The organism is Njordella aestuarii (genome assembly GCF_056494165.1).
This window is the reverse complement of record NZ_CM151397.1, coordinates 5,419,944-5,477,614: the sequence shown is the minus strand read 5'-3', so window position 1 is coordinate 5,477,614 and position 57,671 is coordinate 5,419,944. Positions and strand designations below refer to the sequence as shown.

48 protein-coding genes and 1 tRNA gene (2 of these 49 cut by a window edge) are annotated in these 57,671 nt (G+C 50.5%); 18 read left to right on the top strand and 31 right to left on the bottom strand.

All coding sequences use genetic code 11. The annotated features are described in order from the left end of the window. From SH451x_RS21460 to SH451x_RS21425, 8 genes are all read right to left on the bottom strand, one after another. Window positions 1–2,479, bottom strand: the 5' portion of a protein-coding gene (locus tag SH451x_RS21460; RefSeq protein ID WP_479359185.1) for a cytochrome c biogenesis protein. It extends 1,307 nt beyond the left edge of the window; only the first 2,479 of its 3,786 coding nucleotides appear in the window; its start codon is at window positions 2,477–2,479; its stop codon lies beyond the left edge, outside the window. 67 nt (window positions 2,480–2,546) lie between these two features. After that, window positions 2,547–3,743: a hypothetical protein gene (locus SH451x_RS21455; protein WP_479359184.1), complete on the bottom strand. Its 1,197-nt coding sequence runs from the start codon at window positions 3,741–3,743 to the stop codon at window positions 2,547–2,549. 460 nt (window positions 3,744–4,203) lie between these two features. After that, the gene (locus tag SH451x_RS21450) at window positions 4,204–4,671 is read right to left on the bottom strand and encodes a hypothetical protein (protein WP_479359183.1); all 468 of its coding nucleotides are present in this window, start codon (window positions 4,669–4,671) and stop codon (window positions 4,204–4,206) included. 105 nt (window positions 4,672–4,776) lie between these two features. Continuing rightward, on the bottom strand, window positions 4,777–7,149 hold the full coding sequence (locus SH451x_RS21445; RefSeq protein WP_479359181.1) for an efflux RND transporter permease subunit: 2,373 nt from the start codon (window positions 7,147–7,149) through the stop codon (window positions 4,777–4,779). 2 nt (window positions 7,150–7,151) lie between these two features. Further along, the gene (locus tag SH451x_RS21440) at window positions 7,152–9,251 is read right to left on the bottom strand and encodes a redoxin domain-containing protein (RefSeq protein WP_479359180.1); all 2,100 of its coding nucleotides are present in this window, start codon (window positions 9,249–9,251) and stop codon (window positions 7,152–7,154) included. A gap of 225 nt (window positions 9,252–9,476) precedes the next feature. Further along, entirely contained in the window at window positions 9,477–10,769 is a 1,293-nt protein-coding gene (locus tag SH451x_RS21435; RefSeq protein WP_479359178.1) for a helix-turn-helix domain-containing protein, read from the bottom strand. A 165-nt stretch (window positions 10,770–10,934) separates the two neighbouring features. Beyond that, a complete protein-coding gene (locus SH451x_RS21430) occupies window positions 10,935–12,224 on the bottom strand; it encodes a dihydroorotase (protein WP_479359177.1) in 1,290 nt (429 codons plus the stop codon). A gap of 66 nt (window positions 12,225–12,290) precedes the next feature. Further along, the gene (locus SH451x_RS21425; RefSeq protein WP_479359176.1) at window positions 12,291–13,256 is read right to left on the bottom strand and encodes an aspartate carbamoyltransferase catalytic subunit; all 966 of its coding nucleotides are present in this window, start codon (window positions 13,254–13,256) and stop codon (window positions 12,291–12,293) included. 270 nt (window positions 13,257–13,526) lie between these two features. On the opposite strand from SH451x_RS21425, the gene SH451x_RS21420 reads away from it, so the two are divergent. Then, on the top strand, window positions 13,527–14,069 hold the full coding sequence (locus SH451x_RS21420; RefSeq protein ID WP_479359174.1) for a hypothetical protein: 543 nt from the start codon (window positions 13,527–13,529) through the stop codon (window positions 14,067–14,069). Window positions 14,070–14,718: 649 nt separating this feature from the next. Here the strand turns inward: SH451x_RS21420 and SH451x_RS21415 are convergent. From SH451x_RS21415 to mdh, 8 genes are all read right to left on the bottom strand, one after another. Then, window positions 14,719–15,825, bottom strand: a complete 1,107-nt coding sequence (locus SH451x_RS21415; protein ID WP_479359173.1) for a transposase — start codon at window positions 15,823–15,825, stop codon at window positions 14,719–14,721. Window positions 15,826–15,917: 92 nt separating this feature from the next. Then, window positions 15,918–17,354: an IS4 family transposase gene (locus tag SH451x_RS21410; RefSeq protein ID WP_479358038.1), complete on the bottom strand. Its 1,437-nt coding sequence runs from the start codon at window positions 17,352–17,354 to the stop codon at window positions 15,918–15,920. Window positions 17,355–17,800: 446 nt separating this feature from the next. Next, on the bottom strand, window positions 17,801–18,208 hold the full coding sequence (locus SH451x_RS21405) for a hypothetical protein (protein WP_479359172.1): 408 nt from the start codon (window positions 18,206–18,208) through the stop codon (window positions 17,801–17,803). Window positions 18,209–18,553: 345 nt separating this feature from the next. Then, window positions 18,554–20,188 (bottom strand): ABC transporter permease, encoded by a 1,635-nt coding sequence (locus SH451x_RS21400; protein WP_479359171.1) that lies wholly within the window; start codon window positions 20,186–20,188, stop codon window positions 18,554–18,556. A 253-nt stretch (window positions 20,189–20,441) separates the two neighbouring features. Further along, window positions 20,442–21,740, bottom strand: coding sequence for an ATP-dependent Clp protease ATP-binding subunit ClpX (gene clpX / locus SH451x_RS21395; RefSeq protein WP_479359169.1), 1,299 nt, complete (start codon window positions 21,738–21,740; stop codon window positions 20,442–20,444). A gap of 531 nt (window positions 21,741–22,271) precedes the next feature. After that, window positions 22,272–22,517: a hypothetical protein gene (locus SH451x_RS21390; RefSeq protein WP_479359168.1), complete on the bottom strand. Its 246-nt coding sequence runs from the start codon at window positions 22,515–22,517 to the stop codon at window positions 22,272–22,274. 339 nt (window positions 22,518–22,856) lie between these two features. After that, window positions 22,857–23,588 carry an alpha/beta hydrolase gene (locus SH451x_RS21385; RefSeq protein ID WP_479359167.1) on the bottom strand — a complete coding sequence of 244 codons (732 nt, stop codon included), beginning with the start codon at window positions 23,586–23,588 and terminating at the stop codon, window positions 22,857–22,859. 168 nt (window positions 23,589–23,756) lie between these two features. After that, a complete protein-coding gene (gene mdh, locus SH451x_RS21380; RefSeq protein ID WP_479362927.1) occupies window positions 23,757–24,704 on the bottom strand; it encodes a malate dehydrogenase in 948 nt (315 codons plus the stop codon). Window positions 24,705–24,956: 252 nt separating this feature from the next. Between mdh and ispF the strand changes: the two genes are divergently transcribed. From ispF to ruvA, 4 genes are all read left to right on the top strand, one after another. Further along, window positions 24,957–25,475, top strand: a complete 519-nt coding sequence (gene ispF, locus SH451x_RS21375) for a 2-C-methyl-D-erythritol 2,4-cyclodiphosphate synthase (protein ID WP_479359165.1) — start codon at window positions 24,957–24,959, stop codon at window positions 25,473–25,475. Window positions 25,476–25,628: 153 nt separating this feature from the next. After that, window positions 25,629–27,254 carry a cysteine--tRNA ligase gene (gene cysS / locus SH451x_RS21370; protein ID WP_479359164.1) on the top strand — a complete coding sequence of 542 codons (1,626 nt, stop codon included), beginning with the start codon at window positions 25,629–25,631 and terminating at the stop codon, window positions 27,252–27,254. Next, on the top strand, window positions 27,233–27,769 hold the full coding sequence (gene ruvC / locus SH451x_RS21365; protein ID WP_479359163.1) for a crossover junction endodeoxyribonuclease RuvC: 537 nt from the start codon (window positions 27,233–27,235) through the stop codon (window positions 27,767–27,769). The genes cysS and ruvC overlap by 22 nt, the downstream gene beginning before the upstream one ends. Window positions 27,770–27,817: 48 nt before the next feature. Beyond that, entirely contained in the window at window positions 27,818–28,447 is a 630-nt protein-coding gene (gene ruvA / locus SH451x_RS21360) for a Holliday junction branch migration protein RuvA (protein WP_479359162.1), read from the top strand. Here the strand turns inward: ruvA and SH451x_RS21355 are convergent. Together SH451x_RS21355 and SH451x_RS21350 are read right to left on the bottom strand one after the other, a co-directional pair. Then, the gene (locus SH451x_RS21355) at window positions 28,444–29,409 is read right to left on the bottom strand and encodes a tetratricopeptide repeat protein (protein WP_479359161.1); all 966 of its coding nucleotides are present in this window, start codon (window positions 29,407–29,409) and stop codon (window positions 28,444–28,446) included. The genes ruvA and SH451x_RS21355 overlap by 4 nt on opposite strands. A gap of 129 nt (window positions 29,410–29,538) precedes the next feature. Further along, window positions 29,539–31,566: a molybdopterin-containing oxidoreductase family protein gene (locus tag SH451x_RS21350; RefSeq protein ID WP_479359160.1), complete on the bottom strand. Its 2,028-nt coding sequence runs from the start codon at window positions 31,564–31,566 to the stop codon at window positions 29,539–29,541. Window positions 31,567–31,644: 78 nt separating this feature from the next. Here SH451x_RS21350 and SH451x_RS21345 point away from each other — a divergent pair, with 78 nt between their 5' ends. Continuing rightward, window positions 31,645–32,202 carry a hypothetical protein gene (locus tag SH451x_RS21345; protein WP_479359159.1) on the top strand — a complete coding sequence of 186 codons (558 nt, stop codon included), beginning with the start codon at window positions 31,645–31,647 and terminating at the stop codon, window positions 32,200–32,202. 537 nt (window positions 32,203–32,739) lie between these two features. Here the strand turns inward: SH451x_RS21345 and SH451x_RS21340 are convergent. The 6 genes from SH451x_RS21340 to SH451x_RS21315 form a co-directional block, all read right to left on the bottom strand. Beyond that, a complete protein-coding gene (locus SH451x_RS21340; RefSeq protein WP_479359158.1) occupies window positions 32,740–33,678 on the bottom strand; it encodes an ABC transporter ATP-binding protein in 939 nt (312 codons plus the stop codon). A gap of 8 nt (window positions 33,679–33,686) precedes the next feature. After that, complete coding sequence (locus SH451x_RS21335; protein ID WP_479359157.1) at window positions 33,687–35,996, bottom strand: hypothetical protein; 2,310 nt, start codon at window positions 35,994–35,996, stop codon at window positions 33,687–33,689. 49 nt (window positions 35,997–36,045) lie between these two features. After that, window positions 36,046–36,732 carry a 3-keto-disaccharide hydrolase gene (locus SH451x_RS21330; protein WP_479359156.1) on the bottom strand — a complete coding sequence of 229 codons (687 nt, stop codon included), beginning with the start codon at window positions 36,730–36,732 and terminating at the stop codon, window positions 36,046–36,048. Between the two features lie 112 nt (window positions 36,733–36,844). Further along, the gene (locus SH451x_RS21325) at window positions 36,845–37,258 is read right to left on the bottom strand and encodes a hypothetical protein (RefSeq protein ID WP_479359155.1); all 414 of its coding nucleotides are present in this window, start codon (window positions 37,256–37,258) and stop codon (window positions 36,845–36,847) included. A gap of 300 nt (window positions 37,259–37,558) precedes the next feature. Continuing rightward, the gene (locus SH451x_RS21320; RefSeq protein WP_479359153.1) at window positions 37,559–40,327 is read right to left on the bottom strand and encodes a serine/threonine protein kinase; all 2,769 of its coding nucleotides are present in this window, start codon (window positions 40,325–40,327) and stop codon (window positions 37,559–37,561) included. 19 nt (window positions 40,328–40,346) lie between these two features. Further along, window positions 40,347–40,754 carry a hypothetical protein gene (locus SH451x_RS21315; RefSeq protein ID WP_479359151.1) on the bottom strand — a complete coding sequence of 136 codons (408 nt, stop codon included), beginning with the start codon at window positions 40,752–40,754 and terminating at the stop codon, window positions 40,347–40,349. 65 nt (window positions 40,755–40,819) lie between these two features. Between SH451x_RS21315 and SH451x_RS21310 the strand changes: the two genes are divergently transcribed. After that, the gene (locus SH451x_RS21310) at window positions 40,820–41,131 is read left to right on the top strand and encodes a Rieske (2Fe-2S) protein (RefSeq protein WP_479359149.1); all 312 of its coding nucleotides are present in this window, start codon (window positions 40,820–40,822) and stop codon (window positions 41,129–41,131) included. 45 nt (window positions 41,132–41,176) lie between these two features. Here the strand turns inward: SH451x_RS21310 and SH451x_RS21305 are convergent, their stop codons facing one another. Then, window positions 41,177–42,559: a glycosyltransferase family protein gene (locus SH451x_RS21305; RefSeq protein ID WP_479359147.1), complete on the bottom strand. Its 1,383-nt coding sequence runs from the start codon at window positions 42,557–42,559 to the stop codon at window positions 41,177–41,179. A gap of 206 nt (window positions 42,560–42,765) precedes the next feature. Here SH451x_RS21305 and SH451x_RS21300 point away from each other — a divergent pair, with 206 nt between their 5' ends. Next, entirely contained in the window at window positions 42,766–43,635 is an 870-nt protein-coding gene (locus SH451x_RS21300) for a PfkB family carbohydrate kinase (protein ID WP_479359146.1), read from the top strand. A 51-nt stretch (window positions 43,636–43,686) separates the two neighbouring features. Here SH451x_RS21300 and SH451x_RS21295 read toward each other — a convergent pair whose 3' ends face one another. After that, window positions 43,687–43,908: a DUF3309 family protein gene (locus SH451x_RS21295; protein WP_479359145.1), complete on the bottom strand. Its 222-nt coding sequence runs from the start codon at window positions 43,906–43,908 to the stop codon at window positions 43,687–43,689. Between the two features lie 145 nt (window positions 43,909–44,053). Between SH451x_RS21295 and SH451x_RS21290 the strand changes: the two genes are divergently transcribed. Continuing rightward, window positions 44,054–44,803: a sulfite exporter TauE/SafE family protein gene (locus SH451x_RS21290; RefSeq protein WP_479359144.1), complete on the top strand. Its 750-nt coding sequence runs from the start codon at window positions 44,054–44,056 to the stop codon at window positions 44,801–44,803. 190 nt (window positions 44,804–44,993) lie between these two features. Further along, window positions 44,994–45,314 carry a hypothetical protein gene (locus tag SH451x_RS21285; protein WP_479359143.1) on the top strand — a complete coding sequence of 107 codons (321 nt, stop codon included), beginning with the start codon at window positions 44,994–44,996 and terminating at the stop codon, window positions 45,312–45,314. Here SH451x_RS21285 and SH451x_RS21280 read toward each other — a convergent pair. Next, the gene (locus SH451x_RS21280) at window positions 45,311–46,228 is read right to left on the bottom strand and encodes a DMT family transporter (protein ID WP_479359142.1); all 918 of its coding nucleotides are present in this window, start codon (window positions 46,226–46,228) and stop codon (window positions 45,311–45,313) included. The genes SH451x_RS21285 and SH451x_RS21280 overlap by 4 nt on opposite strands. 69 nt (window positions 46,229–46,297) lie before the next feature. Continuing rightward, the gene (locus tag SH451x_RS21275) at window positions 46,298–47,710 is read right to left on the bottom strand and encodes a sulfatase family protein (protein ID WP_479359141.1); all 1,413 of its coding nucleotides are present in this window, start codon (window positions 47,708–47,710) and stop codon (window positions 46,298–46,300) included. Window positions 47,711–47,998: 288 nt separating this feature from the next. On the opposite strand from SH451x_RS21275, the gene SH451x_RS21270 reads away from it, so the two are divergent. The 7 genes from SH451x_RS21270 to SH451x_RS21240 all read left to right on the top strand — a co-directional run bounded on the left by SH451x_RS21270 (window position 47,999) and on the right by SH451x_RS21240 (window position 55,522). Next, window positions 47,999–48,679: a DUF2293 domain-containing protein gene (locus SH451x_RS21270; RefSeq protein ID WP_479359140.1), complete on the top strand. Its 681-nt coding sequence runs from the start codon at window positions 47,999–48,001 to the stop codon at window positions 48,677–48,679. Window positions 48,680–48,738: 59 nt separating this feature from the next. Further along, entirely contained in the window at window positions 48,739–49,953 is a 1,215-nt protein-coding gene (locus tag SH451x_RS21265; RefSeq protein ID WP_479359139.1) for an FG-GAP repeat domain-containing protein, read from the top strand. Window positions 49,954–50,130: 177 nt separating this feature from the next. After that, window positions 50,131–50,310: a hypothetical protein gene (locus tag SH451x_RS21260; protein WP_479359138.1), complete on the top strand. Its 180-nt coding sequence runs from the start codon at window positions 50,131–50,133 to the stop codon at window positions 50,308–50,310. 727 nt (window positions 50,311–51,037) lie between these two features. Then, window positions 51,038–51,268: a helix-turn-helix transcriptional regulator gene (locus tag SH451x_RS21255; protein ID WP_479359137.1), complete on the top strand. Its 231-nt coding sequence runs from the start codon at window positions 51,038–51,040 to the stop codon at window positions 51,266–51,268. Beyond that, window positions 51,262–51,552, top strand: a complete 291-nt coding sequence (locus SH451x_RS21250) for an excisionase family DNA-binding protein (protein ID WP_479359136.1) — start codon at window positions 51,262–51,264, stop codon at window positions 51,550–51,552. Before SH451x_RS21255 ends, SH451x_RS21250 begins: the two co-directional genes overlap by 7 nt. A gap of 93 nt (window positions 51,553–51,645) precedes the next feature. Next, window positions 51,646–53,976: a phage/plasmid primase, P4 family gene (locus tag SH451x_RS21245; RefSeq protein WP_479359135.1), complete on the top strand. Its 2,331-nt coding sequence runs from the start codon at window positions 51,646–51,648 to the stop codon at window positions 53,974–53,976. 241 nt (window positions 53,977–54,217) lie between these two features. Then, on the top strand, window positions 54,218–55,522 hold the full coding sequence (locus tag SH451x_RS21240; RefSeq protein ID WP_479362926.1) for a tyrosine-type recombinase/integrase: 1,305 nt from the start codon (window positions 54,218–54,220) through the stop codon (window positions 55,520–55,522). Here the strand turns inward: SH451x_RS21240 and SH451x_RS21235 are convergent. Beyond that, a tRNA-Val gene (locus tag SH451x_RS21235) sits at window positions 55,482–55,555 on the bottom strand. The genes SH451x_RS21240 and SH451x_RS21235 overlap by 41 nt on opposite strands. Before the next feature lie 298 nt (window positions 55,556–55,853). Then, a complete protein-coding gene (rpsU, locus tag SH451x_RS21230; protein WP_479359134.1) occupies window positions 55,854–56,051 on the bottom strand; it encodes a 30S ribosomal protein S21 in 198 nt (65 codons plus the stop codon). Window positions 56,052–56,574: 523 nt separating this feature from the next. Between rpsU and SH451x_RS21225 the strand changes: the two genes are divergently transcribed. Beyond that, on the top strand, window positions 56,575–56,787 hold the full coding sequence (locus tag SH451x_RS21225) for a hypothetical protein (RefSeq protein WP_479359133.1): 213 nt from the start codon (window positions 56,575–56,577) through the stop codon (window positions 56,785–56,787). A 1-nt stretch (window position 56,788) separates the two neighbouring features. Here SH451x_RS21225 and SH451x_RS21220 read toward each other — a convergent pair whose 3' ends face one another. Beyond that, window positions 56,789–57,671, bottom strand: partial view of a sensor histidine kinase gene (locus SH451x_RS21220; protein ID WP_479359132.1) — the 3' portion only. 170 nt of this gene lie beyond the right edge of the window; 883 of the gene's 1,053 nt are visible here — the last part of the coding sequence; its start codon lies beyond the right edge, outside the window — the gene reads right to left on this strand; its stop codon occupies window positions 56,789–56,791.

Sequence of the window (57,671 nt, the reverse complement as noted above, 5' to 3'; positions counted from 1 at the left end):
TTACATCGTCCTCGGACATTTCCGCGGTCGGCATTGGGATCGGTGTCGCGCGATAAGCATCCGCGGTCAAGAACAAAAGGTTGAGCTTTGAGTAAAGTTCAAGTATCTTGCGGTCCTTAAAACTGAGCGACTCTTGCGCAAGTCCCTCGCCTCCGTTTGCTTTCGGCTGAAGCAGCAATCGTACTCGCTCTGCTTCCTCTTGGAACTGCTCGAATCGCGGCTTGAGCTGATTCAAACTGTATCGATGCTTCAACGGAGGACCGAGCAAGCCTTCGGCCACTCCACCACTTTCTTCAGGATTTAAGTCGAGTAGACCACGAACTTCTTCGGCATCAATTCGAAAGACCATTGCATCCAGATAAATCGGGTCGCCATTGGCTAGCGCCATGAAAAATTCGACAGCACTGAGTTTGCGATTCTTCTGGGCCGCGGGATCGGTGCTTGCAGGATTCCCCCTGATAACGGTGTAGGTTTTACCTGAGAGCGTCTGCAGAAATCTTCGCGCAACAGAATCGAGCGGCATAATGCGCCCCTCGCTTTGCATCGGTATCTTTCCAACCGCATACCAATCTGCGGTTCCCCCTTTTGCCTTACGAGGAATCGCTTGCGATAGAAGAGTGCCCGCTACGAGCGCCACCACGATCATTGGAAGCAGCCAACGCGAAATGCCCGTCGCCCGAGGTGGCCCAATGCGGACAGGCGTACTGCTAGTCGCAGGCTTGTAAGGCTGAGCCGGCGATAAGTCATCCATATCTTTCACGTTGGCTGGATCGTTGACTTCACGGTCAAAGCGGCTCGCGAACCTTACAAAGGTTTGTCCAAAATGGGCGAACATTCCGAGCCCAGCAAATACGCACGCCAAATAAGGCACCAGCCAACCCGCATTGGTTACAACTTGCAAGCCCGTGGTGGGAACGCCGACCATTCTCTCGTTAAAAAATTCGCTTTGGTAAAACGTCTCGCCATCGAACCGCATCGGATTGTTCATCCATATGCGACTTGACTGGCTTTCGTTCGATACTGGATTTTGGATCTTTACGTAGCTTGAATAGTCTCGCGGCGTTTCTGTACCGCTGTAGTTGATTTGTTGTACGTCTTCGAGCGTGATTTCGTAGGGTTTATAGTTTCGTCGATAGCGCAACGCCAGTTTGTAGTTCTTGCCATCCAGTTCAATCGAATCTTGTATGTCATCTTCTGTTTTTATGTAGACCTGCGCGGCATCGTTTGCTTCCTGAGCGACCAAATAGGTGTCGATAACTTCTTTTGAAGTCCGGTCAATAATGCTGACGTAAGCGGCGGCTAGATTGGTGCCCGATTTCGCCGCGCCCACAGGTGGTACTTTTCGAGCGTAAGCGTTCTGTCCGATTCCCTTGGTGGCTGGATTATCAACCACGCTTGAATCAATCGTCGATAGCTTGGAATTGATCATCCAGTCATCAACGCGGATATCGAAGGGCAAGAACTCACTCGTCAGCGCTTTACCTTTCCCTGCGACACTGATGAGCATGTCTTGGTCAATCGCTACATGTTTTTCATTGCCATTGGGAAGTGTTTCGATGATCGCGAGTTCAACTTCATCTTGAGTGAACGCCAGATTGCTTGTTTCACCCTTTTGCAGAATGATTTTCTCTTCGTACTGTCGATCACCAAAGACGAATTGTCCTAACATCAAGAGGCCAACGGCGAGATGAATTAGCACATTGCCGCCGCGTTTTCCAAACAAAAGGTTTAGCCCAAAAAGCATAATGATGCCGGCCACAAGACTCTTGAATAGTTGCCAAACAATTCGCAGACCTGCTGGCGGAATTTGATAGAACGCAAAAAAGATGGCTAACGATATCAAACTAGCTATCCCGAGTCCCAACACCCATTTCATCAACGTCGTTTTTGGAGGTTGGAAGATAAACAGGGCGGTTAGCCCGGCTGCCGTAAGGTAGACGCTAGCTACTGTCAGCATCCATAAAGATTCATACGAAATTGGCGGCTCGCCTTGTAAGCCGTTAACGGCATGAGCATTAAGGATTACAAAGGTTGTTACGCCAAGTCCGAACAACAACAAGCCCAAGCCAACATAAAATTTTGTTCCCTTGGCGTGCATCGAAAACCGAGTTAACTTTGCAGCGATCAGATTGATTAAAAGCACCAAACCAATCGTTGCACCGCCCGGCATTGGGATCAAAATATCGGGTCCAGTATGTTGGCCAAAGATTGTGACAGGTGCGAACACGTGGTGCGGAACTAGCGCGATCCACGAATTGAAGTAGATGTTCTTGACATCAACTAAAGTTTGTTCATCTTGCGCCAGCGTACCTACGAAAAGAATCAAGATCGAAAACGCGAACATTGTCACTGTGATTTTGAGCGAACCGAGCAGCGTCAACGCTCCCCAAATCGCTCCAGTGACTGACGAGGCTGAAAGTGGCAAATCGCTGCGTGAAGATAAGCCCGCCGAAGCGTTTGTAACTGTTCCACTGGCCATTACTTTATGCCTAACAAGAAAGTGGTTGGAAATGTCTGTGTTGGAAGGTGGGTAGGCTGGCGGTATTCTACCACTGCAGGGATTCGATGAACGTCTCAAGCTTGGCTGAATTCTCAAGCACAACCTCTGTTGAGCCAGTCATTTTTACAAATAGCTTGCGTTGCGATTCGGCGTCTTCGCCTGAGTTGCTTTCTGGGAAAATTGCGCCCAAGATAGCCCTGCTGGATTCGCTGTCGTCGTCGACAACCACCCGATACAGCTTGCCAGTTCGGCCATCACCGGCGGTAATTTCTGTTGCGCTGGAGAGAATTGCGTCAATCTTTTCTTTCGGCGTGATCTCTTCTTTTCCAACGGAATTTGCCCATAGCTCGATAATGCTCGCCTCTTCGCCGCCCGCGAAGACCAAGCTAACTTCGGCGGCGTTTTCCGATGCATCAGTTTTAAGCGAAGCAACGCGAATCGAATTTGATTTAGTTCCATCGTCAACCCAACCTTCGGGAACAACATATTTTACACGAGCAGCATCGCCCGCTCGTGAAGAGCTGGCTGTTGATCCGCCCTGTTCAGTTGGAAGTTGGCTGTCGAGAGACTCATCCGATGTGCCACTAGCATCATCTGCGGTTAAAGTTGTTCCAGCAGCCGGCGAAGGAGTGTTCGTACTGCCCGCTCCCATCATGCCTTGCATGAAAGGACCTCCCATGGCGGGTTTCCCGGCTGACGTACCGAGATAATTGACAAGAAAAATCGGCGACTCATCCACAGCACTCGAAATTTGGCGAAGTTCATTCTCAGTTTCGTCCGCTATAGCAACCGGCGGCAGACCCAGCTGACCTCGCCAACGATCAAGATTGCTTTGGACCGAAGCAAGCCACTCATCGCCCGAGCCTGGCTTTGATAACGGCGTGACAGTCATCGCACCATCAAGACCGGCCATATCAGGTGGCGACAGCGTTGCAACTGCGAAACTGCTGCCAGGTCCTCGAGTCCAACCTTCGGGAGTATCGAATTCAATGTTGCCACTCGCGTCGAGCTTTAGAGATGTGGCGACCGATTCAACCTCGTCTAAATATTCTACTGTAACATCAGGTTCGCCCATGAGCTTGAGAAAAATCGACTGCGTACCCAGCGGTACGATAGCGCCGACCATTCTCTTTGGGCCAGCTTGCGCAGTGGTATTTGTTGTCGGCTGCTGATTGGGTTTGCGGACTTCGACTTCATAGACGCGAATCATCGGATCGCGATCGCAGCCCACCAGACTGATCATGATCAAACCACCAATAAAGGCAACGGAGTTGACCGTGTTACTCCGGCGCAGTTTTCCGTTTTTATGCCCGGAAAGTTTGAGAAAGCGATGCAAATAGGATAAGGAGCGAAATGTTGGCATAGGAGCGAAAGGTCGGCGTGAGCTTATTTTGTTGTTAGTTGCGGATCTAGTAAGCACATTGCAAAGCGACTCAATCGACGATATGTGCTCACGAGATCTCGGCAAAATCGAAGAGTTGGTTCGTCAAAATTGTCGCAGTGGGCAAATGCATGACGTAGGCGGGAGCTAGCATTCGGTCCCCAGGAAACTGTCGCCGTGAATATTCAGCAACAGTAGCGTCTACGTTGGAACAATTCGCGGCGTTTGCTAGCCACGGCACATTATGACGCAAAATGACAAATTCAGAACCGCAAACGGCACGATTTTGCCCGCTGCAGATGACAAAATGTGAGGTTTTCGCTCACGGCGACCCGTTTATTGCTCGCCAAACGGGTTCATTTGCCGCACCTGAACGCGTGCTACCCAATGATTCGGTATTTTCAGTCACGTTGCGAGAATCGCTGTTTGAAGACAATGGCTGCGGCGCACGATTGCCGCGGTTCATGCGTGACTGGAATTCAGAGGAGTAGCGACTTGTTGACGCATCATAGCTCGAGTCGCCTTGCGTGGTTGCAGACGACAACCGGGCAACACGACTTGAGTCAGAACTTTGTAGCGTTGCGAGCATCTTTTCGCTTTCCGACAGCCGATTCGCCAGCAGTTTGTTGCGATCTTCAAGCTCGTCTGCACGCTTCTTCTGAGCACGGAATTCGCTGAGCAACCTTTCGCTTTCAATCTGGTACTGCATCATGCGTTTAGACTGCGGCCAATTTTGACAACCTGAAAAGCATGCGACCAGCACGCCGACGATGCTCAACCGCAACGTCATTTCAAGGTTTCTTTTTAAGTGGCTACGATCAAGCACGGCAGTCATTCCAACAAGCAAAGTTCTAGCACGTAGAAGCTTTAACAATTCTGCCAAAATTTTCCAAGATCAATTCTGCGCACGTTTCATCTCGACTTGATCCGTCTGGGAGAAATCCGAACTGGCATCGAGTGGTGGCTTGGTACGTTTTTGAAAGTAAGCCAGCATTGCAGGTAGAAAAAGCAAGTCACCCAGCAACGCAGTTGCGATTGTCAACATGCCCATCGTCACAAAGACTCTGGTATCACGCGCTTCGCTCGTCAGCGCGGTGCTAAAGCCCACGACAAGAACTGTGGTCGTCATGATCAGTCCGGTTCCGACTCCCACAAAAGCGCGACTGATTGCTTGGTCAACATTGCCTCGAGTTCCGGCAAGTTCGTCTCGATAACGCGTTAAGAAATGAATCGTGTCGTCCACTGCGATCCCCAAGCAAACGGTAAACGCACAAACACTCACGATTTCTAAATATTTCCCCGTTACGACTAACAACACACCGGTTGCAGCCAGTGGAAACACATTGGGGATAACCGAGATTAATCCGATTCGAACACTTCGGTATACGACGGAAAGAACTAAAAAAATAACGAGGGCTGCTGTGCCCAAGCTGTATGCTAGATCGAGGACAATGCGATACAAATTCCGCCATCGCCATACCGCATTACCATCTAAGCTCAACTGGAAGTTGGGGTGCTGAGATTGAATGACAGACAGCCCTTGCTCAATGCGTTGAAAGGTATCATTGTATTGAGCGATGCCAAGATCTTGGACGCGGAATCGAGCTTCTGCATACTGATACTCTGGAGTGTAAAAAGCGCGTTTCAACGGCGGCGGCATAAGCTCAAGCAGCGACATTCGATCGGCCATCGCGCCTGTGCCAGGAAGTGCTTGAACAAGATTATAGATCGAAAGTGGCGAACCGATCAGCGACTCACGTGCAAGTACCTCATTCACCGATGTCATGACCAGCCCAAGTTCAGCGGAATTGGCGGGAATCTGTGAATTCCATTGAACGGTCACCGATCCCGTGTCCATTCCACCTAGTTTGCGGTCGATCCTCCGCAGTGCAATTACAGCTTCTTCGTCATCCGGCAGCATACTAGTCTGACGCTCGTCCGGTCGCAGCGCGGTACATACGGCAAGCAAGCCTGCGGTCACAAAGATGGCTGACCAAGCAAAGAAGGCTTTGCGCGCGACGACAAAATCGACCAATACGGAGATCCGCTCCAAGTTTTTGTCGACTAAGTTTTTGCCGTAACCTGTTGCGACGGTATTGCCCAAACGTGAAGCGCACAGCAACGGAATCACCGTCAGAACAGAGACCAGGGTTAGAGTCACACCGATGACACAACACCAGCCGAACTCGCGTACAATCTCGTGATGAGCCAGTGCGAGAGAACTGAAACCGATCGCTGTCGTAAGCGACGTCAGAAAGCACGCAAATCCGACATCGCGCATACCGTCTGCAGCAGACTCCATATTCGATTTGCCTGCAGCGCGATTGCGTCTGATCTGAACCATCATATGTACGCCGTCGGTGAACCCGACCAGCGATATCAAAACAGGCAGGACGGCGCTGTTGAAAGGGTTGTCGTGTAGATCAAAAAAGTGCAATGTCCCCAAGGTCCAGTAGACACCTAAAATCGGAGCGGTTGCCACAATGATAACGGCAGATATGCCTCGAAACAAAAAGACAGCCATTAAGAGAATGACGCCGTATCCGATCAACTGATAACGCATCTCGTTGGATTCGTGCGCACTGGCCGCAAGCAAGCGTAGCGGCGTATCTCCCGTTACGGAAAACGAGATTTTCGTGTTTGGATATTTCGCCGCAACGTCTGCTGCCAAGTCTCGCAGGTTGTCGGTGAAATCCTTGTCAGAATCGATCAAGAACCAATCGATCTCGATCATAAATAACAAAACGGTGCCATCGAGCGATAGAAGTTGACCGCCGATAAGCGGATTGGCAATCGCCTTGGCGCGGGCCGCATCAAATCGCGTCTGAGACGCGGTTTTTCGCGGGAAAACCGGTTCGCTGAGTCCGAAGATGTTCAGTGGCGGGGTGTCTTCCAGCCAAACAACGTTCTGGACAAACTGAAGTTCTTTGACGCTCTGCAAGACCTCACGAAGTAACTCGGCACACTCGGGTGTGAAGAAGTTGTCGCTTTCCGCAACCAGGATTACTCCGCCTGACCCGTAACGAAAAGGCTCTACGTCGGGCGGTCGCTGAATGCTCTCTTGATCATTCTTTGGTAAGAATGGCTCGGCCACATGTGTCTGGGCAAACAAGTCTAAGATAAGTTCGGGCTTGAAATTTCCGATCGTCGTTATGACGGTCAGTGCAATAACGAAAAGCCATGTTAGCTTAGGAAAAGCAAGCACCGGTTGCACAAATCGCGCAAAAGCTCGCTCTTCAATAGTCCGTCGAGAATGGGGTAAAGGCATTATTACAAAGCACGCCGTGCCGCAATGTGCCTCGCGAATTCATCTAAATCCAGTACGCCATCACCGTTTCGATCAATTGCAGAGAATTGATACATTAGAAACGCTCGCGGCGATTCGTCTTTCGTAACTCGACCATCCTTGTTCCGATCAAGCTTTGCAAGTCGCTCTTTTGCAAGCGGCAACGCTTTAGTAACGAGATCTGCGAAACGAGTGACTTCTGTTTCACTCAGTGAAGATTCGGCGACAGGTTCAGCTATGGTAGCTACCATGCCTTCACCTTTAATTGGCTCCGCAACGGTTAAAAAGACGATTGCCATCTCTTCCCAAGTCTGGTCGCCCCATGTGACAAACTCGTGTGGAGCTGGATTGTTAGGATTATCGCTCGAATTATCAAACGTCGCCGTCAAGTCGATCGACTCCATGTTTGACATCGGAAGTGGATGTTTGTAAACGTAGTTGTGCTGCCAATTGAAATCGTAGTGAGGCACATGCAAAAGCGACTGAGCCTGACCATTTGTAGTGGCCGACAAAGAGAACGATTTCCCACGCACATGCATATGTGGTGTGACCGCGAGTAGAGTTGCCTGAGTCGGAATTCTCGCAACACTTCCGTGCACTTTGTGCGATGGCGAATGCGGCGGAATTTCAAAATCCTGTTGAATTCCGGCAATCGAAAAGACGTTGTGAGTGACGTTACCAGAATCGATGAAGTCCAGAGCAATTCGCGTTAAGTCGCTTTGCGGTTCGCCGTTGGGCGTGTAATGCATCTGGAAAACGAAGTGTGAACCAGCGCGAATTCGCTGAGCATGGCCGGCTGGTAATTCAAAGGTCTCTTGGCCTGGTACGTAGGCGCACAAGAGTGATATATCTCGAAAGTCTTCATCGTCAGGCGGACGCACGAAGACAATCACATGATGAACGACGGAGCGATTACCAGGGATGACCTCAGCGAGTTTCACCCATCTGTCTTCTGTGAACTTCGGATCAACAACAAAATACTGGTAATCGACGACGCCGTCGGCAGGCACGGCAAAGGGAACTTCTGCCATCGGCAGGATAAGTTCTCTATTCTCGTCTTCTGCAACAGACTCACTGGGGCCTTCGGCCGACGGCGTGCTGGTAGGCTTGCCTTGCGGCATTCCCGCTTCAACCCATTGTCGGAGAAGAACTTTATCTTCCGCCTGCATCGCACGCGCATTTGCGAACTCTACCGAGTCGTCGGCATGCCAAGGCGGCATTCGATGTTGATCGATGACCTCAAGCATCATTTCACCCCAACCGACTACATCGTCGTATTCGGTCAACGCGAACGGCCCGATTTCTCCCGCCTTATGGCACTCAACACAGTTCCTTTCCAACACCAGTTTTATATCCTGATGATACGTTACTTTGGAGTTTTCCGAAGTTACGTTTTGAAATGTAATTAGGCAGCCGACAGCAGGAGTTTGTATTTCAAAATCATCGCCATTTACAAGCAGTTGATCAAGAGCAAGTCGTAAGTCATCCTGAGTTGGCTTGTCTCTTGCGGTTCCAGGTTGGTACTGATTGTCGATTCGCCCTCGATACCGAATCCTCAAATCTTTGTCGACGACGAAGACTTCTGGATTACGAGTGGCCCGAATGTCACGAGCGATCTTCTGATCATCATCTTTCGCCACAGGAAAAGCCAAGCTTAAACGTTGAGCAAATTCTGCTAGCTCGCTTTGAGTATCCTGCAGATTGCTGTCGAGGCCTATAAACTCAACACCGCGGTCCGCATAATCATTTGCGATTTCATTCAGCCGCGGCGCGTACAGCCGACAAAGCGGACACTCGGTTGCTAAGAAACAAATTACGGTGAACTTTTGCTCGTCCGACTGTTTAAGTTCAACCGTATCCCCATCGGTAGTAACGACAGAGAAGGCATCGATTCCGAAAAGAGTCTGATTAAGCGAAGAACGACCAAGCTTTGAAGGTTGACCAGCGACGGTGTTGACCGCGGAAGAACCTGACTTGATGACCGCTTGCTGCTCCGCATTATCTACGGACCAAGCGAGTTCAGGTGACAAGAAAAGCCCCCAAAGACTTACAGTCAGTCCAATTCGAAGTATTACTTCAGACACGCAACTTCCCTCTTTCCATGACTCCATCGGTACCGAAAACGGATTCAAAATGAATGCCAATATCGGCGGAACACGGTTAGTATATCGGAAAGCGGCGCAAAGGCGAAAACGATTTAACGAAGCAATGCCGACATGTTAAACGCGACTGAAGGAGCCGTTCATTCAACGAAAAAAGGCTTCCATTCGGAAGCCTTTATTGATTGCTAGCTAGCGTTTGACCGCAGTTTAGGACGAACTACCTGGAAGCGATTTGGCAATCGCATCGGACAACCAGCTGTTCATATCTGCATTTGAGTCTGAAGCTGCGGCCCACATGTTGCGAGCAATATCGGTCACGAGAATTCCGGACAGGCCTAGGAATAGTATTGTCGTTAGAAGTAGCCCGACCTCCCACCAAGAGAATTCGACACTTGGTCCAGCGGAATAGCCAACGGGTGTCGGTTCCGAATCGAAGCCGACGGCTGCATCTGCGTCGTCGAATCCGACCGCGTCGTTGCCATCCAAACCGCCAAAACCGTCTGGGGCAACGCCAGCGAAATCGGCAGAGTCCTCAAGTTCAATTACTTGTGATCCGCTGTCTTCTTCAAAATCTAAGCTGCCGGACGGAGATAGCTGAAAGTCTTCTGCAGATGCGAAATCGATACCGCTGATCCCAGATGCGCTCCCTGAAGCAACACCACTGGCGCCGGCATCGCTACCGCCGCTGCCAATTTCGTCGCTGCCCAAACCAAGTCCGCTAATGCCGGTACCTGCCAAATCAAGCGGTTCGTCTTCCAGCGAAAGACCGCTATCAGAAGGACTTGTTAAGTTAATTCCGCTTTCGGCTTTCAGAGCTAACGCACTGTCGCCGCCCAGAACAAGGTCGCTCTCGTCGTCATCAAGTTCAATATCAGGATCGCTGTCACCACGGATTAGATCACCCGCTCCACTGGACCCACCTTTGGCATCCGAAACGCCAGCAAGGACGTCGGATTCGGCTGATAGACCGCCGATGCCACTGGCGGCATCGCTACCGGTGCTGCTGAGTCCTTCGAGGTTCAAATCGGATAGCAGCAAAGAGCTGCCTGAATCCCCTTCGCTTGGAAGTTCGAGAACTTCGTCGTCGTCCGCTGCAGGAGACGGGGCATTCTTGTTCACTAATCGTACGCCCGATCCGCTACCGGGATCTGCAACCAAACCAACATCGCTGTTTAAAGATATTTCATCGGAGTCTTGATCGTCGCTGAGCTCAAGATCGCTATCGCCGTCGCTGGAACTGCCACCGAGCGTGCTTCCGACCTTGCTGCCCGCTGATCCAACTGCTCGTTCTGAAACGAGGATGCTCGATCCACCTGGATCGTCATCGAGCACGTCGCCCGCCAATTCGCTGCGAACGCGTTCAATTTCTTCTGTCTTAAATTTCCAGGAACTGCCGTCGCGAACACCGAAAATTTCCCCGCGAGACCGCATCTCTTTGATTTCGTCGACGGAAACATTCAGCAGCTGCGCTGCGTCTTCCAATGGGATAAAATCAGCCATATTGCTCGAACGTTGTTAACTAAAAGGTCGCGAAATGAGTGGCAGTAGGATGCCCGTTAGGTACGCGCAAGGCATAATCGGGCCGCTGTAAGCCTAGTCCAAGAAATGTACATTTTCCACGGAATAACCGTTAGAAGTTCGCAGATTTTGCTCCGCCGAGACTTATTATAACGACCATTTCTCGATTCCCGCAACAAATGCCGCGGTAACTCGGCCCCGAAAGGCCTGGCCGTCCAGTGGCGAGTTACGAGAACTACTCAGCGTCGATGCTGCCGAATAGGTCCATTCTCGCTTGGGATCGATCAAAATCACGTCTGCCGGAGCACCGATCTGAAGCGTACCAGCCGACAGATTCATCAATCTAGCCGGATTCGTGGCCAACTTGGCAATCGCCGCCGGCCAGTCGATCACACCCTCGCCGATCAGAAACGTTGCAACTTGCCCCAAAGTCGTCTCCAACGAAGTCATCCCAAACGGAGCAGCGTCAAATTCCTGCATCTTTTTTTCCAAAGCATAGGGCCGATGCCCGCTGGAAATGATGTCGATGGTCCCATCTTCCAACCCAACACAAATGTCGCGGACATGCCCCGCTGAACGCATCGGCGGGTTAATTTTGCAATTCGAATCAAAACTGCGCAGCAGTTCGTCGGTCATATGCGTATTTGCGATGTGAACGCCAACACTGAACTGAATCTCGCGGGAGCGGAATCGCCGGCAAATATCGACGCTGCCGGAAGTCGAGATACTGCTGAGATGCAGCTTGCCACCGGTCGCTTCGACTAGCCGCAAGTCACGCGAAGTTGCAAGATCCTCTGCTTCCGATGGCATTGGCGACAAGCCTAGCAGGAGTTGCGTAAGGTCTTCATGCATAACCCCGTTACCGGAGAGGCTCTGCAATTCCGGGTGTTCAATGATCGGGCGATTGAACATGGTGCAATATTCGAGAGCTCTTTTGAGCAACGCCGTATTTTCAATGGAAGATGGCGCATCGCTCAGCCCAACCGCGCCTGCTTCAAAGAGTGAGCCAATCTCAGCCAACTCATCACCTTTACGCTCTTTGCTGACGCATCCAAGAACATAGACGCGCGCTGAGTTACATCGCGCCGCGCGTTGCTGCACGAATTGAACTGTGGGAGCAGTATCGATGGCAGGCAGCGTGTTGGCCGAACAAACAAGGCTGGTAAAACCACCTGCTAAGGCCGCCATAAGTGCTGTGTCGATCGTCTCGTCTTCCTCTCGACCAGGCTCTCCAAGTTCCGTTGCAATGTCGACAAACCCAGGGCAAAGGATCTGGCCCCGTGCATCACGTCGAGTGCAATCTTTTGGTAGGTCACCATCGCTGGGATCGAGAGCTGTAATAACACCATCAGCAATTAATAAGCGACCAGTGCGATCAAGATCGGAGCTTGGATCGATTATTCGAGCGTTTTCTATGAGCAACGATTTTGGTGGCATTAGGCGATGCAGTCGTGAGTAACTGTGTGTTTGGTGTTCAAATTGTTTGGTCGATATAGAAAGATGTTAAGAAGTTTTCTCGGCAGCTATCATTCCAAGCTCCGCTTTTACATCGTTCGGCACTGCATCTAGCAGCAGGGATAATGCGGCCATCCGAATCAATATCCCATTGGACACTTGTTCGAGAATTACCGAATGAGGACCATCGGCAACTTCCGGAGTTAGCTCGACACCGCGATTGATTGGACCGGGCGCCATGATAAGCACGTCAGGCTTTGCTCGCTTGATCCTCGCGTTTGTCATCGCATACAACAGCGCGTACTCGTGTACTGACGGGAAAGCGCGACTGCGTTGACGTTCAAATTGAATTCGTAGCAGATTCAAGACATCACAGCGATGCAAAATTGCGTCAAGATTATAAGCGACGTCGACTCCGATTTCTTGCCATCGTTTGGAAACGAGCGTCGGGGGGCCGCACACAATCGGCTTCCCGCCAAGCTTAATCAGGCCCCAGATGTTCGAGCGAGCGGTTCTTGAATGGGCAATGTCTCCAACCAAGGCCACGGTAAGGCCCGCAATGGACCCTCGATGCTGGCGGATTGTAAGTATGTCCAGCAAACCCTGGGTCGGATGTTCATGGGGGCCATCTCCAGCGTTCAAAACCGAGCAGTTCAAGTGCTGCGAAAGCAGATGCGGCGTACCTGGGGTGGCATGACGAACAACAACGGCGTCAACTCCCATGGCTTCAATCGTCTTGGCGGTGTCGATGAAGGTTTCGCCTTTTGCGACACTTGAACCAGATGACGAAAACTCGATCGTATCGGCTCCTAACCGCTTGGCTGCGAGCGAAAAGCTATTTCGTGTCCGAGTGCTATTTTCAAAGAACAGGTTCGCTACCGTTCGTCCACGTAACCAGTCTAGCTTGGTCCGTCCTTGGTCCGTCTTTTTTCGCAAGTACTCGGCCAAATCTAAGACCAGCGTGATTTGTTCACCGGTTAAGGACTCGAGATCTAGTAAGTGGCGACCAATCATAGCGTTTTCTCTTGTGTTTTCTGATTTCGGCAAGATTGTCCGCAAACGAAGAATTCCAGCAAGAGGCCCTGAATGTCTGAAGATTGCGAATGGGGCAATTGGGCGGGCTGGGAGGGCTTGCGAGGTTGCGCGGAGATTTTCGAGCGTTAAAGAATTTCTAAAGTTCTTAAGATTTACTGAATTTGAAGAGGCAGGACCGCCGATAGCAAGATAAACCAGTCCACTCTCTTATGGGAGTGATGCTACCTACTTTCGCAATCTTGAGCTGCCATGAACCGAAAAAGAGTTTCCGTCAAAACCGCTCGAACAGTACGCAATGTGGTGCTCTTGGCAATGCTGGCAGGCAGCTTCAGTGGCTGTGCCAGCGTTATAGGCAAATACCGAACAAGCACCGAACATTTAGATACCAGTCGCTTAGCAGCCGAAGGGTACAGCCTGGACGCCGACGGAATTCTTAAGGCCGCGGACGCAACGCCATCATCCAGCGGCTCACCAACCGTCGTGCTTGATATTCGTAATGGCGATCGCCACATGGAACGGATTCCAATCAGCCCTGACAAGCCGCTCTTTATTGAAGACGTGATCAAAGACGCCAAGCTCGTGAGCCGGTTGGGCAAGATTCACTGTTCAATTATGCGTCAAACACAACCTTCGATGCCCGCCGTACGAATGGATGTTGGATTTGACTCAAGCGGACGAAACGTCATGCAAGAACAAAACTACGCATTGCAACCAGGCGATCGTATCGTAATCTCCAAAGACAATACCTCCTGGCTAGACAAAGCCCTGAGCAGCATGAAGAAATCGATCTAATGGAAATGGTGGAGGAGTGTTGAGTACGTAGTGTCACGTTTCGAAGTGGTTGTCACCTTTTTAGCAGTCTACAGCTTCTATCTTTGAACCCTTAATGAGCTACGAAGGTTTTCTTCTTGACCCCACGAGCTCGACTCATGGGTGGATGAGTTTTGAAATTGGCAGGAGAATGAGGTCAGAAGAATAGATCGCTGCCTTCATTCTTTTCATTCTCCTGCCTTCATTCTTTTGCCTTCATTCTTTTGCCTTCATTCTTCGCTGCATCTCGAGCTACAAAGTAGCGGCATTCAATAGCCTGGGGTGGAGCTGAGGCACGAAGCGGAACCCCAACACGTCTTGGAATTGGCAGAAGAATGGGGGCAGAAGAATAGATCGCTGCTTTCATTCTTTTGCCTTCATTCTTCGCTGCATCTCGAGCTACGAAGTAGCGGCATTCAATAGCCTGGGGTGGAGCTGAGGAACGAAGCGGAACCCCAGGTTGCCAGACAATGTCAGTCTTGAGCTGCGAAGCTGCGCCATTTATTAATGCAAATCAAAAAGCGAAGCAAGTAAGTTCGTTCTGGTTCGCATTTAACCTCATGCGTTACTGATTCGTAAGTGCAAACTATCCGCCCGCAAAGCAACTAGCGGCGGCTCTTTGGCCGCGAGACTATGCACGACCACTTCTTTCGGCTTCGTTACGCATACTCGCTGGCCGGCCAGCGCTCTTGCCAAAGTACTTCTTAAAATTCCACACTAGATCGCACCACATCGATGCCTCAATACCAAGCCGCTGCAAGATTGGCTTGAGCCCATCCGGAACCGAACCTCGCTTATCGGGCCGCCCCTGACGCCCCGTCCAGTCAAGCAGCGTTAAGTAATCCGCCAGCGACATCGGCAAGAAGCCTTTGCTACTCGCCCTCACTCCAGACTTGTTTGCATAGATTCCCGACGCCTTATGTTCATCGACAGTAAAGACCGCCAACCATGCATCACGCAGAATACGCCCCCCATTCTTTTTCCTCCCCTCGCCCCGTTTCGGGGAGAGGGGTCGGGGGTGAGGGGCGTCCTCAAGCGTATCGCCTTGCACACGTATCACCGCCAGATCTGCTGCCGCCGAATCGATCTGTTCACCCTTCAAAGCCCTGATGCGATCATACGCCGACGTATGCACCGAATCTTCGGGAGTGGCAGCCATCGCTGCGCGAATTGGATTCAAGTCCACATACATGCTACACGCTAACAAGCCCGCTTCGTCGGTGATGCGTTGCGCTTTGAAGCGTCCTTCCCAGAATCTACCAGTACATTTGTCGAATTTGTTAGCCAGTCGAGCGATTGGTTCCGAGAGTGCTCGCATGAACCAAGATAAATCCGACAGTCTGCTGCGAATCAGAGCTAAGCGTACCTTGTCATTGACCAGCGTATCAACATCGGTAGACGTTGGCTCGGCAAGTTGTTCATCGAGTCTTCTGCCAGGAAAAACTCGCAGCCAACGGATAGCCACTTCGCGATCCGACCACGCCGCAACAACATCGGGCCGCGTGCGAGTCACAACATGCAGGTGATTTGAGAGAATCGCATAGGCCAGGATATCAATACCAAAGACACTGGCGAGCAGTTCAAGTCTTCTCCTGATCCATTCGCGACGAAACTCATAGTTTTTCCCGGTAGCCGCATCGACGCCAGCTAGAAAAGCACGTCGGACGCATCGCTGGACACAATGCACGATAGCAACTTCTGCAGGATCATAAGTTTCAGCGCGTGGTGGTCTTGGCATAACAGCTCTCCGTTTGACAAGGAATTCTGTCAACTCAGGCCATCTCTCGCAATAGGTGGGTGGCACGAATGTCACTGTTGCGTACGTAACTGTTAAGTTTCGAAGAGGTTATCGCCTTTTAGTAGTCTAGCCTGGAGGGTCGGTCGCGGCTCCATCATCAAGCGATAACTGTCCCGGCGTTTCTTGACGACGCGCGGCTCCAAACGATCCGGGCGATTGGCGATGCGACAAGCTGCTATTTGCGCCAGCAATCTCACGCTGTATGACAGCCTCTCGGCTTCGCTCAAGTTTAGCATCGCGTTGAGCCAACCAACAAGCACATATTGACATGCCGTCGTAAAACTGATTTCTCGCGGTCGACGCTCATGCAGCGCTGCCGCTCCCGCTATCACGACGCGAATTAGATTGTATGCCAGCATGGTCGTCCAGAATTCTCGACGAACCATCGCGGGGGTTTTACAGCGGAGATGATTCAAGTTCAAAAACGTCTTGATACTTCTGATATCCAACTCGGCATTCCAACGAAAGGAATATAACTCGGCGATCTCTTCAAAGCTCACGCCTTCCTCGCCTTGATCTTGCACAAACGTCGAAATGACAATAATCGAACTTTGCTTGCGCCCCGGTGCACTTATCACGTAACGTAGTTCTCGAAGCTCAATCCTCTCGGGCATGCTTGCGTATTGCTCAGCCGACATCCACGATGGTCGGGCCGGTCGTACCCAACTGACCAAGTGATCGTCCCATCCCAATCGCTTTCCTTTGCGAAAGTCCGTAGGCCGTTTCTGATGCTTGCGGAAGCAAACATGCACACCTCGCTGCATGAGCATAGCGATCAGCCAGTAGTTGCAGAAGTAGCGATCGGCAACCACGACATCTCCTGGCTTGAAAACATCCAAGAGCTTCCTTAGTAAAGCCGTTTCGCCAGTGCCTTTGCCCGCAAAAGGACCGACTGCGGCATCTACCAAACATCCCGTTGCTAAAGAGAGGATGCTTAGCACGCGAGCGATAGGAAAGCCAACACCTGGCTTCTGTGCGGTATGCTGAGGATACTCTGCTTGGTTCTCAGGCGTGTCGGCCATCATGAAGGTAAAGCCATCGATCAAAAAAACGTTGCGGCCTTGCCAAAGCCAAGCGGAATCTGCGTCGCTTTGTGCATCAGCTGCAACTTCGCAGCTCAGCTCACGCAGTGCATGCTCGGAGAGCTTTGCACGTGCGACGCAGTAGTCGCCGGTATCGTGGGTGGGAGCCGGTTTCCCAGTAAGCTGGCAGTAGGCGACCACGTTCGCCACGGCAGCTTGGCAGGCCGCTTCTTTCCCATCGCGTAAGACTTGCCCGATGAAAGCCCACAGCGTAATGGCGGTGGTATAGATACCGCCAAACAAGCTTCCGTGTTTTTGGAACACGGTAGCGATCCGCTCGGGAGCGAGTACTTGCGAGAACGGGAGTCCATCCTGCAGCAAGAATGGTTGCAGTGCATCGGCAAAACTGAAGCTGCGATAGACAGGTCGATGCGATATAGTGCGCATAGAAAAACCTTCCTTGGTTGTAGTTGCAGCTCACCAAAGAAGGTTCTTAGAAAATACGCCAAAGCAAGGGATTATGACTAGATCACTCGCAATGACGATCGAGATTTTACAGAAAATTTCGATCTGCCACTAGACGACTTCTGCGCCGATGGAATTTCAACAGTGCCATTCGTGCCACCCACCTATCGTGCTGACTTGCTAAATACTTTGCGAATCTGTTCTGGGAGCTCTGCAAACTTCACCTCCCAGGAAGATATGTGAAAGCACCCACTAATTCCAGAGTCATTGTTCCGCACTTCTAAATCCTATCGCGTCAAAAAAGGTGACACCTTCTACCGGCCAAACATCTCTCTACAAAAAGCCACAACACACGGGGTAGTCGTCGAGACTAACAGAAACCGAATCTCCAGATCTGGCTGTGTCCCTCTGCGATTCCCGAATCCGTGCTATTCAGGTAACGAATTAACCATTGAACGTAATTTGCTTGCGTCCCCGCCGATGTAAGTGTCTTCCCCTACCACGAACAAGACCCGGTTATCTGCCATGTAACTTATAATCAGTTTTACTGGATACTTCCCTGCAAGTACAAGTATCTTTACGTCAGGTTCAGACAGGACTTTTTCATTTGACCTGCGGTAAGGTTTCAAAAGCTCTAGCAGCGATCTGAATTCTGCTGGTGAAAGCCTAGTCTGGCTTTCAGAAGGATCTGTTTCTAAAGCTATACTGCTCACCGTTGCAAGCTGCAAAGAATTTATGATCTGCGTCTCAGTATTCGGTTGGCAACCTACGACGAAAAAGACTGACACGAGTAGTAAAGCAAACCTCCTCAATTTGTAACAGAACTTAGTTTTCATAATCATTCTCCTGGGCAAGTAAAAGGTTTGGTCTTCTGGTGTTTAGTGGAACTGAAGCCGAAGATATCAAACGGAGTAGAAGGCGGAAAAAGGATACTGAGACCGCATGAATAGCCCATAAAATCGCAAAAGTAGCAACGAAACCCCACGCAATTAACGGTAGGCCCAATGCCGATTTAAGCGTGACAGCAATTGCTCCAAGCGCAACCGAGACAGCGGTGGGGAAAAACACTGCGATGAAGGACGGACGAAAAGTGATTTTCTCTAATTCAATTAGTGCATGACTCAGTCTCAAATATTGTCAGGACTCTTTTCGCGGATGCGGAAAACGAGTCCTGACACCTTTTAGTGTGCGGTGAGTCGGGAGCGATGACGGAATGCGTCGGCTAAAATTACGGTGGCGATGGCTAGAGTGCCAAGTGATACCGCGAAATATACAAGCGCAAATCGGACGTCAGTTCCGTACGTTGATGCTGTGTCAACGTCAGTGAACGCATACATCACGGGGACTTGGTGGATCGCCATAAACGGGCTGATTGCGCCAAACCATTTGTACGTCTCTGCAATTGGTTGTAATGTGGGTATACCTTGCGCCATCTCGTAAATGACCTGCGGCGTCAAATAGAACAAGATCACGAAACAGAACGTCGCAATCATCGCATGCCGTGTTCGTCGTAGCACCGCCGAAAAAACAGTTGCTACTGTTGTATTGACGATGGCACAACATGTAATGATTAATACACAAAGTAGCACCGGAAGGATATTGCTTCGCAATTCTGGCGTCATAAAAGTCGCAAGAACAACGGGCCATAACAAGAACAACGTTAGGACATACGAAACTCGAAATCCCGCGATAAACTTGCCGCTCACGATTTGCCAGCCACTGAGAGGGCTGGTCAACAACAAATCGAGCGTTTGTCGTTCCCTTTCGCTGGTGATACTGCCGGCCGCAAAAACGGATGTCGCTAGCATGTTAAACACTAGCACATAATCCATGTAGACACGGAACAACTGCGGTTGGATAAATAAGAACCAGGCCATCAGCGGTATCGCGAGGAACAAGCTGACTTGGATCACGATCCTCAGCATCAAAGTTCCTTGACTAAAGAGCTCTGCGTGCAACTCTTTGTCATAGACCGGGTTTGTGCCATCATCCATCAATTGTTCGCGTCGCGGTGGAGCGAAAAAACGATCCGGAAAACGGTCTCGTTGAATAATCAGACCGACTGCTTCGCTTTGCTCTTTCTCTAAATCGACAACTTCTTCTCCCATGCTGCCAACGTCTTGCGGATACAGCAATCTTTGTGAAGTGATATAGATGAGAATCGAACTGATTACTGTCGAGACGACTGGAAAAATTGCGGACGTCAGCGTCAGGCGAACGGCACCGTAATTGGCTGTTCCCAGCCAGACTAAAACTCCAATCACCACCAGGGGCGCGATAATCATGTAGCTGACTACCAGCGACGATGCGACGCGTTTGAAGATGCTGGAACAAGCGACACTAATAGTTCCAAAGAGGAGCACTGCGAAGAGGATGGCAACGTAAGCTGCGACAACTTCCTCAAGCGAGATACCTCCCAGCGGTAAGCAGATAAAAATGATCGGCAGCGAACCGACCATCAGCAACAGCAGGTGCGTAAGCGAGGCGATTAGCTTGCCGACCACGATGGCGATCGGCCTGAGTGGGCTGGCCAAAAGCATCTCATATGTTTTCCTTTCCTTCTCGCCAGCAATCGCACCTGCCGCAAAGCTCGGAGCCATTAGTGAAACGATAGCGAATTGACCAAGGAAAAAATAATCGGCAAGTCGGCGAGCGTCGGAATTGGGTGCGCTTACGTCGACATGGTCAACGCGAGGATAGGCAGTCAAAATGATGGCGGCCAATGCGACTTGGTAGCACAAGAGCAAGAGAAATGATCGATGGCGTCGCAGATTGACGATCAGTTCTCGGTGTAAGACTGGGTTATAGCGAAACACGTGGCGGCTTTTCTCGGGTTTACATGGACAAGGCCCGAGCCCATTGTAGCTGCACGGCCCCCTCGTTCGCCAGCACCCAACTTGCACCTCTCACTTAATTAGCGATGACCAAAAAGGTTGGGCCTCAAAACAAAAACGGGTCATGCTGCGCGAACAGCATAACCCGCTTGGTGTTTGATGATTCAAGCTGCGGGGAGAGGTTTGCTCGCTGGTATTTAACAACGAGCTCCGAATCCGCAGCCATTTGATAGTGCTAAGCACTTTCCTTGCGTTGAGGGACTGATTTCACGTGGCGGAGCGCACCGTCTTCGTCACCCGCATCGATCGTAAAGACCGTGCCGGCTTCTTGATCAGGGAGCTCGAACATGATGTCTAGCATTGCTTCTTCCACGATACCACGAAGACCGCGAGCACCCACGTTCTTGATAAGCGACTTACGGGCAATTGCCTTCAGTGCTGCGTCAGTAAAGTTGAGCTCACAGTTTTCCATTCCAAAGAGAGCCTTGTATTGCTTCAGCAAAGCATTACGTGGTTCACTCAGAACGCGGATCAGGCCATCCTCGTCTAGCGGCGCAAGTGGCGCAACAACTGGCAATCGACCAATCAACTCGGGGATCATACCGAACTGCAATACGTCGTCGCTGGTGACCTGAGACAGAATCTTGGCTCGATCGCTCTCGTCTACTTGGGAGTTGGGTTGACCAAAACCCAGGGTCTTGCGACCAAGACGTTTACGGACGATTTCTTCGATTCCGGCAAATGTACCACCGCAGATGAACAGGATGTTACTCGTGTCCATTTGTATGTATTGCTGTTCTGGATGCTTGCGTCCACCTTGCGGCGGAACGTTTGCAACAGTTCCTTCGAGCATTTTGAGCAATGCTTGCTGTACACCTTCGCCTGAGACGTCGCGAGTAATTGAGACGTTCTGGCTGGTCTTGCCAATCTTGTCAATCTCGTCGATGTACAAGATACCGCGCTGAGCCGACTCGAGGTCGAAATCAGCCGCGTGCAGCAATTTCAGCAACAGATTTTCCACATCTTCACCGACATACCCTGCTTCGGTTAGCGTTGTCGCGTCTCCGATGGCAAATGGTACGTTCAGCATTTTTGCTAGAGTCCGAGCCAAGAGCGTTTTACCGCTTCCGGTCGGTCCTACCAACAAGATGTTAGACTTCTCAATTTCGACGTCTGACCCTTCCCAAGACGAGTTCAATCGTTTGTAGTGGTTGTGAACCGCTACCGCCAATGTTCGCTTGCTGAGCGTCTGGCCGATGACGTATTGGTCAAGGTGCTCGACGATGTCGCGAGGAGTAGGGATTTCGTTAAAAAGGGACTTCGATGGTCCGCGACGTTTGTTCTCCTGGTCCAGAATAGACTGGCACAGTTCGATGCATTCACCGCAAATGTAGACGTCCCCTGGCCCTTCGACCAAAGGTCCCACATCGCGATAACTCTTGCGACAAAAAGAGCAAAAAGCATTCTTCTTGTTAGCCGTACCACCGTTTCCGTTTCCACGACGATTGGCTGTAATATCCTTACCCTGAGGCATACACGACTCCTAGCTAATTCGCGAACTTGATTTTACCCTTGCCAATCACTTGTTAGCGATTCGCGATGTAAAACCAAATTCACATTTGCAATTTAACACGCTTGTTGGGAGCTCGATGATGTGAAAGTCTGTAAGTACTGAAACGTTCTGCGTGGCGGCCCGAGTGTAACACCCCAACCGCCGACCCTCGGCGTTTTTTCCCAATAAACCCAATCATACCGGGCCGTCCCTGTCCGCGGTGTCGAGCCGAAAATATACCTGTGCCTAGGCACCCTACGGCTTACGCTCTCGATCATATACAAGATCATCCGTTTCGTTGACCGCGAAGTAGTCTCAGAAACAATCGATCTCGACAACTTATTTTCTCAAGCACTGCACCCCAAGCAAAGACCGAATATTGCGAAGTTTTCGATCTTTCCCAGCCACACAGCACACGAGAAGCCAATTTCACGAGGCGTATTCCAATCATCACGTCGCTAGTTCGACGTTGCACTAAAGACAGTCTGTTCATCCAAAATGTTGCCCAAAAGCTCATTTTGGTTCGTCGACTGTCTCCGTGGTTTTTGTTCCTAGCAACGACTTTATGTTTCGGTATTCGTCGTTGGTAATGTCCCCTCCTAGACGCATTTCTTCGAAATCTTTTAGGTAGCTTTGCGCTGAACCGATGTCATTCCTGGAGGATTCGCGCCATCTTAACAACAGCCAAATGGCAACCACGGATATAACCAATACGACCAGAACGCTTAACGCCGCCATCACCGGTGTGCTAGTCAGCATTTCCCACATATCTTTTCAGTCTCGCGGTTCCATCGACCGCTGCCTTCTATTTTGATTACCAATGTCGAAACATCATGGTCTCTATTGTAAAGACCACCCATGTCAGTTGGCAATTCGAGGCACAAACATGTTAGGAATCAGGGGGGCTGCCAGTCCAGTCTCTGACTCTATCGTGCGCAACTGAGAGAGTCAGTTTGGGAGTCTGAGAACCGGCAGCAAGAACGCGGGAAGACCAATGCCTGTGCGAGAATCGCTGGAAATATGCCAGTAAAAGTAGATGGAGTCGCCAAGGCAGGCTGCTTGTTGCCCGTGAGAGTCCGCGCGTCAAAAAATTCTAGATCATCCCTGGACAGTAGCGTCCATGAGAAATCGGTTAGCCATCGAGGTCATGGCGCCGTCCAAGGAGTCGCCGCAATTGAACTGCGCGAATTGGTAATTTAGGCTGCTTCGGTGGACAAGAGCGACAGTGTTCATGACTGCGCTGGGGGGGCAAAGTTCCGACGAGTCGCCGTACATGAACAGGACAGGAACCTTCTTTGCCTCTTTCCATCGCACTAGTAGTCTCTGCTGGTCAGGTACAGGGCCGTTGATGCTGACAGCTCCAGCAAACAGCTGAGGATAACGCAGGGCAATCCACTGCGCGACCGAGCCTCCCATTCCATAACCGCCTATGAAAACGCGCTGTGCGTTGACTGGGAGGTCGTCGCAAGCGGACCGAACTGACTCCAGAACGATCTCTTCTGTAACCGGCAAGCAGTCTTGGCGTAACGACCAAGCAAAAAGTCGATTGTTGTCTTTGCACACGCGAGGGCCACGTAAACCAATGGCAATATAGTTTCGCATGCTAACGGATGGAATTACTTCATCCAGTTCATACTCGCTGCTGTTTTGAGAATGCAGCCAGACGAAAAGCGGATAATCGTAGCGAGGTTCGAAGTGTTGTGGAAAGAAAAGCCGATGAGGCGTTTGAAGATCTAGCGGTGTTCGCTCGCGGAGCTGAACAGGATTCTCTTTGACTTGGATGAAACCGTCGTCTGAGACGTCCGACCCTAAGGATGGCAGTCGATTCATCTAGTTCTTTGCTTTGTGAAGGTGAATGGAAGGGGCGTCCAAGCCTTTATGGTCAACGACTTCGAGTAACGCTCGCTTGCGAGTTCTAGCTCACAGCTCAGTTCACCGTCAACATCGAAATCAAGGCACCGCCTGTCAACGGTCGGTGCTGAATAGTACGGGAAAGGTTTAGCCCTTGAGCAAAGCTTCCATCGAAGCAACCAAACTCTTGACTGCGTCGACGCTCTTGGCGAAGGCGGCAGTTTCAGTCTCGGTTAGTTTTAATTCGATAATCTTTTCAACGCCCGCAGCACCTAGAACCACAGGTACGCCCACGTAATATCCCCCCACACCATACTCCTTGTCACAATACGCAGCACAAGGAATAACTCGCTTCTTATCACGAACGATCGCTTCCACCATCTGCGCGGTTGCCGCCGCGGGAGCGTAATAAGCTGAACCTGTTTTTAACAACGAAACGATCTCAGCTCCACCGGAAGCAGTTCGCTTGACGATTTCCTCCAGCCGTTCTGCACTGATCAACTGGGTTACGGGCATTCCGCCGACGCTGGTGCAACTGGGGATTGGCACCATGGTGTCGCCATGACCGCCCATGAGCAATGCCGAGATGTCTTCAACGCTGACTCCCAACTCCATCGCCAAAAACGTGCGGTAGCGAGCGGTATCCAAAACACCAGCTTGACCTACAACTCGCTGTGCAGGAAATCCGGTGACCTGAAACGCACGTTGTACCATCGCATCCAGAGGATTGCTGACAACAATAACGACTGCTTCAGGGCTCGATTTGGCGACCTGCTCTGCCACGCTGCTCATGATCTTGGCATTGGTGGACAGCAAATCGTCGCGACTCATTCCCGGCTTGCGTGCAATTCCCGCGGTGATCACGACGACATCGCTGTTCGCAGAATCATCATAAGAATTGGTGCCAATGACTTTCGAATCAAAGCCCATGATGGGAGACGATTGCATCAAATCCAATGCTTTACCACGCGGCATGTCTTCCGTCTGTGGCACATCCAGAAGCACAATATCTCCTAACTCAGCCGCGGCGCACCAGTGAGCACAGGTCGCTCCAACATTTCCAGCACCGATGATCGAAATTTTGGCCCGTCGCAACATAGAATTTGTGTCCGAATGGAAATGCGAATGCCAAGCGGAAGCACTTGGCGTAGAAGAACGAGAAGTATCGACAGCGGCGCGTCTACGTCAAGCACTAAGAGAGATCGAAACGGGGTGACTGCGACAAAAACACGCCGCGCGGCTTTGCTTCGCTTGATTTTTGGTAACCGGATGCGAAAAAAATTGTTAAGCTTTTTCGTTTTGTCGACACACCTCTTTCGCACCGGTCCCAGGAAAACGTTGTAGCCCATGGCAAGTCATCCTTCCGTCACCCACCAACCGTCTTTGCGCATCGGTTTGGGAATCGATTCCCATCGGCTCAGAATAGGCGGTCCCCTGCGGATTGGCGGTATCGATATCCCCTCCGATTTGGAAATGGTCGGGCATTCCGACGCAGACGTGTTACTGCATGCGATCACAGATGCCATCTGTGCCGCAGCGATGCTGCCGGACATCGGAGAGCTATTTCCTGATGACGATCCGACGAACAAAGGGCGTGATTCCGCCGATTTTCTTCGCGAAGCCATTTCCCAAGCGCGAAATGGCGGGTACGAACTTAACAATTTGGATTGCGTCGTGCGGCTTGAAAAGCCGAAGCTTTCCCCTCACAAATTGGCTATGCGTCAACGAGTTTCGGAAATCCTGCAGGTCGATATTGACCGTGTTGGCATTAAAGCCAAGACCGGCGAGAAAACGGGGGATATCGGCGAGAGCCGACTGGCCGAAGCTCACTGCGTAGTTTTGTTGAGTCGGGCATCGGAGTCCTGAGTCAGATAGCCAGCATTCCTCTCTGTGGCGTGAGATTTAAAAATAGCGATAGATCAGGGTTCAGTTGGATGTTGAGCGTCCATATAATCCGCCCTTCTAGTCGGAGAGGACTCCCGCTAGTCTATCATCATGTGCCGATCAGCAAAAACAACTATGGCAACTGCAACACAACCTTTGGCGACATCTGCATTAAAGAATATGGAAACTTCGATCCGGCTTTACAACACGCTAACTAAAACCAAAGAGCCATTGCAAACGGTCGAACCGGGGCGAGTCGGCATGTATCTCTGTGGGCCGACGGTGTATGCCGAGGCTCATATTGGGCATATGGTTGGTCCCGTTATCTTCGATACCATCAAGCGCTATCTCACCTACTGCGGGTTCAATGTTACGTGGGTCGTCAATATTACCGACGTCGACGATAAACTGATTGCTGCTTCTCGCAAACGCGGCATTTCGATGTTTCAAGTCGCGACGCAAATGACCGCTGATTACTTGGCAAATCTCCAGCAGTTAGGCGTCGATCAAATCGATCACATGCCGCGCGCCACGGAGAACATGGATGAAATCATCAAGTTCATCAACGAACTCATTGATCGCAATCACGCCTACCAAAGTGGCGGAGACGTATTTTTCGATGTTGGCAGCGACCCGCAATACGGCCGCCTGAGCAATCGCAGCGCTGATGCGCAACAAGGCGAAGGAGGCGAGGCTTCGTCGCGCAAACGTTCGCCTGGCGATTTTGCACTCTGGAAATCTGCTAAAGAAGGTGAGCCCGCATGGGATAGCCCCTGGGGCAGCGGCCGTCCCGGCTGGCATATCGAATGTTCTGCAATGAGTCGCCGAATTCTTGGCAAAACATTTGATATCCACGGTGGAGGACTCGACCTGCTGTTTCCGCACCATGAAAACGAACTGGCTCAAAGCCGCTGCTGCCACGGCGATCCTATGGTCCGCTATTGGATGCACAACGGCTTGATGCGAGCTTCCTCTGCAACGGGAAAAGTTGGTGGAAAATCGGACCGCGATTCTTCTGAGTCGCCCGCTTTACAAGAGTCTGCTCCTGAGGATACAGGCGGAAAGATCTCACGAAGCAAAGGTGCCGGTGGACTTGCGCAATTAATCGAAGAACAGACAGGTGAACGCCTGCGATTCTTTTTGTTGCGATCTCATTATCGTTCGACCACCATCTTTGGTGAAGAACCACTGGCTGAGGCAGGTGTGGCCCTTGAGGCGTTCTATCGACTCTTTGATCGCTATGCCACGATTATGGGTTCGTCTGTTTACGAACTGACAGTGAATACGCTTCGCAGCGATTTCACGCTACCTGAGAACAAGCATAAGATCGTGGAAGAAATCGTCGGCCTGAGAAACGATTTTCTTTCCAAGATGGATGATGACTTCAACACTGGCGGCGCAGTGAGTGACCTGTTTGAAATCGCTCGATGTCTGAATCGGTTGATAGACGGCGAAAAGCTAGAAGAAGACAAAGCAGCTGGTTCTGCGGGCAAGCAAGCGCTTCAGGACGGAATGTTGATATTGAGGGAATTGTCGGCAATTCTGGGGCTGTTCAAACAACCTCCACGTCGCAAATCGGGCGGCGATGATTCAACTGAAACGGTTGAGCAACTCATGCAGTTGATCCTAAAGCTCCGCGCCGACGCCCGTTCCAAAAAGGATTTTGCTACGGCTGACGCAATTCGCGATGGACTAGCAACTGCCCACATCCAACTGCTGGACAAGAAGGGTGAAACGGTATGGGAAAAGACAAAGAAGTAACCGCGGATACTCTTATTTTGGGAGTCGATCCAGGCCTGACGATTACAGGCTACGGGATCATAAAAGCCAACGGTTTTCGGCCACAACTGGTCGAAGCCGGCGTGATTAGAATCAGCCGCAGTCAGACCCTGGAACAAAGACTGCAAGAGTTATACGAAGGCATCACCGAAGTTTACGCTTCGCATAAGATCAGCGCGGTTGCCATTGAGCAACTCTATTCGCACTACGATCGACCACGAACGGCAGTGTTGATGGGACATGCGCGAGGTGTTCTCTGCCTTGCCGCTGCGCAAAATGGATTGGCAGTGCATTCTTACGAACCTACGACGGTTAAAAAATCGCTAACGGGGAGCGGTCGAGCTAGTAAGTTACAAATGCAGATGGCAATCCAGTTTCAATTGAACCTCAAAAAAATGCCAGAGCCCGCTGACGTTGCCGATGCTCTGGCGGTGGCCATTTGTCACAACGGCAACCGTTTGCTAGGCGAAGGCCAAGCGACTCGAATTATTGCCTAACAGATCATTATCGGCGTCCAAATTTATCCTCCCGGAGTTTAAACTCGATTGATTACTCGCATAAGCGGCACTCTTGTTGAGCTTGCCGATGATACTGCAACGATTGCCGCATCGCCGTTCCATTACGAAGTACTAATTGCTGAATTTACACGCAGACATCTTCAGAGCGAACTCAACAAGCCAGTCTCGTTGCATACGCTTGAATATATTGAAGGGAATGCGGCACAGGGCGGGCGACTTACCCCTCGTCTTGTTGGTTTCGAATCTGTGGTGGAACGCGAATTTTTCGATCTGTTTTGTTCCGTCGATGGCGTCGGTGTAAAAAAAGCACTCCGTGCAATGGTTCGCCCAGTAGCTGACACAGCGGTGATGATCGAGCAGCAAGATGCAAAAGGCCTATCTGCCTTGCCGGGCGTCGGTCCTGCAACGGCCGAAAGGATTATTGCAAAGCTGCGTCGAAAAATGCCGAAGTTTGCACTGCTTGTGCAGCGGGAAATGCCTGAAGTGAAAACGCAGCAACCAGGTGTTGTCGAAGAGACATTCGAAGCGTTGCTCGTACTCGGACATAACGAGCCTGACGCCCGACGCTTAATTGAACAGGCCGTGGCTGGTGGTAAGAAGTTCAAGGACACCGAAGCGATGATCCAAGCAATATACCAGCGTCAAAGCGAAGGTTAACGAACCAACGACTGGGTGTCGGTGACAACGCCTTCGCTCAGCGGTGCTGCAGCGAGGTGGTCGAACGATAGATCGAGCATCGATTGCAAACGCAGCGCCGTCGGGTCAGCTGGCGAAACTTCCAGGATGCGAGCAAGTGTGACTTTGGCCTCGCTGAAGTTTCCCATTTGATGCTGCACAGCGGCCAGTTGGATTTGACGAGGAAGATCATCCGGCTTTAATCGTTGCGACGCCGCGGCAAATGCCACGGCAGCTTCGTTGTGTCTACCCATATCTGCCAAGGCGAGACCTTTGGCAAGCTGAATCTCGCCACTGATCAACATCGAGGGGTGGTGGTCGGCAACGCGATCGATGGTCGCCAAAGATCGGTGAGGTCTTCCTGTCTGACGATATATTTCCGATACAGCGAGTTGGACTGGAGGGTTGTCGGGTTGGATCAGAAGCGAGCGGTGGAATGCTTGCATTGCAGCATCCCATTCGCGCTCGTACACCCATGTATTACCTAGAACAGCCCAAGCTTGTGCGTTATCCCGATGGTTTTCTAAGATTTCATTGGCAAGCTGTCTGGCTTCGGGAATCTGTTGCATGTCGATGTACATTTCGCCCAGCCGCACCATGTAATCGGGATTCTGACCAGAGAGTCGAACGGCTTCTTGCATATGCAAGATTGCCTTATCCTTCTGGTTAGAATCCCACAGCGTCTGACTGATTCCCCAGTGTGCCCGTTCATCGGAAGGACACTGTTTGATTGCATTCGTGAAACACTCTTCAGCGGCGACCGCTTGGTTGCGCGAAAGTAGTTCGACGCCCTGCAAAGACAATTGCCTAGCTTGGACCACACGTTTGTCAGGTCGCCGCGATTCGAGCGCGCGGCAGCCTGATAGATGGACCAGGACCAGCAGATCGCTGCCGATTATTATCGTGAATAGCCATCGCTTCTGTTTACAGCATAAACGCAGCACTGCGACGGGCCTTTTTCACAAGAGCTAGCAAAGAAGCATGTTCTGAACACTATTGAACTATCGTCGATATCAAATTGATCCTTGAGAGAGCAATACGAGGAACGCAGTTAACAAGTCTAGTTGTTGAACTTATGCTTGCATTCCTGCGTTTTCCGGCTGACGCAGCAGAGCCTCGATCCTCACCGTTGTATTGCCGAAGGTGCTGCCGCCGCCGATATCGGTTAGTCTCTCACTCGTTAAATCGTTCAAGCTCTTTTTGTCTGGTGCAAGCTTAGGCCACCATTGCCCGAGGGCGATAACAACGCCGTACAGTGTTTCATCGGAAACCAAGCATTGTCGGTCAATGGTACCTTGGCGACTAGTTATTCTCACGATGGACTCGTGAGCAATGCCTAGTTCTGCTGCATTCTTGGGATGAATGATAATCTGCGGCTGGCCGCCGGCAAGTTTCCGAATGCTTTCTAGGTTGCCCATGCTGGTGTTTATGATGAAAGCTCCCGGCGGCGAGATCAGTCGGAATGGAAATTCCGAATCTGGCATCTCTTGAAAATTGACTTGTTGGGGTGCAGGAGAAAAGCGAATTTTTCCATCCGGAAAGTTGCTGCCGTTTGCATAGGGTCGGAACGGTTCTGGAACGGCAAGCTTGATACTTCGTTGCGACTTTAGTTTTTCGACGGTGATGCCGTCTAGCCACGGGTGATCGGTATCCAATAGCGATTCTGCCAGTTGCTCGACGGTCCAATCAAGGGTTGGCTCCGAAATTCCGAGACGCTTGCCGACTTGAGAAAAGATCCAAGAGTTGGGTTTGCATTCACCGCGTGGAGCGACAATCGGTTCACTCCATTGAAGAAACAAATGCCCATAGGACGTGTAGATGTCAGGATGCTCGAGAAACGTCGTTGCCGGAAGCAGCAGGTCTGCATAGTCGGCTGTATCGGTCTGGAAGTGTTCGAGAACTACTGTAAACAGGTCGTCGCGCGACAGTCCCTGCCTGACTCGAACTGACTCGGGAGCAACCGCAGCAGGATTTGAATTAAACACAACCAATGCCGAAATGCCCGAGGCTGGTTCCAACTCGCTCGCAAGCTGGTTCATATTGACATGACGACGATTGGGTTGGACAAGGTGTTGAGCTCCGCATTTGGATCGATTCAGCGGGAATGCACCGCTAGTGGAAAGTGTCGCTCCGCCGCCCGGTTGTTTCCACGCGCCAATCAGTGCCGGAAGCAACGTTACGGCGCGCATTGCATTCCCGCCACCCTCGTTGCGAGTCATCCCGTAACCGACTTTGATAAAACTCGACTCGCTTGACGCATACTCGTGCGCTAGCTTTCGTATTTTATCAGCCGGAATGCCGCAGAATTCGGCAGCTCGTTCGGCAGGCCATTCGGCACAGGCCATACGATAATTTTCAATTCCGTCTGCGAATGCGGCTAGATATTCATGATCTTCCAAGTTAGCTGACAGGATTTCATTGCCGATGGCCAAGGCGAGTGCCGCGTCAGTTCCGACGTTAATTTGCCAGTGTTCATCGGCAAATCGGCTGGTCTCATTTCTGTAAGGATCTATATGAAGAATTTTAGCCCCGCGTTTTCGGGCTTCCTTTAGAAAGGGCACAAAATGTGAGTTGCTCCTTAACAGATTGATTCCCCAAAGAACGATGCACCGAGCATGCACAGCATCTTTCGGATCCGGGCCTAGTTTTGCTGGACCATAATTCATCTCCCAGGCGGTACCCGCTGTCGAAGCGCAAATCGTATGATCAAGTTCGGAAGCGCCGATAGCACGAAAGAGTGCAAGAGTGTGTGCGTTTTCCATAATGCCCATCGTGCCCGCATAGCAGTATGGAAGAATCGACTCCGGACCATTAGCGTCGCTGATCTGACGGATCCGTGATGCGAATTCATCGAGAGCTTCATGCCAAGAAATTCTCGTGAATCGGCCCTCCCCTTTTTTCCCGATCCGACGTTGAGGGTAAAGCAAGCGGTCTCGATGATTCTGGCGCTCAGGGTATCTGGCCATCTTAACACAAGCAAACCCCTGGGTTACTTCGTGCCCGCGTTGGCCCTCAACCTTAGTTGCTGCGCCGTCTTCGACGGTAATCTCGAGCATGCAGGCATCGGGGCAGTCCAAAGCGCAAACAGTAGGGAGTTTCATGAAGCGTGGTTACCTTCCAGAGATGAAATTGAACTTCCTTTTTCGGGACCGAATTGAGGCCACAATCAATGATGCCGGGTGACAACTTTCGAGCGCACGCATAGATTAGTAGACATCAAAGACCTAGGACAGCCTTCAAATTTTTACATTGAGCATATGCCAGCCAAGTATCAAGGAAACGGGATCGAGTGCATTTATCCAGACAACTGGACGGTCCGCGAGGATCACTCGGAAGAAAAAATTAATACGTTCATTATCGAAAGCCCTAAGGGAGCCTTCTTTTCTGTAAGTCAGTATCCCTGGACCTGTCCGCCCGGTGAAGTCCTCGACCTTGCAACCCAGGCAGTTCAAGAAGAGTATGAAGACTGCGAAGTCGAGCCGTGCGAGGCTGGATTGAGTATGGATGACTGTCGATGCGTGGAGATTTGCTTCTTTGTCCTCGATATGTTAGTCGTCAGTCGCTTGGTCGCTTTCTCGTTAAACCACAAAACCTATTTGATCGAGCAGCAGGCCGAAGACCGCGACTACGCTCAATTGGAAGCTGTTTTTGAAGCGATGATTGAAACGGTGGTGCAATCTATCGATAAAGTACACGGACTGGCTCGCTTACATTCTGGCGAGGATGGGTCGATCTGAACCGTAGAATGCTATCGTTTGTAAAAAAGGCCATTGCATGTTTGAAATTTTTACAAAACGCTTTGACATCGCAATGTGAGTTATAGGCCAGAAATGGTTTGATCCGGAGGTTTGGGGTGTTTGGGAGGGGCGATACCATGGCCTTGCGGCATTTTCGAGCTTTGGCACGCCACCTGCATTTAAGTCTCTCGTCCACAAGCGACAGTAGCGTCTCGAAATTGAGATGAGTGCGGCAAACGAAGCGAATAACTCAGTGGTTGCTGAGTTCGGCTAACCGCCAGCGTCGCGATCGGATAGTTTTCAGGTCAGGACACGATTGTCAACTGAGGTGCCAAGGACGGATTCACTCAAAATACAAGCCATGGATGCACCGTGATCTTAGAGGCGTCCGAAGCTCGATAAGAGCAAGTGAGACAGACCCATGCCACAGGGGTTAGGCCCGCTTTCACGGTTCGGAAAAGGGAATGTAGGTTGAGTGCACCGACGTTGACTTAGCGACACGGCGTTCAAGAGGACGAGTGAACGCATGAAGTTAGCTTAAATCTTACCGCCGCTGCCTTTGGTAAGCGCCATAAAGGCCGATTCAAGATTGATTTCTTCTTCGGCGAAGTGGCGGACAGAGATACCGCTCCTGATCAATTCGCTCAGTAGCACCGACGGATCCTCCTCACCCGGAAATAAGCTCACACGCAATTTTTCGTGCGATGAATCGACGGATTGAACTTGAGGCAAGCTTTCGAGCAATTTCGCCGTACGATCCGAGTCGGACGCACTTTGTGGTTGAATCAATAACACAACCTGAGAGCGAACTTCGCGGATGACGTCGCTGACATTCGCATTTTTCTTAAGCACGCCCGAGTCGATAATCCCGACCTTGTTGCAAACATCGGCAAGTTCTGGAAGGATGTGGCTCGATACGATGATCGTTTTACCCATGGCGCCCAAGCGACGCATCAGAGCGCGCATCTCGATACGGGCTCGTGGATCAAGGCCGCTGAGAGGTTCGTCTAACAACAGCACTTTGGGATCATGCAACAAGACTCTCGCCAAACCAAGTCGTTGTGTTTGGCCGCGAGAGAGAGTATTTGCATAGGCATCTCGCTTAAAATCCAGATCGACGACATCTAGCATTTCGTCACAACGTTTCCGTCTGCCTGGGCCATTGATCTTGTAGGCGGCAGCGAAAAACTCGAGGTATTCGATGACTGTCATGTCATCATAGACGCCAAAGAAATCTGGCATGTACCCGACCAAGCGTCGAATTTCTTTCGGATGCGTGCTTACCGAATAACCGCCGATGTAAGCTTCGCCGGATGTTGGCGTAAGCAACGTTGCGATTATTCGCATCGTCGTTGTTTTTCCGGCCCCGTTGGGTCCAATGAAACCAAACAAATCGCCGGCGTCTAAATCAAGGTCGATGTCACGTATTGCATACATGTCATCATACTTTTTTGTTAATCCTGATGCTTTAATCACTGTAGCCTCTAGCGATCTTCGATTGGAAGTAGAAACCTTACATACGCTGAGCGATATGCATCTCGGGTAACAACTGTTTGTTCTTTACTGCGAGCTTTCCACTTCAATACTGTTTTGTCAATTTCTGCGAGCAGAACCGCACGATTGCGCGTGAGTCGGTTTGATAGGTCAAACGATTTCAAGTAGTCGAGTTCCAAGCCAACATATTGTCGACCGCCAGCCGCCGAGTAAAAAGTAAGGAGTTCGACGAGTCGAGACATTTTTCGGCGCTCGGATGGATCCCACGGAACGCTTTGTTCTTTATCGTCCACGACCCGCCGCTGTTGAAGTTGTCGTGAAAGATCTCGCGGTGAATCGGCAATCGACAGTTGAATGGTTCCGCCACTTGGAATGCTTTTCGGGAGCGGATATGCCCAGGCTTCATACAGGATTATGGCATTCCGCAATTCGCAATCGAGCGGGTTTGTGAAGCTGCCTTCGAGGAGGTCCGAACCCGGATGATTTTGCAGTTGGTTGCTTTGTAAGATCTCATCGCATCGTGCTTCCCAGCTTGTTTGAAGCGATACCGTACCTGCAGATGGAATCCCAATCCCGTTAATCTCAGACTGAAAGCTGTCCGAGGTGTTGTTATAGATTAGGTCATAACCTGGAATGCCAATGTCGCTGCGAACTCGTGAGTCGAATCCCCCCAAGCCTGTGCCTGGTTGTCCAGCCCACCGCAAGTATGTTTGCGCATGAATTGTCGGCTGCTCGATTGCAGGAGAGGCAGAGAATTCGGGGTTTACGAGCGATTTAGCTTCAGCAGACAAGTCAAACTTGGCCGACGACCCGCTGTACTGTGTAGTGAACGCTGTGCCTTTAACAAGCCCTACATCAAAAATGTAGTCAACGATTTCTACGGTGTTGATTAAGACACCCTTTGGTTTCCATGCCGCGGTTAACGCTTGATTGACAGCGAGAATAGTACAGCACGCAATGGCTAATGTCAGCCAAGTCCACGTCGATTTTCTCAGTGATCGATTGACTACAAAATAATCCAAACCACCGATAGTCAAGACAAAGGCAAGTACAAGAGCTGTTAACAAGCTGATCGAGCCGGAGTTTACGGCATCAAAATGATCGAGACTCGCTCGAATCTGCCCGCTCATCTCATTGTAGCCAAGGAAGCTTACATTCTCGTTGGTATTACGTTGACGGCTTGATGCGAACTCTGGTCCAAATGTGCGTTCTAAAAGGTAGCGACGGTCTTTCCACGCAAGCATACTTTCACCATTGAGATCTACGGCGATCGTATCAACGAAACCCGCTCCATATGCACTGCGAACAAGAAATGGCAGTTTCTCCCGATCAGGCGAGACGAGTGTAAGGTCAGTCGAACTGTCTTTGTCAAGCTGCAAGTGGGCGCAAGTAAGCAGGTCGAGCCGCGATGTCTGGTTGGTCGAGATAAATGATTCGAGTACAGCGGGATCTACTTCCGTAGCGATACCAATCACTTTTCCAGGAATCAATCGAGCAAGCCATTCAATTTTGCTTGCCTCTTCAGCGCTGCCTCCCAGCCAGATATGGATTCGACCGCCATTCGTTACCCAATCGACAATTGCATTCCCCTGAGCTTCGCTGATTCCATTTAGCAGAGTTAAATTGTTCGTTGCGAGCACGATAAGATCCACGCCAGCAAACGCGCGTCTATCTGTCGGCAAGCGTGATGTGTCTGCAAAGCTGCTGACGGAAACCGATGGCAATCCGCCGCGCGCCGACTTTTGTACGATCTCTTGGAGCTCTAAGTTTTCTCCGATCCCGACGATCCATGGCTGAGATACTGGCAACGCTGTTCCGCGTTCCGCGTCTGTCAACTCACGATCTAAAAGCACTTGCTCCTCATCGCTGAGAAGTTTTAATCGCATCGACCGGTTGGTACGCCCATGCCGCACCAAAATTTGCCCGTCGGCACTTGCTTGCTGTTTGTAAGTGACATCGATCCCGTCCCCGTCTACGGACGTAAATTCAAACTCGATCTCTTCACCTGAGTTTGAAGCCAGATTCTGGAGATAGACTGGTGTTTCAAATCCCACTTTCCATTGGTCGTCGAGCCCCATTCCTATCTGGATCTCAGTGGCGGAAATTGCATTTTCCGTTTTGGCAACCTGTTGCGCGTTAGCATCAGATGTTGCATATCTGCAGACGAAGACGCATAGAAGCATCACCGCAAATTGGGATGTTCGGCAAAGCCATTGGTAAGTCGGGCCAATCAATGTTCTAACTGCGCCTACGGAAGGTGATGGGCGGGCAAACTGCTGCTGTATCTGTAAAAAACGCACTCGTTTCCAAGTGCGTTAATGTTTTAAGCTTCTTTCGGGGCGGCGTCGATTAGTCTAGCCGCTTTACACTAATATTCTTAAAGTAAACTTTGCTGTCTGGGTCGTGCGCTTGCAACGCAAATGTTCCGTCTCCGAGTCGTCGCTCGAATTCATTTGAGTCAGCTTCTTTGTTCTTTGGTTCGGTGTAGTCGACAATCGTCTTGCCGTTAACCTTGGTGGTAATCTTGCCATCTTTTACGATGATCTCTTGCGTGTACCACTCGTTGTCTTTGGCCGGGGGATCGAAGACGTCTTGAACGGAATACAAGCCCGAAGTCTTTTTCGGATCGCTGTGCGAAATGTTGACTTGGCACTCGTAACCATATTTGGGCCAGCCATCGTCTTGATACTTGGTATGGAAGTAAATTCCAGCGTTACTTCCCGGAGTTGTCTTTACGTCGACTTTCAAGTGAAAGTTCTTGAAAGGTTTGTCGTTGCCGACGTAAAACAAATGGCTACGATCCCCGTGGGCAACGATACATCCATCTTCCAGGTGCCATGAGTCAGGGGATTCGTTAATCTTCCAGCCGTCGAGATCTTTACCATTGAAGAGCGACTCGAAGCCCTCTTCTTTCTCTTGCGTGACAGCCTGAGGCTCCTGCGCATTAGAGTGTAGGGAAAGTGCCGAGTGCGTAAGTGCGGTCGCTGGGAGAAATAACGCAAGCGTAGCTAAGATTCTGCTAATTGCTATTTGCATAGTTTCGTTTCAAATTGGTAGGTGTCGAAAGGAGGTGGGATAAAAAAACGCCAGCGAGGCTGCCGCTAGCGTTCCAATTGCTGCACCGATTTTAACAGTCGAGGATCAAAAGCTATTTGCCTTCTTTGTCGCCACCTGGCAATTTGCCAGCGGCCATCCGAGCTTTGAAGGTTTCGCCGTCCGCAGCTTTCTCTTCTTCGATCTTAGTCATGATCTCTTTGAGCTGTTCGATCATTTTTTCGTCTTTGGCCTTCTTCTTGAAGTCGCCTACATTGAAACCACCTTTCTCGATGGCTTCGTGAAGAGCGTTGCCGTACGGATTACGTACCTTCTTCTTGTCTTCTTTCTCTACGTGGCAGACATTGCATTTTGCTTCGCCAGCAAGAGTCTTCAATTCAGCTTGACCTTCGCTCTCGGTGTACTTTGCATTCCAAACGTCTTGAATTGGTTTGATGGCAAAGGCTTGGCTTGCAAAGCTTCCACTCGCAATGGATAGTGCAAGCAACATTAAAAAAGACTTTTTCATACGCTATAAAAACTCCGTAGAACAGAAAGAACTTGCATTCGAACAATAGCAGAATATCTAACCTAAATGGCATTGCAAGTCGCGTAAAGCCACTTTCAAAGCCAGATCAAGCGAAAATTTTAGACGAAACTGGAGCTTGTTGAAACTGATTACTAAGGCCTGCGACCAGAAAACTGCGGCTGTTCGGCTCCTAATCATATACCGCGACAAGTACGTAGGCCATCGTCTAGAGTCTAAATCCCCTGAAGTGAATTGCGGGCGACCGGTTCTGCGGAAAAATCGCTATAGAGAAATTCTCGCCTAATTTCTTGATGAAATCGTTGAATCGGTTGATTCAAGCGGGGGTAGGAGGCTGGTCTGCATGCCGGGATTGAAAGAACCAGGTCGCTGCAGGAAGTCGCCGGGCACGAGACGGTACGGCTGGCCAGACGCGTGAGGAGGGCTTACCCAGCGTATACTTGATTCGGGCGAACGTTCTGAAAGAATCGTGCGCACTGCAATTTCAAAATCAAATCGAGCGCTGATTCGCCCCCGATATCTCAATCGAATCAACTCCCGAACGCTAGTATCGTAAGCGTTGTCGATGCCCCGCACATCCAGCCATCTTGTCCAAGAAGGCACATCGCTCGCCACCGACTTTAAATCTGCCAACTCGTCGACCCCCTCGAATTCGAACATGGCTGTGTCTGCGTCGGATACATAAGCACAACGTTCGGTCGTAAATGATAGGCAGACAGGATAAGAAATAGCTTTGTCGTATTGCAAGCGGGACAATCCTCGCTGCGCAGCGACAGTGACTTCCTGCAATTCGAATCGAATATTAAGCGGCGTGCGACTTGGGAAGGCTGCACCTTGGTAGTCGATCATGCGTCCATCCAAAGCAAGTAAACCATTCATCCACTGCACTTCTGTCTTGACCGCGTGCGGTTCGATTAAGAAGTCACCATTACCACGAATCACACTGTTGCTGAGTTGTATCTGAACAGGATCGGAGTAGTTGTCGTCCGCTGCAAGCGTGGTCGATGCACTGTTCAGTGAACCATTAACAGTAGAAGTCAATGACCTCCTTGACTCTCGAGAAAGCGTTGCAAAGACCGACGAACGCCAACCGGAAATTGATGGCATCAAGGTGATAGTGCTACGTTGCAATTCCACCTCCGAACCAGCTGTCATACCGAAGGCGGAGACGATCCCTTCGTTCGATTCGGGGCTATACACTAACAAGTCGACATCAATCAGTCGTAGCGATTGGGCGCCCACCTCGAATCCATATATTTGTTCTTCGAAACCATCGCTCAAAAATTGAGGCATTGTGTCGGTGATGGGCGAAATTTCAATTCGTGCACGTTTTTGACTGCCACTGCGGATGGTGAGTGCGGGGTGGTCCCATCTCACCTTACGCGATAAACGCACAGAATTCATCAAGACAATTTGCTGATATTGGGGCTTGGACGAAGAGATCGATAAAGCTTCTTCCAGGCTTCGAGCAACAATGTAATTGGCATTCGATACACTTGTGGTTGAACTGTCAACGAAGATCGTCGGTTCGCTGGTAACAGAGGACTGTTCAAGTGGAAATGTGGCCACCGGATTGTTCGATCGCTGCGAACCGCTACTCCGAGGTTTGTAGTAGTATGGATCCTCGAACGGGAAATTCGAATACTGTTGTGGTCGAAGAGGACTAGTGGCACTAGCTTCCGTCGTTTTCGCTGGAGTTTGGCTGTTTGTTAACAGCGGAGTCCTGTTATCAGGCAGAGTTGCATCTGCGTTCGATACCGTGTCTGCAAGCGATCTTTCCTCTGGTCTCACGTTGGTCATGGGCACCGTCAGACCGCTTTGATTACGGCTGGGAAGCGTCAGGCTGGTTGCTCGGGGTGGCCCTTCCGCCGCACTTGAACTGCCAAAATTTCGCAGGTCAGGCTGGGAAGCCGTTGTCGCTTGAGCGATGTCGGTGCTGTTCCCGGTTCGAGCCTTTAAGGAGTCGCCGGTAACGCGTTCTTTATCGCTCTCTAGTTCATAATTGCTCCCAGGCACGCTCTCCTCCACGCTCTCCCGTGTCGATCCACTAGCAGATGCGATGCTGTTGGCAGAGCCTGGATCGACAATATTTGCCATACTGCTGCTCGCGTATGGGGAAGCTTCCTGGACATTTGAAGTCTTCTTTACGTTAAAGATAAACCGCTCATGTGGGAGGCTGATTGCAGATTTGACACTGTGCATGCTCTGCATCCATAACGTGACACCGCACAAGAGTCCGATGGCAATCATCCACGGAAGAAGCGACTCAAGAATGCTGACGTCTTCGATTGTCGGCGTGATGGAAATCGTGCCAGCCTGACGACTACGAGGTAAGTTTTCGAATTCTGCAAGGAGGTATAAATCGTTGATCAGTTCAACGGGTTCTTGATAACGTCTGTTCGGATTCTTTTCCATCAAACGATGCAAGATTGCTGCGAGTTCGTCAGGTACATCGATTCGGTGATGGCGAATGTCGACCGGTTGCACGTTCCCGTGCATCATCAATTTTTGAATCGCCGTACCCTCGGGAAACGGCGGTTTGCCTGAAAGCAAGTAGTAGAGCGTGCAGCCTAGCGAATAGAGATCGCTACGTACGTCGGCCGAGCGAGGATCACGCGCTTGCTCTGGCGATATGTAATCGAAAGTTCCGAGCGTAATGTTGCTGGCCGTCAAATCATTCGACGTCCGCTCAATCGCAGTCGTTCTTGCCAGGCCCATGTCCACTAGCTTTACCAAGCCCTTCTTGGTGACGAGAACGTTCGAAGGCTTCACGTCGCGATGGACCACAAACCTTGCCGACGCATGCGCCAAAGCTTCGGCAACTTGTCGCGTGAACCAGACGGCTTCATCTAGCCCAAGCGGTCCTTTCGAGTGAACCAGATCACGAAGATTGATGCCGTCTACATACTCGAAGACAATGTAACTCCATTCCGATACTTCTCCGACGTAATAGACGCGAGCGATGTGAGGGTGGTCGAGCTTGGCGGCGCTTTGCGCTTCAAATTTGAACCGCCGCGCCATATCAGGGTCTTGGCCAGCTGCCGGAATCACTTTGACGGCTACAATTCGATCAAGACGTGTGTCGCGGGGCGCGAAACACTGCCCCCATTCCACCGCCGCCAATCATCTCCAACAGCTCAAAATGGTCGAGCGACTTGCCCAGCAAGACCTGAGCGGCGGCCATGACCGAACTGGAGTGGCGGTTGGTATTTAGCGGTTTCGAGGAATTACGTTGCTCGGGCTCCTCATCGGCGGTAGACCGACGAGCCGAAATGATCGTCGCGTCCGAATTTTCTCCTTCAACGTCGCCCAGCAGCTCCTCTTCTGCATTCGGTCGATTCAGAGCCTGCGACACGCTCGCTGGATGGGAAAAAGCCGAATACGTGGACCGATCATCGCCCGGCGGATTCGCAGGCGAACCTGCTCTCGGTTGGCCCGCTTGAGGTTTCGCATTGTTCGTATCTGGTGTAATGTCCATGCTCCTATTGTAACTACATAGGCCAATTTTCACTTTCGGATAGGCTCACAGAGTTCTAAATTGCGATGGAAAAAGAGTTTTTAGTGTCAAAAGTCGGCGATATTCCGGTGGGCGAAGGGCGTGTTTTCGAAGCGGGAAATCGCATGATCGCTGTCTTCAACGACGCCGGCAAATTCCAAGCCATCGACGATATGTGCCCACATGCTGGAGCGTCGCTGGCCGAAGGTTGGCTAGATGAAGGCTGTGTAACCTGCCCCTGGCACGCTTGGCAATTCCGGCTGGAAGACGGAGCTTATGTCCAAAATCCTAAAATGAAAGTGAATACCTATCCGGTCAGAATCGACGGCGAAGATATCTTTGTCAGCGTCCCCGAATGAGCAAGCGATAGCGAGCTCCTTACGAAAGAGACCTGACGGGAAACCTCACGCAGTTTTTGCGGATCGGCCGCAAGTCTGGATGAACCAAATTATCGGGTAAGTTGCTCCAAGTGCCGCAAAGGTATAGATGATACCGTACAGCGGAATCAAGAACCTGCCACCCACACTGTACAAAGCGGCCACGACAATCGCATTAGTGAGTATCAAGCCAGCGAGGCAAAAGCCAACCATTGGCAGCTTTCGCAGTAAGATCAGCAGACCTGCAATCGCTAGTATTTTTGCGATGCCGCTTTTGCCGGTATACGGATTAAAGTGGATCTTGAGTCGACCCCAGATTAACGCCGGCAACTTGTCTCGATTTTGCGAGATCCATAACCTTACTTCGCGTTTCGCAATGTGCACGAGTTCAAGCTCGAGCGTAATATTTGCAGCGGTCGAGCTGGCTAGTTCATCTCCAAAACTAAGCTTCAACAAGCTTCGCCAATGGTTTTCTGGCTCAGCTCGCCAGTCACCTCCCGCAACGTACGATTCATCACAATAGCCGCCCATCAATGTGATCGGGCCTTTTGTACCCAGTGGCATCCATTGTTGTAAAACTATGCAGTTGCGTGCTAACCAAGGCGACAGCAACAAGAGACTGACTGCGAATATGGCGGTGACTTCGAGGGCTGCCAACTTCAAGTGTTGTAGCAGAGGATGCTCAGAGGTTGAAACGCCACGAAGACTCACGAAGCGTGCAAGGAAAATAAGAGCGACTAAAAATGGCAACCACAGAATAAATATTGAACGTGAGTAAACCATGAGGGCAAAAAAGAACCCTACTACCGCTGGCGCTTTGGATTGCCTGGCTCCTGTTATGAACCAAAGCAAACTCACGACAAAACATTGCGTAAGGGCAAGTGCAGGAAGCTCGGTTATGAAGTCTTCCATGTAGCGTTTTATATTGTTGTCCAAAATTGCTATTGCCATGCACATACTGGCAGCGAGCCATCCAAGTAACGCCCCCTGCTCTTTCGAGGGATTGCAACGAAGCCTTGTCAAACGAATTGCCAAGTAATGTGTTAGGCCAACCGACATGGCTCCGGCCAGAGAAAGACACAGCGCAAGAAAAATTCTTATCACTGCGAATGCGGTGGGTGTGTTGCCCAAAGCTAGATAAGACATTCCGATAACAAACGGTAGCAAGGGAGGTCTGTCTGTTTTGGGGACGACGGGACCTGCTTTATCTTGCCAGCCTCTGTACAATTCGGGATCGGCATTGACGTACGGACGTTGCCACTCGGGGTTACTCAGGTGCGAGGCGAGTCCGAGTCCTTGGCTGATCCCCCACCCCATCGACTCGTAATCGGAACCATCCGTTGTCGGCTTAGGTGGGCGTTCAAACCATTCGTTTCCGGCAATGTAGTAAATATTTATTGCGGATAGCACAAAAAATGCAACGATCGCGCTCCTGATGTAGCTTCGTTGGAGAATAGAGAGTTTTTGCGATGTGCCTTGCATATGGCTTCTAGTCAGCGGGGTCGTAAGTGGGGTCACGGTAGCACAAATAGCATACCGTGTTACACTGACTTGGCAGCGTTCATCCGCGTAATTTATTAATGCACAATGGTTCTTTCAACTTCAAGATTTGTCACATGGATCACCAAATCGTAGCCTTAGGGGAAGTTCTTTTCGATTGCTTTGACGGCAAGCAAATTCTAGGCGGTGCACCCACAAATTTTGCCGGTCATGTGCAGGCGCTGGGAGCATCGGCCGCAATTGTGTCGGCTGTAGGGGATGACTCGCTTGGTAAGCAAGCCACTCAAGAACTAGAGCGTCGCGGCATCAATCTTTCGGGATTGACGACTAACAGCTTCCCAACAGGGACAGTTGATGTCGTATTGAAGAACGGACAGCCTAGCTATACGATCAACCGTCCGGCAGCGTGGGATGCGATTGAGGCGACCGATGCCGCCCGCGATCTGGTCAGTAATGCGGCTGTGGTATGTTTTGGGACGCTAGCTCAACGTGAACCCCAGTCTCAGTCAGCCATTACCGAACTGTTGAAGCTTGCGCCGGAGAATGCACTCCGCATTCTTGATGTGAACCTGCGCAAGCCCGTGATCTCTGACGCTATAATTCGAAGTTCCGTCCAGCTTGCAAATTCGATTAAATTGAACGATGAAGAAGTACCAGCGGTTGCCTCTGCACTAGGAATCGCTGCTGATTTTGATGCGTTTTCACGAGAGTTGCAGACTGCGTTCGGAATCAATCTCCTCTTCATAACATGTGGATCTGCAGGGGCAACGATTTATCGCGGCGATGAAAAGTGCCAAGTTCCTGCAGCACCCGTTGAGAAAATCGTGAGTACCGTGGGGGCTGGAGATTCATTCACGGCGGCGGCAGTGCTGGCTTGGCTACAGCGAAAGCAGCTTTCCGAAATCGGTAAAGAAGCGGTGTCACTCGCGGCTAAAACATGCGGCCATCAAGGAGGACTTCCGCCGCTAGGATCTGCCCAGGACTGACGCTGACCCAGGGAGGATTTAACGCATTGTTTCTTTGGGCACCCGCTTCGCTTATATCCGACCCATCAGCAGCAAGATCAAGAGAATTAGGACAATCAGACCGATACCACCGCTTGGGGCATATCCAAACGAACGGCTGTGTGGGAAAACGGGTAAGACGCCAATGAGGAGCAAAATCAAAATAATCAGAAGAATCGTTGGCATGCTATGGTCGCCTTTGTCACAGAGCTGAGAAAATAGTGTAAGCGACTTGATTAGCAATACGCGTGCCATCATCGAAACCTACATTGATCCGCTATTAGCAATTGTGGCATGAGCGATTATCATTCATTGCACGACTGCAAAAGCATCGCCCCTGTCGCGGACACGCCTGAAATCTCTACAGATCAAAGGAGCGAATTGACTCGAGGAGTACCACTTGTTATCTGAATTGACTACCACAGATTGGTTGTTGCTCGTTATTGCAGGTATGGGGGTCGGGATCTCAAAAAGCGGTTTGGCTGGATTCGGCATGCTGCACGTCGTGATCTTTGCCAAAGTATTTGGCGGTCGCGATTCGACCGGCGTACTACTGCCGCTTCTGATCGTTGGCGATGTCTGTGCGATCCGGATGTTTGGACGTGAGGTCCAGTGGGACTATGTAAAGCGGCTGATGCCAGCGGCGCTGATCGGAGTGCTGATCGGTTGGTTGCTGATGGGGAAATTGAATGAACTGGCGATTCAACGCTTGATAGGCGCGATCATCTTCAGTTTGACGTTGCTGCAGATGGCAAGGATTTGGCGACCCGATATGCTAGGTCGCTTTCCTCATTCACTCACATTTGCATATGCCGCCGGAATACTTACTGGTTTTACGACGATGATAGCCAATGCGGCGGGCCCCGTCATCGCGCTATATCTTCTGTCCGTTTCCATGCCCAAGCTACAGTTAGTGGGAACATGCGCATGGTTTTTCTTCATGCTGAACTCTTTTAAAGTGCCATTCAGCTACGAACTAGGCTTGATCAATCGGAATACGTTGCTGGTTAATTTAATGCTCGTGCCTACAGTTGTGTTGGGGATCTTCATTGGTAGCTCGATCGTTCATCGTATCCCGCAAAAAATCTTTGACAGCTTGCTACTCGCCTTCACCGCTATCGCATCGCTTCGCATGATCGGTTTCTTGTAGTTTGTCGGTGTGCATCAAACGACGCAGTCGGCAAGCTTTACCTACGTGGCAGTTTGTGACTTCGGACCGACAATTTCCATGCGAAACCGGAGTTTTGACTGGAATGCAAATAGCTGCGTGCAAACCTTGAGGAGTGAAATCCTCACGATCGAGATAGTGTATTTGGTTCACTTAGGGTCAGATGGCGAAGATGAAATCAACCGCAATAGAACTTGCATGCTTATGTTGTATCGCTGCAACTACGTTTGGGTGTGCAACCAACCGACGCAACTTTCAGTACTCTGCGCCATCGCCACAAATTGTGCAGCCATACACGAGCAACTATCCATTGGCTAACTCGACGATTGTTGGCAACGGAGTGAATGATTACGGCATTATCAACCAGCCACCTCCGGGTGTCGTGATCGCTGTTCCGCAGGAACCACCCCGCCCTACCATGTGGGGGCGATTGGTGGAAATGGAGCAGAGGAAAAACGCGTGGCTCCGACGCAATTTTCTGGGCGAAAACTAAGTCTTGCTCGACCTCTCGCCATTCCTAACTCGCAGTTCCTGCAGCAGCGGTGGAACATACCGGCTCAACAGTCCCGCCAGTATCAGCGCACCCCCGCAGTACGTCCACCATTGCGGCGGTTGGTAAGTAGGATGATTTCGCCAAGCGATAAAGACCCACAATGGTAATATGACGGGTTCGATGAGCGTTAGCAGTGACGCTTCCGTCGGCGTGGTCGAACGCAGACCACGTCCGAACATGATGTAGGGAACTGAAATCTGCACGATACCAAAAAGTGCTAACGCTATGTAACTCCCGAGCGGTACCGCTGTCGCTGGGGCCGCGACGACAAAGGGGCATAGCATCACAACGGTAGCGAGATGGTTTAGCGTGATCAGCCACGTCGGATCGATCTTGGGCATTCTGCGCATCGACATGATAACGCCAGCAAAGAAAATTCCCGACAGGACTGCCATCCCCGTTGCGTAGAGGTTGCCACCCGACCTAAGCTCCATGGCAATAATCAAGACCACGCCGCTCAAGCAGCAGAGAACCATACGGACATCAGCTGGGCTGGCTCGCTCTTTGAAAAACAGCAGTGACGCTAAAAAGACCCATGCCGGACAAAGATATTGCAGCCAGATAGCATTTGCAGCTGGTCCGCTGACAACGGCGGTTAAGAAGGTCCAGACCATCGCAGCAAAACTGAAGGCCATTGGTACCATCGCCCAATGCCAAGTCGGCTTGCGGATCAAGGGCAGCAGCGTTAGCAATGCAAAGAAGCCTCGCCAAAAAGCGAGCAACAACCCTCGTGACTCAAGCGGCCAGTTATCGTACCAAGGGGCTTTTGCGAAGAAGCCGCTCGTGCTCCAGAGAATTGCCGCACCAACGATCAGCGCGCGGCCTTGCCATCGTTGACGATCTGTCTGCTCCAAGATAAATCAATCCGATTGTTATGGATCATTGTTGGAACAAGATCGCTGGATACTTTAACGATCTACGTGTTATTGTTTTTCAAGCTGGTTTTCGACCGCAACGATCGTCGCTTCGTGTTCAGACTTGAGCTTAGTTAGCTCTTCAATCACTTCTGGGTTTTCAGCAGCGACATCAAATTGTTCGCTTGGATCATGCCCCAAGTGAAACAACAAAGGCGGCGAATGTTGAACAGCCTCCTTTTGCCCTACATACTCGGTGCGCGTTTTGAAGTGAGTCTTAAACATGCCAGAGCGAATGGCAAAGACTTCTTCACCGTGATAATAAATCATGCTCTTCCGCGGGCTAGGATCAGCATTCAGCAGAGTTGGCGTTAAGTCAAAGCCATCATAGACGGTTTCCGCTGGAAGTTCTGCGTTACTCAGCTTTGCAACGGTAGGAAGCAAGTCCAAGGTTGCACCAATTTCTGTAATTACCGCTGGCTTGATCGTACCGGGCCACCAGAAAATGGTCGGCTCGCGCATACCACCTTCCCAAGTTGATCCCTTCCCGTCTCGCAACAGTCCGGCTGAACCGCCATGCGTGTTGTACAGCTTCCAGGGGCCATTGTCGGAAGTGAACACTACGAGAGTATTTTCTGCCAAGTTCTTTGCGCACAGAGCGCTGACAATCTGACCGACCGACCAATCGATCTCTTCAATGACGTCACCATATAAACCTCGGCGACTAGTGCCGCGGAAATCATCCGATGCAAAAAGAGGCACGTGAGGCATGTTGTGTGCAAGATAGATAAAAAATGGTTGCTCGCTTGCCTTGTTGATAATCTCAACAGCTTCTTCGGTGTACCGTCGTGTTATAGTTTGCTGGACTGCAGGACGTTCGAATACCTCCGTGTTCCTCATCAAAGGCACGTTGAAGTACTCGTTCTTTGGCTCCAAAATTCTCTCGCGCCCGGTTGGAGCCGAAGCGACAAGATCCATATCGTTTGAGTATGGAATGCCAAAGTAAGAATCATAGCCATGCGAAGTGGGCAAGTATTGCGGTAGATGACCTAGATGCCATTTGCCGACAGCATGCGTTGTGTATCCCTGTTGTTTGAGCACTTCAGCGATCGTCAGCTCACTTGCGGGTAGTCCGCCAGCAGAGTCAGGAAAGAGTACGCGTCGCTTGCTGCTGCACATACCACTTCGAATCGGATAGCGTCCCGTTTGAAGTCCCGCGCGGCTAGGTGTACAGACACTTGCTGCGGAATAAAACTCGGTCCACTTTTGTCCTTCGAAGGCAAGCCGATCGATATTTGGCGTCTCAATCGTCGGATGTCCGAAACAGCCTAAATCACCGTAACCTAAGTCGTCACAAAAAATAACAATGATGTTGGGAGCCGCAGCGTTGCCTGTCGAAGCAATCATTGCCACAATCGCTAGCGTCGCCGCGACGATCCACTGAACCCGAAACAGAGTTGGGTTGGCAGGTTTAAGTTTCATTTCTGGCATCGTTTATCGTTGTTCTTCCTAGGAAACTAATTGAGCCCAGATGGCTCAATCCATGATCCTGGTGTACATCATATCCTCAAAGCGTAACAGTTTGCCCATCCGCTTCTAGTCCATTCTGTACGTTGGCGGAATTGCAAGCCAGCATCGCGATGTTGCTAACCGTGGATTTAGTAGCCGGGAGGAGAGCGCAGGTTGACTCGACCGTAAGACCTGGATCGTTGTGGGCAACTGAAGCTATTCTTCCTAAGATTGTATTTTACCTAGATTTTTATAACGCTGATGAACTTAGCATCAAATCTTTTTGCACCAGGGCCTTCGCCAAAGTTATTGATTGCGCCGAACGGACAGACCGTCAAAATTCCGGAGGACTGGACCTTGTTGCCTCCTGGCGATGCCGCCTTGACGCGCCGCGTCAAAGCGGCGGGCGCACATTGGGTTGTGCAGGAGAAGAAGGGACGAAAAACTTTCTCCCGCGGTATTTGTGCTCCGCTAGCTCGCGTGAACCAGATTCGCGCGGATTTGGCAGTCGAACGAGCGTCCGAAACGCACGCGAAACGTACTCTGCAAGCCAAGCAACGCCGCGAAAAAAAGCAATCAGCCTACGTTGAAGACTTCTATGGTGCGGTACTCCAGTTCCTCAATTTTCATCTCCGGTATGCCACCGAAGGGCAACGACTCGCAAAAGCTGTCACAGAACATGCGACACCCGTAGGCAGTGGCACGGTGGCGCGAACAGAACGTATCCCCATCGAAGATCGCGTTCAAGCGGCTGTGATCGCTTGGATGAGGCATCAGACGACCGCTTACGATACAATGGTCATTCCACGAGTGAAAGGCAAGCGTCGCGAAGTCCGCAGAATGCTCGCCAGTGAGTCTGAACGTTTGTTAGGTTACTATCGTCGCGGCGATTCGATATCCGATGCTTGCCCACTTCGAAAAGCTTTAGTGCAAATTAAATGACACATCATGGAGAGGCAATGGTCCATTCATTCTCCCAATTGGAAAGCAAACTCAAAACCATGGTTCGAACAGCTCTACTTTTGTTACTGGGATTTTCGATGTGGACGGTCGCGACCAGTCCCGCTCCAGGAGAGGAAGCAATCGAATTTGAAATCGAGTCACTGCCTGTTGAGCTAAACGTTGGTTATGCCGTCCGCGCGGTCGATGTGAATGCTGACAACCGGCTGGATATAGTAATCTTGGACAGTAAACGCGTATTATGGCTGGAGAATCCAAGCTGGAAAGAGCATGTCGTTTATGAGACTCCGGAAGCGAAGTTTGATAATGTGACTTTCGCCGCCCACGACATAAACGGCGACGGACGAGTCGACTTTGCATTAGGCGCCGACTGGCAGTTCGGGAATTCAGATTCTGGCGGCACCATCGGCTGGCTCGAGCAAACTGACTCGGTGCCGTGGACCTATCATGCGATTGATACTGAGCCAACCACGCATCGGATGAATTGGGCTGATTTGCGAGGCAACGGCAAGCCGCTGTTGATCGTGGCCCCGCTGAAAGGGCGTGGTAGCCGAGCGCCTGGGTTTGATCAAACAGGCGTGCGACTGTTAGCTTTCGAAACCCCTATGGATGCTGGTAAGGCTGCATGGGAGAAACGCGTTTTAACGGATCAACTGCATGTTATGCATAATTTCCAGGCGACCGATCTAAACGACGATGGCCGAATGGATCTTATTACAGCAAGTTACGAAGGTGTTAGTTGGTTGCAGTTCGATGATAACTTGGAGGTGCGAATTAAGAGGCTTGGTTCGGGGCAAGAACAGACTGCTCCTAAACGAGGCTCAAGTGAAATCAAGCGCGGTCGGTTGGCGAGTGGTCGGAATTATATTGCGACGATTGAACCGTGGCACGGAGACAAGGTTGTTGTATACGTTGCGCCCGAGGATTGGGAGTCAAGCGATGGATTGTGGGCTCGTTACGTTCTTGACGACCAGTTGGCTTGGGGGCATGCGATCGCTTGTGCGAATCTTGACTCTGAAGATGGAGAGGAGTTGGTCGTCGGTATTCGCGATGACTTGAATGGTCAGTATCGAAGTGGATTGCGAATATACAAACCGATGAACGCCGAGGCGAGCGAGTGGTCACGACAGATCGTCGATCCAGGCGGGGTGGCGATTGAAGATATGATTACGGCCGACTTCGATGGCGACGGCGATAACGACATCGTCGCCGTTGGTCGAGCGACAAAGAACGCAAAGATCTATTGGACCAAGTAGAATTCGCTAATTCGTTAACCCAATAAAGAAGCGAAACAGGTCTCTCTTCCCGGGAAGAACCCTGAAAAAATGGGCGATACAGGACCAGCACGGCCAAGCAAAAAGCGGAAGAAAAGTTGATGTTGCCATTGGCGGTCTTGCTGGCGGTCTTATTTCATACTTTTTAAGGAGCGAATGATGAAGGTAGTAATTCAAGAAACCAAAGTAGATGACGCCGAACCTCAATTCAGTGTTCTGATTGGCAGAGCTTTGGCCAATGCAATTGTGGCCAATGAATCGATAACTTTGCATATTGTCGAGATTGCCCCAGAGAAGCTTCTGGCAATAGCTCCTGAGGTTCACAAGGTAACATTCTAAGCAACTGCCGATTCGGCAATTGCATCTTTGCATACTGTAGCCAAACTCTCTTGGCCTCTTGCCTCCGGCTACAGTATCCCTTGCCCCGTTGCAGCACTTCTGGCATCGTTGCACCTCAGACGCCCTTGGGAGGGCTTTCACCAGGGGGGGGGTGACCTTCTGGCATCGTTGCACCTCAGACACCCTGATTAGGGTGACACCCTAACGCCCTAATCAGGGTGTCAACACTCTAGTGTCACGGTGTCATTTTAATCAAAAACCCTTCTTTTTCTTACCTTTTCTTTCTTTTGAAAAGAGAGTTATGACACCGTGACACTAGATATTGAAAGTTTTCCTTAGAGAATAGAAGTTATTTGCTTAATTGAATTCAGAACAAGTTGACTTTTCACCCGGACAACCCGGACAACCAACGAATTCATTGGTTAAAACCCCATATTCACCTGGGCATTCACCTGGGCATTCACCCGGACAGGATTGAAAGGGGTGAAATGCCGGCTCGTTGCAGCACCTATGGCATCGTTGCAGCACCTATGGCATCGTTGCAGCACCTATGGCCCCCCCCTTTCAGAAAAGCATCTGTATCTCTCTAAGATCGCCAGCACTCCCTTCCGTGAATTTCCGCAGAGAATTGGCCCGGAAGTCATTCTTCATCGGTGTTCACTTCCGTAACTACCTATTCCTTGGTGGTTTACGTTTTTGTCCGAAAGCAAATAGTAGAAGGACGGAAATGCTCCGTCCCCGGTTCGCTACTTACTATTTGGAGCATCCAATGCCCGCCTATTTGACAGTGAAAGACCTAGCATCGCGATTTCAAGTCACGACGCGAATGATTTACAAACTGATTGCAGAAGGGAAACTGCCAAAGCCCATCAAGCTTGGCGTCTCATCTCGCTGGAAACTTGAGGAGATTGAGAAAGTTGAAAAGCAACTCGCAAGCAGTCGAGGTGACCAATGCTAAGCAATCAAGATATTCATTCCCTGGCCATAGAGCTACGCGCCGGACTTGCGCAAGACCTCAAGTCTATGGCCGGTGGCCTTTTGGTCGAATTGGGAATTGATGCCATCGCAGATGCGGTGGTTGCAAAGCTTAATCAGGTCAAACGTAGCGTTACCGTGGCCGAATATGCCGAGGCTCATTCAATTGGCCAACGCACGGTTCGGCGTGCAACGGCAGAAGGCCGCTTAGAGCATTCCAAAGTCGGCAGAAGAGTCTTAATCCCAGTCGATGCCAAGATTGAGTAACGGCAGCCTAACAAACAAAAAGCCCACTTGCTATTAGCCGTAGCAAGTGGGCCTCAATTCATTCATAACTTTACATCAATATAGTTCAAACCAATGTTAGAAACAAGTATCAAGAGAAGCGGTAAGTCCAAACCAAAACGCAAGTTCTATCCTGATTACATTCCCCAAGAACTCAAGGACATCGAGCAATGGGTATGCTGGAAATGGAGCTGGAATGGCGAAAAGTGGACAAAGCCGCCGATCAATGCGAAAGGCAACAATACCGGATGGTTGAAGAAAAAGGATTGGTTAGGTGACTTCGAACAAGCCCATCAGGTTTTTGAGGTAATGCCACAACATAAGAGGGCCGATGGACTTGGCCTCTCCCTTGGTGAGAATGGCGTGCAATTGGACAATGGCGATTGGCTCGTCTGCGTCGACTTGGACAATTGCATTGATCCTGATTGCGATTACCCCGGTCACAGAACCCCCAATGACTTTGCATGTAAGACTATTCGAGACCTTTTTACCTACTCTGAAGGAAGCCCAAGTGGTGAAGGCGTAAAGCTTTGGCTCCGATGCGACGATATCGAGAGGCTGAAGCAATATGGCTCTAGCAATCACGAAGCTGGCGTAGAGATATTTTATAACAAGAAGTATCTCACAGTCACGGGGAGCCGTTATCGTGGTGAGGGCATCGGCACGGAAATTGCCACCACTGGCGATACTTTTTGGGAACTATGCGAGAAGTATCTACCGAAGAGGCCCAATGCCGATGCAGTAGCCAATTCTGAATTAGACATTGTTAAATCGGCACTTGAGACAATCGATGCGGATTGCGATTATACCACATGGCGTGACATCGGCATGGCGTTGCATTCAGTTGACCCAGTGGCCGGATACATTGTTTGGGACAAATGGAGCGAATCCGGATCTAAGTATCGTAGCTCCCAAGAAACCAAAGCAAAGTGGCAGAGCTTTAAGCCAACAGCAGATGGGATCACAGTTGCAACCATTTATGCACTTGCTCAAAAAGAAGGCTGGAAGCATCCGGGAATCAAGCAGAGGTCCAGGAATGCCGCTAAGGATTCCGACATGCTTGCGATTGCTAAGGATATTGTGCAATCGACAGTGCAATTCGGATGCCCCTCAATTGCTTGGCATGGCGGAAAGCTAATGACATGGCGTGAAGGCCGTTATGTCTATATGGACAAGGAAGAAGAAACGAAGTTCCTCCTTGACGAATGTAATAAGCGAATGAAAGGAGTATCTTGGTCGAACATTCAGATGGTAAGGAGCAATATCATGTCGATTACACTAATCGACAAAAGCAAACCGATACCGCGCTGGCGGACCGATGTCCATCCTAATTGGGAATTGAGCGATTGCCTCATTTGTAAGGACAAGATTGTCCACGTACCGAGTTATCTGGCTAACAAGAAGGATTACTCAGTGCCGAATACCTCGGCAGTCTTCAACGTGACAGCAACAAGCTACGATTGGCCAGCTAACAAATATGAATGCCCCAATTGGCGCAAGTTCCTTGAAAGCGTTTTCCCCGGTGATGAAGAGTCTAAGCTACTACTTCAGCAATGGCTTGGCATTCTGCTAACGTCAACCAAAATGTATCACAAGATATTCTTGATGATTGGGCCACCAAGAAGCGGCAAAGGTACGATTCATAAGATCATCGAACTATTGATCGGCCAAGGCAATTGCGTTACTCCTGACCCTCCTACCTTGGCAAGCAAATGGGGTAACAGTCTTCTAGTCGGCAAATCTGTTTGCTTCATAGCGGATATGAAAACGCCACCAAGGGGAATGCGTTCTACATTGGTCGAGAAGTTTAAAAACATCTCTGGCGATGACCCCATAACAATAGAATTTAAGGGCAGAGACCCATATGACGATAGGGTTCCTTCCAGAATCGTCATCTTTGCCAATGAGGTGCCAGACCTCAAAGATTCTTCCGGTGCATTAGCTGGCCGCTATTCAGTCTTGAGAATGAAAGAAAGCTTTGCAGACAAAGAAGATAGACAATTATTCAATAAGCTTAAGAAAGAGCTTCCAGGCATTCTGCAATGGGCACTTGGCGGCTTAGAGAATTTAATGTTCGATGACTTGGCACAACCTTCAGCAAGCAAAGACTTAGTGGATAGTATCAAGAGCGTTGCAAGCCCGATTGGTATCTTCGTTAAGGACTGTTGCATTTTAGACCATGATGCCACAATTCTAAAGTCGGAATTGCTAGCTGCTTTCAATGCTTGGCAACAAGATAATGGCGAGATGTTCAAAATGGCCCCCAACACTTTTGGCATTCAGCTAAGGGCCGCATTTCCCAAAATTGATACCGAGTACAGAATGCCAACACCACAACGACAGAGAGCGTACAGAGGCATTCGACTCAAGACGCCGTTGGCAGGGCTTTCACTAGGGGAAGGGTGACCTTCTGGCAAATATAACAGCACCTTCATTTTCGATGCGCTGTCACTCATATTGACTTTTCACCAGGACAACCAACCTATTCATTGGTTAAAAACACTTTCGCACCCGGACACAATAAAAGGAGTATTACGAATTGGCATCATTGAAACGGGAATCTGACCGAGGGCGTGAAGGCTGGCGTCTTCGATTCTATATCAACAAGAAGCAAAAGTCGCTCTGGCTACCAAGTGACCTATCACAAATGGATGCTCAAATCTGGGAAATGCACATTGAGCACCTTTGCACTTGTGAAAACAAAGGTGCGACACGCTCAAAGAGCACTTCCGCTTGGCTCGGCTCGTTGCCAATTGCCGAATTGAAGCGGCTCGCTAGCTTTGGATTAATTGAACCACCGCAAGAAGCAATCATTGCACCTGAGAAAATATCGCCAACACTTGATGACCTTGGCCGAAGCTTCATTGATGCCAACAGAGATGTAAAAGACTCAACGGTCGCCACCTATGACAAAACGATAAAATGCCTGATACGCTTCTTTGGTAAGAATCGGCGAATCGATACGATAACTGAATTGGATGCGATAGCATGGCGTAACTGGCTCAAAGCAGAAGGCAATATTCGGGAAGGCAAAGAGCGTAAAGACAAGACAGGAAAGAAGATACAGGGCAGTACGAAGCTTGCAGAAAACACCGTTCGGCGTCGTTCTGGCATTGCACGGCAGATGTTCAATTTTGCTATCAAGTCAAAGCACATTTCCGCAAACCCATTTGCCGAATTGCCAACAACAGTTAATGCAAACGTAGCGAAGCAGCAATTTATACCTTGGGACACGATACATACGTTGATAGAGGATCACGCACCCAATGTCGAATGGCGTTTGATTCTGGCTTTGGCAAGAATTGGTGGCGTTAGGTGTCCTTCTGAACCCATGCAGCTAACTTGGCGAGATATCGACTTTGTAAATCGGAGGATGACAATCAGGGCGCCAAAGACAGAACACCATGCCGATGGAGGCATTCGCCAATGTCCCATCTTCGAGGAATTGATGCCGTATCTTTTGGACCAATACGAAGTGGCCAAACAAAATGGGCTTGGTCCCGATGATTACGTCATCCAAGAGACTCGTGGGTCGGAATCGCTATATCGAACAGGCGTGATGCGAATGATTAAGAAAGCGGGAATGAAACCTTGGCCGAAGCTATTCCAGAATCTACGCGCAAGCAGAGAGACAGAGCTATTGGCTAAGTTTCCGGTTAAAGATGTTTGCTCTTGGATTGGTAACAGCGGACCAGTTGCAATGAAGTACTATGCAATGCCCCTTGAGTCAACATTCAGAGAAGCCGCTGGCTTTGGCGGTCTTGCTGGCGGTCTTATTGATTGTCATAATCAGGCAACTGGTGGCAACTCAACAGAAACCAGCAAAGCGGAAGAGACCGCAGAGACCAAGGAAAACGTTGGTTTTGGCAACTCGGGGCATCCTATTGTGCCCCCCTTATGCCAAGATTCAATGGGCGATACAGGACTCGAACCTGTGACCCCCTGCTTGTAAGGCAGGTGCTCTAACCAACTGAGCTAATCGCCCGCTTCTTGTTCGGCAATCTATTTCATACTAGATGGCCGTTCAAAGCATTTGTTCGTAATAAAATCGACTCGCCTGCTATTCCACTGAACTCAAAATGCACAATGGGCTCGAATCGATCGGAGGTCCGCGATTTATATCACATCAAGCGAAACCATCAACTAACTTTGTATCTTTCATGCCCAAATGATTATTTGAAAAATCTAAACAATGCGCCTCGGGCAAGGACTTTTCTATCTTCGTCGCAACCTGCACGAATCAAATTTTGATCTGAATTGCAAGCAGCTTTACACGGCCAAGCTTATAACGCGGGGCGCTTGCGGGCCATGTAGTTACGTCGCTCTGCACGCTGACGTGCACGACGCTTTGTTTCGCTCGGCTTTTCGTAAAATTCACGCCGACGCATCTCTTTCTTAAGTCCGCTACGCTCAACCAATTTTCGGAAACGGCGAACAGCTTCTTGAATCGTTTCCCGGTCACGGACCAACAACCTGACCATGCATGCCTCCTCTTAAGGGTATCTTATTTAGCAAAACGTTAATTAACATCGACATATTCATTCACACACCTCCATCAATCCGTGCGCGGCCCTGCGACCGGCGAAATGTGAAAGGAACGACGAACTTCTGAGATACTGCACGCTGAAAAACGACAATACTCAACATTTCTGTCAAAATGTGGCCCCGTAGTTTAGCGGTTGGCTTGCCTGTGTCCAGTCGAATCAGACCGCAAATCTCATACTTTTAGCCCCTTTTCCACCCACTTTTGTTACGAGCTCGCCACGGACGACTGCTGCGGCCTGAACTGACATTGCTCCACGGTCTCCATGCCCTGCCGCTTCAAGCGTTGTTGGGGCCGTCCTCCGAGCTGAATGACTGCCAAGAAGTTTGCTCCGCCAAGTTCGCAGTTTGCCCAAATCGCGTTTTTTGCCTAACCAGAACTGGCGATTTCGCCTCAGCTTCGCACTTCTAGGTCGCCGAACTGAACAAGGTTGATGATCTCACACTAAAATCGAGGTTGAGATGGCAAGGGAAGATTTGGCAATCCACAGCGAAGTGGATTTCGCTGCAAATGAAGAAGGCCTGCAGTTAATCGCAGAGATCGAACGCCTTCAAAACTATGTCTTGGACGAACTCGATTCACTCAATGAACGAATTCGTACCGTTTTCCGCACATTTGGCTACAAAGAAAGTGCGGAAGAAGACGCGATGGAAGAGTCTACTGCCGCCGATTGAGCTATTTCTCGAAGCGGCACCACGGCAAGCGAATCTCAAACGTCGTTCCAACGCCCAACTGCGAACTAAGCTTAACGCTTCCGCCATGAGCTTCCACAATGCGCCGCGCTTTACAAAGCCCAATTCCTAACGACCGTCCAGCTTCACGGCCACAATAATATAGGTCAAAGGCTTGTTGAATTCCGGCCGCCGAAATGCCGCAGCCGTTGTCGGTGATCGCAAATACCACTGCGGGTTCAAGATCGGGGCACTGAACCGCTTCGGCTAGGGATACATCGCAGCGGACGCAGCGGAACGATATCGTAGCGCCAGGCTCGCTTGCCTGAAGGCTGTTCTGAAAGATTGCCTGCAGCGCTTCTTGCAAGGCGGTCGCGTCCAAACGAACGGGAAGTTGCGATTCAGAAATTTCGTAATCAAACACCAGCCTTGCCTGTTCAGCCTGCTCGCTAAAGCTGACAACGCAGCGTTCCGCGATTAGCCTCGCATCTTGAAGCGACAACTGGATCTGCGGCTGCTGAACGGCCAGCATCATCTCGGCCAGCATCTCGTGAGCGCGTGTGCTTTGCTCAATAATCACTTGCAAAGACTGCCGCTCGTTGGTGTCCGAGCAAACGGCACGTAACTGCTGAGCACGGGCGGAGATATTGGCCAACGGGTTGTTTATTTCATGGGACAGTCCGTAGGCGAAGTTATACATCGTTTCTGCGACCCGTTTTTCAACCGCCTCATCAAACCTCTGCCCGGCCGTCTCGCAACCAAGCCAACTGAGTGCCGCGCAACGCAGTGCATCTAAGGCGAATTGACGATCACTATCATCACCGACCGTAAAATCACCGAACCGAGGTAAGCTGCCTTGAGGCTGCCTCGCGATCTCTTCGATCAGC

What these genes read in the sequence shown, in the direction of transcription:
- SH451x_RS21245 (WP_479359135.1), top strand. Translation starts at nt 51,646, where the DNA reads ATGTTAGAAACAAGTATCAAGAGAAGCGGTAAGTCCAAACCAAAACGC.
- SH451x_RS21405 (WP_479359172.1), bottom strand. Translation starts at nt 18,208, where the DNA reads ATGAAAACTAAGTTCTGTTACAAATTGAGGAGGTTTGCTTTACTACTC.
- SH451x_RS21295 (WP_479359145.1), bottom strand. Translation starts at nt 43,908, where the DNA reads ATGGCACGCGTATTGCTAATCAAGTCGCTTACACTATTTTCTCAGCTC.
- SH451x_RS21385 (WP_479359167.1), bottom strand. Translation starts at nt 23,588, where the DNA reads ATGAATCGACTGCCATCCTTAGGGTCGGACGTCTCAGACGACGGTTTC.
- SH451x_RS21455 (WP_479359184.1), bottom strand. Translation starts at nt 3,743, where the DNA reads ATGATCAGTCTGGTGGGCTGCGATCGCGATCCGATGATTCGCGTCTAT.
- SH451x_RS21300 (WP_479359146.1), top strand. Translation starts at nt 42,766, where the DNA reads ATGGATCACCAAATCGTAGCCTTAGGGGAAGTTCTTTTCGATTGCTTT.
- SH451x_RS21310 (WP_479359149.1), top strand. Translation starts at nt 40,820, where the DNA reads ATGGAAAAAGAGTTTTTAGTGTCAAAAGTCGGCGATATTCCGGTGGGC.
- SH451x_RS21430 (WP_479359177.1), bottom strand. Translation starts at nt 12,224, where the DNA reads ATGCCACCAAAATCGTTGCTCATAGAAAACGCTCGAATAATCGATCCA.
- SH451x_RS21325 (WP_479359155.1), bottom strand. Translation starts at nt 37,258, where the DNA reads ATGAAAAAGTCTTTTTTAATGTTGCTTGCACTATCCATTGCGAGTGGA.
- SH451x_RS21390 (WP_479359168.1), bottom strand. Translation starts at nt 22,517, where the DNA reads ATGCTGACTAGCACACCGGTGATGGCGGCGTTAAGCGTTCTGGTCGTA.
- SH451x_RS21435 (WP_479359178.1), bottom strand. Translation starts at nt 10,769, where the DNA reads ATGGCTGATTTTATCCCATTGGAAGACGCAGCGCAGCTGCTGAATGTT.
- SH451x_RS21330 (WP_479359156.1), bottom strand. Translation starts at nt 36,732, where the DNA reads ATGCAAATAGCAATTAGCAGAATCTTAGCTACGCTTGCGTTATTTCTC.
- SH451x_RS21450 (WP_479359183.1), bottom strand. Translation starts at nt 4,671, where the DNA reads ATGACGTTGCGGTTGAGCATCGTCGGCGTGCTGGTCGCATGCTTTTCA.
- SH451x_RS21315 (WP_479359151.1), bottom strand. Translation starts at nt 40,754, where the DNA reads ATGGACATTACACCAGATACGAACAATGCGAAACCTCAAGCGGGCCAA.
- SH451x_RS21275 (WP_479359141.1), bottom strand. Translation starts at nt 47,710, where the DNA reads ATGAAACTTAAACCTGCCAACCCAACTCTGTTTCGGGTTCAGTGGATC.
- ruvC (WP_479359163.1), top strand. Translation starts at nt 27,233, where the DNA reads ATGGGAAAAGACAAAGAAGTAACCGCGGATACTCTTATTTTGGGAGTC.
- SH451x_RS21445 (WP_479359181.1), bottom strand. Translation starts at nt 7,149, where the DNA reads ATGCCTTTACCCCATTCTCGACGGACTATTGAAGAGCGAGCTTTTGCG.
- cysS (WP_479359164.1), top strand. Translation starts at nt 25,629, where the DNA reads ATGGCAACTGCAACACAACCTTTGGCGACATCTGCATTAAAGAATATG.
- SH451x_RS21225 (WP_479359133.1), top strand. Translation starts at nt 56,575, where the DNA reads ATGGCAAGGGAAGATTTGGCAATCCACAGCGAAGTGGATTTCGCTGCA.
- SH451x_RS21420 (WP_479359174.1), top strand. Translation starts at nt 13,527, where the DNA reads ATGAACCGAAAAAGAGTTTCCGTCAAAACCGCTCGAACAGTACGCAAT.
- SH451x_RS21250 (WP_479359136.1), top strand. Translation starts at nt 51,262, where the DNA reads ATGCTAAGCAATCAAGATATTCATTCCCTGGCCATAGAGCTACGCGCC.
- SH451x_RS21265 (WP_479359139.1), top strand. Translation starts at nt 48,739, where the DNA reads ATGGTTCGAACAGCTCTACTTTTGTTACTGGGATTTTCGATGTGGACG.
- SH451x_RS21410 (WP_479358038.1), bottom strand. Translation starts at nt 17,354, where the DNA reads ATGCGCACTATATCGCATCGACCTGTCTATCGCAGCTTCAGTTTTGCC.
- SH451x_RS21350 (WP_479359160.1), bottom strand. Translation starts at nt 31,566, where the DNA reads ATGAAACTCCCTACTGTTTGCGCTTTGGACTGCCCCGATGCCTGCATG.
- SH451x_RS21285 (WP_479359143.1), top strand. Translation starts at nt 44,994, where the DNA reads ATGAAATCAACCGCAATAGAACTTGCATGCTTATGTTGTATCGCTGCA.
- SH451x_RS21425 (WP_479359176.1), bottom strand. Translation starts at nt 13,256, where the DNA reads ATGATTGGTCGCCACTTACTAGATCTCGAGTCCTTAACCGGTGAACAA.
- SH451x_RS21415 (WP_479359173.1), bottom strand. Translation starts at nt 15,825, where the DNA reads ATGCCAAGACCACCACGCGCTGAAACTTATGATCCTGCAGAAGTTGCT.
- SH451x_RS21260 (WP_479359138.1), top strand. Translation starts at nt 50,131, where the DNA reads ATGAAGGTAGTAATTCAAGAAACCAAAGTAGATGACGCCGAACCTCAA.
- SH451x_RS21240 (WP_479362926.1), top strand. Translation starts at nt 54,218, where the DNA reads ATGGATGCTCAAATCTGGGAAATGCACATTGAGCACCTTTGCACTTGT.
- rpsU (WP_479359134.1), bottom strand. Translation starts at nt 56,051, where the DNA reads ATGGTCAGGTTGTTGGTCCGTGACCGGGAAACGATTCAAGAAGCTGTT.
- ispF (WP_479359165.1), top strand. Translation starts at nt 24,957, where the DNA reads ATGGCAAGTCATCCTTCCGTCACCCACCAACCGTCTTTGCGCATCGGT.
- SH451x_RS21255 (WP_479359137.1), top strand. Translation starts at nt 51,038, where the DNA reads ATGCTCCGTCCCCGGTTCGCTACTTACTATTTGGAGCATCCAATGCCC.
- clpX (WP_479359169.1), bottom strand. Translation starts at nt 21,740, where the DNA reads ATGCCTCAGGGTAAGGATATTACAGCCAATCGTCGTGGAAACGGAAAC.
- SH451x_RS21270 (WP_479359140.1), top strand. Translation starts at nt 47,999, where the DNA reads ATGAACTTAGCATCAAATCTTTTTGCACCAGGGCCTTCGCCAAAGTTA.